We start from the raw sequence: 57,671 nt of genomic DNA, 5'->3' as shown, positions 1-57,671 counted from the left end.
CATAACAACCTTAAGCCCGGCAGCCCCCAGCGTGTCGACTGCGTGATCCAGCCAATCGAACCGCAGATCACCGGGAACCGGCTCCATCCTGCTCCAGGCAAACTCACCGATCCGGACCCAGCTAATGCCGGTTTCGACCATCCGAGCCGCATCGTCGGCCCACATGGCTTCGGGCCAATGTTCCGGGTAATAGCAAACGCCAAGTTTTGGTTTCATAGAAGGACTCTGTATTCGGCCTGGCCTTTGCCAGCATCAAGGGTGCCAAAGGTCATGCCATTGGTTGGTTGTGATTGCACCGTTTTTGCGTCCAGTCCCTGGCGGGCCGTGGTGCAAAACAGGGTTGTCAGATCTTCGCCGCCAAATGCGGGGCAAGACGTATGTGCGGCCTGAAACGAGACGGCATGTCGAAACTGACCGTTCGGATCATAGCTAGCAACACGGTTTGCACCCCATTGGGCGATCCAGATGTTTCCGTCTGCGTCGACCACCGCACCATCGGGGTAACGGCCATCAGCACGCAGGTCCAGAAACACCTGGCTTGTGCCTTCAGGCCACCCTGTCTCAGGGTCCAGCGACCAGCGCATGACCTGTAGCGTGACCGTATCGGTGTAATAGACGCAAGACTTGTCCGGGGCAAAACAGATCGCGTTCGAGATTGTGACGTCGGGCACGAGCTGGCGTAGCTCTCCCCGCCAGTACCGATAGATTGCACCGGCCCTCTGTTCTGCGTTTTTGCCCATTGTCCCGATCCAGAATCCGCCCCAGGGGTCAGCACGCCCGTCGTTGGAGCGCGTGACCGGATTGTCTGCCTCAAGGGAGGCGATCAGATCTTTTTGACCGCTGTCCAATCCAAACCGCCACAGGCCGGTTTCCGAGGCCATCAACAATGTATCTCGGTCTACCCAACCCGCCGTCGAAACATGCTCGGAAAATTGCCAGCTGTGTTGCTCACCCTTTGTGCGGGTCATCAGGCGTTTGTTGACGATGTCGAACCAGAACAGTTGCTTGCGGTCAGGATGCCACAGCGGCCCTTCACCAAGCTCACATGGGCGATCGTCAAAAACGAAGCTCATCCAGTTGCCTCGTCAAAGGCAGCGACGATCCGCTTGGCCTGACCGGCAATTTCTGTGACAGACATCCCCGGTTTGAAGAGTGCCGATCCGATCCCGAACCCGTCTGCTCCGGCCTTGATCCATTCGGCAAAATTCTCAGATCCGGCGCCGCCAACGGCATAGACCAATGTACCCAACGGTAATACTGGCCGCAGCGCAGCCAGACCACCTGGTCCGGCTGTGGCGCCGGGGAACAGTTTCAAGCCCGTAGCACCAGCCTTAAGCGCCGCGAACGCCTCAGTCGGGGTGTAGACGCCGGGCCAGCTTTGCATGTTTAGCGCGACAGAGCGACCAATGACCTCGGCGTCAAAATTCGGAGAAACGATCAGCTTACCACCAACTTGCGCTACTGCCTCTGCCTGCTCGGCTGTCAAAACCGTGCCAGCGCCGATCAGAGCCTGATCACCGATTGATTTGACCAACAATTCAATACTGTCCAGCGGGTCGGGCGAATTCAGTGGAACCTCGATCTTTTCGATACCGGCGTCGATCAGGGCATTTCCCACATTGACTGCCTCTGCCGGTTGCAGGCCACGTAAAATTGCGATGATAGGGCGGCTCATGCGATTTGCCTCGTTAGTTTGCGGGCCTGTAACAAGCCTGCCAATGTGCATTGCGTTGCGTTAGCGGTGTCCACAAAAGCGCCCTGCAGTTTCAGCGCACCCGCGTAGATCTGCGAAACCCCTTCAGCCCCGATGATTGCCAACTGTTGCCCCAACCAATAGGGACGTGTTGCGCCCAGCTCGGCCCCGATCAATAACCCGGATAACTTGGCTCGGGCTGTCCCCTTGTCCTGATCGTGCAACAAATCCGCAGCCCGCAGGCCAAACAGGCGCGCGGCCAATTGTTCGGGTTTTGACAACGCGTCCGCCGCGGCTTCGGCGAAAGCGTCAGCATCCCAACCGTCACCGACCGAATGCTTAAGCACGGACTGTTTGCAGAGCAGTTCAAACATTTCACCTGTCATGAAAGTCCGAAAGCTTACAACTTCTCCTGCGCTGATCTGAACCCATTTTGAATGCGTCCCAGGAAGGCAGACAACCCCGTCCCAGTTTGGGCGAGTTGCAAGGAAACCCGCGATTTGCGTTTCCTCGCCGCGCATAACGTCCGGCGGTGCGTTCTGCTTGAGACCAGGTACGACGAAGGCGCGCATCCGGGCATCGGTACCGGGCACCCGGATAGGCGCGTCCGGCAACGGAGCTGACGGGGCAGCTGCGTAGGGTGCCTCGACCCAACCTTGCCGCGCGCCGACCATGCCACAGGCCACAACGTCGACTGGCTCAGGGCCCAACCAGTCTTCGACAATATCCAACAGCGCGGACTGAAAAGCATCTCTGTTCAACCTGGCCATGCCGCGATCAGACTGCGCTTGCGCCAGTACGGTTTCGCCCTGCATCGCCCAAGCCCGCAAATGGGACGTTCCCCAGTCAACAGCAATCCATTCTGCATTCATGGCTTCACCCCGATACTACGACGCCGCCATCGACTGCCATGCATTGTCCTGTCATAGCGCGACTGGCATCCGAGGCCAAAAACAAGGTTGGTGCAATCATGTCTTCCGGCGTCAGGTGTTCTTTTAGGCACTGGCGTTCTAAATGCGCCGCCAGATCTTCAGGCGTGGCCCACATATCAAGTTGCTTTTGCGTCAAAACCCATCCTGGGGCCAGCGCATTCACGCGGATATTTTGCGGACCCAGTTCGCGCGCCAATGATCGTGTCATCCCGGTGATCCCGGCATTCGAAGTCGTATAGATCGGGTAGCCCGCATTCCCCATCATGTAACTGATCGAGCTGAAGTTGACGATTGCCCCCCCTTTGCCGGTCATTTGGCGCGCAGCCTCCTGACAGGCGAAGTAATATGCTTTGAGGTTCACCTCGATCATCCAATCCCAGAACTCGGGTGTGGTTTCCTCAAGCGAGTGACGCTTGTCATTGGCGGCGTTGTTGATCAGCGCGTCTATTGGACCATGCGTTTCTGCAGCTTTTTGCATCGTGACATGCAGCAATTCCGTATCCGTCATGTCGCCCTGCATGAACAGCGGCGCGCGACCGTGTTTGTCACGCATTTCTTCAACAAATGCGGTGGCGTCTGAGCGGCCGATAAATGCAACGTTTGCGCCCTGAGCCAAAAACCCATCCGTCAGAGCAGCCCCTACACCAGAGCCGCCGCCGGTGATATAGACCGACGCGCCGTTGAGGTCGTGGAATGTGGCAGGATTGTCCATCAGTGGCTCTCTCTGGTTACAAGGCGCGTGTCTTTGCCAACGAGAAAATCAAGGTCAGCGCCTTTATCGGCCTGTAGCACGTGGTCGATATAGAGCTTCGCGTAACCGCGCGTGTAGTGCGGATCTTCCGGTTGCCACGCGGCGCGGCGTTTTGCCAATTCTTTTTCATCGACCAGCAGTTCCAATTCCCCCTTGCTGGCGGACACGCGGATACGATCCCCGGTTTTGACAAGGGCCAGAGTACCTCCGGCTTGCGCCTCGGGACTGACATGCAGGATCACCGTGCCATATGCGGTGCCCGACATCCGTGCATCCGAGATACGGATCATGTCGCGCACGCCTTCTTTGACCAATTTACCAGGGATCGGCATGTTTCCGACTTCGGGCATGCCGGGATAGCCCTTTGGACCGCAGCCCTTCAGAACCAGAATGGTTTCGGACGTTACTGGCAGATCATCCCGGTCGATATTGGCTTTCAAATCCTCGATGTTCTCGAAAACGTAGGCCTCAGCTTCGGTTTCCAGCAGCGTATCCGTCGCGGCCGAGGGTTTCACGATGGCCCCGTTTGGCGCGAGGTTGCCGCGCATAACGCGCAAGCCCGCGGCAGGCTTCACCGGATCATCGAATGGGCGGATCACGTCTGGGTTAAAACACTCTGAGCCCTCAAAATGGGCCGAGATATCCTTGTTCAGAACGGTCCTTGCCGGACGCAGGAAGGTCTTCAACTCGTTCAGAACAACGGGCACTCCGCCTGCGTAGCAGAAATCTTCCATCAGGTATTTTCCAGACGGCATGCAGTTCACAAGCAGTGGAATGTCTGACCCGATTTCAAAATCCTTAAGCGTCAGATCAACGCCCACGCGGCCTGCCAACGCGAGTAAATGCACTACCGCATTGGTCGAGCCGCCAACGGCCGCGTTGGCCAGAATAGCATTCTCAAACGCTTCTTTGGTCAGGATGTCCGAAGGTTTGAGGTCTTCGTCGACCATCTCGACAATTCTCTTTCCCGTCAGATGCGCCAGCGCCATCCGGCGGGCATCAACTGCGGGCAAGGCGGCGTTGGTTGGGAGGGACATGCCCATCGCTTCGACCAGCGACGCCATGGTCGAGGCTGTGCCCATGGTCATGCAGACCCCGGCGCTGCGTGACATGCCGGACTCGGCGTTCATGAACTCCTTCAGTGTCATCTCACCAGCGCGTACAGCTTCTGAGAATTTCCAGACATCCGTTCCGGACCCGATATCCTTGCCCCGGTACTTCCCGTTCAGCATCGGGCCAGAACTGACCACGATCGAGGGCAGATCAACCGAAGCGGCCCCCATCAGTTGCCCTGGCGTGGTCTTGTCACAACCACCCAGCAGAACAACGCCGTCAATGCCATAGGCGCGGATGGATTCTTCGACGTCCATTGCCAGCAGGTTGCGAAACAGCATGGCAGTGGGCTTCATCTGGGTTTCGCCCAGCGACATGACAGGAAATTCGACCGGAAACCCTCCGGCCTCCCAAACGCCACGTTTGACGCCTTCGGCCAGATCCCGCAGGCCCGAGTTGCAGGGCGTTAGTTCCGACCACGTGTTGCAAATTCCGATGATCGGACGCCCGTCAAATGCGTGATCGGGAAAGCCCTGATTTTTCATCCACGATCTGTGGATGAAGCCATCCTTGTCCAGCTTGCCATACCAATGCTGAGAGCGGCGTTTTTTTGTCATTGTTTTAGCCTTCTTAAATTGGGGTCAGGCGGCCTTGGCAGGTTTGCACCAATCCGGCAGCCAATCGGTATGTGCTACCAGTAAGTCATCGACCAAACTGCGGATCTGGCGCAGGTCCAGCTCGGCGGCGGTATGCGGGTCCATCATCGCAGCGTGATAAATGTATTTGGGGTTCTGCTCAACCAACGCTCGTACCGTCAGTTCCTGCACGTTGATCTGGCTGCGCATCAACGCGATCAGTTGGGGCGGAATATCTGTTACGATCGAGGGTTGAACACCGTTGGCGTCGACAAGGCAGGGGGTTTCAACGGCAGCACCCAAGGGAAGTTGCGGGATCTGTCCTGTGTTGGGCAGGTTCCCGTACGCCACATACGGGTTGTCAGTCACGATTGCATTCATCAGTTCAGCGGCGAATTCATGGCTACGGATCACGCCAATATCACGTCCGTCGGTCAGTGTTTTGGCCTGTTCTTTCCAACTGGCAATCTGTTCCTCGCAGCGGGTTGGGTATTCGTCCAGAGGAATGCCGAACTGCTCAATCAGGTCCTGGCGGCCATCTTTGATGAACCATGGAACGTATTCCGCCAAGTGTTCTGAACTTTCCGTGCAGAAATAGCCCAGATGTTCCATCACCTCATACCGTACCTTGTTGGCGCAGCGTGGCATCAAAAGCGGTGGTTTGGGGATTTGCCCGCTGGCGTATCCCTGCTGCAAGGCCGGGTAGAGGTCGCGCCCGTCATGTTCCAGCCGCAGGAAAAAAGCCACGTGGTTCACACCTGCCACCTTGTAGCGGAACCCATCTTTGGGCAGGTCCAGATCATGGGCCAGTTCCTCGACGGTGTTCTGGACCGAATGGCACAGGCCGACATGTTTCAGTGTCGGAAAGCGCTCCGCCAACGCCCATGTGTTGATCGCCATTGGATTCACATATTGGAGCAGCGTCGCGTTCGGGCAGAGCTGCATCATGTCTTGTGCAACGTCCCACAACACGGGAACCGTACGCAGGCCGCGCATGATGCCACCAACACCCAATGTGTCAGCGATGGTCTGGCGCAGGCCGTATTGCTTAGGGATCTCGAAATCCGTCACTGTGCATGGTTTGTAGCCTCCGATTTGAAAGGCTGTAATGACGAAATCAGCCCCTTCCAGCGCAGCGCGCCGATCGGTATGTATGGAGACAGTCGCCCCGGTCCCAACAGAGCGGATCATCGCATTGGCGACGGATGCGCTTTCTGCAAGGCGTACAGAATCGATATCCATCAGCGCAAAATGGCTATCGGCCAATGCAGGGGTCAGCAGGGCGTCGCCCACGATATTCTGCATGAAGATCGTGGAACCCGCCCCGATAAAGGTGATCTTGGTCATGTGGCAAACCTTTGGTTTGACGTTATTTTACGGCACCGAGGGTTAAGCCCGCGATGAAGTGTTTCTGCATGAGGAAGAACATGGCCACCGGCGGCAAAGCCGCGACGATGGAGCCGGCACTCATTAACTGATAGGCCGCCCTAAATTGGGCGTTGAAGCTGGTTATGCCTGCGGTCACAGGTTGGCTTTCCGCACCCTGGGTCAGCACGACTGCCCAGAAATAATCGTTCCAGATGAAGGTAAAGATCAGCACGCTGAGCGCGGCAATTGCAGGTTTCATCAGCGGCAGCACGACGTACCAGAAGATGCGCCATTCACTGATGCCCTCGACACGTGCCGCCTCGATCAGTTCGAAGGGCAGGGCACGGATAAAGTTGCGCATGAACAGGGTACAGAAACCCGTCTGGAAGGCGATGTGGAACAAGACGAGGCCGGTTTTGGTATTGTAGAGACCCAATTCCAGAGTCAGGTCGCGTACAGGCACCATTAGGATCTGGAACGGTACAAAGTTGCCCGCAACAAACATGAAAAAGATCCATAGGTTCGAGCGGAACTTGTAGATCCCCAGTGCAAACCCGGTCATGCAGCTGAGCGCAACCGCGCCGATCACTGTTGGAACGGTGATCAGGAACGAGTTCAGCAAATAGCGCGGCATGTCTGAGTTGAAGAAAACCTGCCCATAGTTATAGGCGCCCTCGAAGCTGGACGGCATTCCCCAGTAATTTGCGTTGGTAAAGTCGGCCGCCGGTTTAACCGAGAACAGCGCTACCGCCAGTAGGGGGCCGAGCCACAGCAGCAAAGCCAGCGGCAGCATCGCTTGGTAGGTGATCTGTGCCCCGCGGGGTTGTTTTTCGATAGGTTTGGGAAACATCTTAGTGCCCCCTTTCTTCGCGATACATCGACCACAGGAAATAGGCGATAAAGCAGAGCATGATCAGGAAAAGGATCACCGCAATCGCCGCGCCATAGCCCATGCGGAAGCCGTATTCAGATAGCGCGACCTCGAACATGTAATAGGCAAGCACACGGGACGATCCGAACGGGCCGCCTTGGGTCATGATCGAGATCAGATCGAATGACCGCAGCGCGCCGATGATGGTAACTACAAAGGCGATGAAGGTCGCGGGTCGCAGTTGTGGCAGAATGATGTGCCACAGCATGCGCCCACCTTTTGCACCGTCAAGACGTCCAGCCTCAATCTGTTCTGGGTCCACGGCGTTCAGGCCGGTAAGGTAGAGGATCATGCAATAGGCCGTTTGTGGCCAGAGGCCCGCGAAGATGATCCCATATGTAACGAAGCGCTCGTCACCGAGGATATTCAGCGGTCCCATTCCAAACAGGCCAAGGAATTCGTTGAGAAGGCCAAAGGTCGGATCATAAAACCATGTAAAAACAAGGCCCACGACGACCTGCGAGATGACAAAAGGAAAGAAGAACAGTGATTTGTACAGCCGGATGCCCCAGACTGTCTGGTTCAGAAACAGAGCAATGAACAGACCGGCCGGGATCGAGAGAAGATACATGATCAACCAGATCAGGTTGTTTTTCAGCGAAATGTAGAACGCGTCCCGATCAACCCATTCCCAATACAGGTCTTCGTAGTTGCGAAAACCCACATACTCCGCTGCGCCAAGCCCATCCCATTCGTACAAAGACAGGTTAAAGGACTGGAACACCGGAATGATCACGTAGACCATGAAGAACAGCAGGCCCGGGGCCAGAAAAAGCCACGGCGCTATGCGCTGTTGATTTCTGTGGAACCAGCTTTCCTGTTCGGGGACATCGACTGCTGACATGCGCTCACTCGGATTTAGGTCAAAGGTGTAAGCCGGGTATGCACCCGCCTTACGCACGAAGTGGTGCAGGCCGGGCAGAAGCCCGGCCCGACCGGTTTAGTTTTCGTAGATACGCTGACGCGCGCGTTCCAGTTTGGATAGGATGCGGTCAACGTTATCAGGCTTGACCATGAATTCCTGGAAGCCTTCCATCGACACCTTGGCCATTTCCGCAGGTGCGTCACGATCCCAGAACTGGGCGACGCCACCGGGACTGTTGGCTGACAGCATCTCAAACCCTTGCTGTAGGAATTTGTCGTCATCGACGGACGATTGAGCGTTCACTGGCAACTGACCCAGGTTTGCGCCATTGTTGATCTGTGTCTGCTCATCCGCGGAAACGGCAAAGCGCAGGAACTCACGCGCTGCTTCCTTATTCGACGCGTTGGCCGGGATGTGGAAGGTATCCGTTGGTGCATCTTCGGCCAATTCTACATCCGGGTTGATGGCAACGAACTGATAGAAGTCCAATTGGTCGTCGGTCAGACCCGCTTCGCGCAGAGGAGCAACGGCAAAGTTGCCCATCAGATAGGCTGTGGCTTCTCCGTTGACCATGAAGGGTAAGGCCTCCTGCCAGCTGTAAGTCTGGTGATTGTCGACGAATGCACCCATGTCGATAAGCTGTTTCCAGTTGGCAAAGGTCTGCTTGACCCGGTCGTCTTCCCAGCTGATTTCGCCATTGGCGAGCTGGTTGTGGAAGTCAAACCCGTTGGTGCGCATGTTCAGGTAGTCGAACCATCCACCGGCGGTCCACAGGAACTTGGTGCCGATGGTATAGCAGGCGCGGCCTGAATCGACGATCTTCTGACAGTTCGCAAGCTCTTCTTCCCAGGTGGTCGGCTCGGACAGCCCCAGTTCGTCAAAGATGTCTTTGCGGTAGTAAACGCCCCACTGGTAGTAGGTGTAGGGTACGCCCCACTGCTTGCCGTCAATGGTCATTGCGCCCTTGGTCGACGCAAGATTATCGGCGATCTCAGGCTCGGCCCACAGGTCCGATACGTCTTCGAACAGGCCGGCATCAACATAGGGCTTCATGCGGTTCGCCGCATACCACGTCGCCACGTCCGGCGTATCCGCGGTCAGGAAGTTGCGGATCTGGGTCTTATAGGCCTCGCGGTCTATCACTGTGGTTTCGATCTCAAGACCCGGATGCTGTTCCGCGAATCGTTCGATCATCGCCTCCATCGTCGCGCGTGGCGCTGGGTTGGAGGTGTCGAGAAAGATTCTCAGCTCGCCGGTCAGTTCGGCGGCGACAGGTGCGGCAAGTGCGACACTGGCTGCCAAAGCCGCGGCAGTGCGCTTGAACATGGAATGCATGGTTTCCTCCCTTAGCTTCCATTTTTTGCTTTCAAAGTTCCAAATAATGAAACTAAGTTTTATATATTGAAAACTACACATCGACTCGGTTAGTCTTGTCAAGACCCTCGTGCCGATTGCGATGGGTTAATGGGAGGAGAACAGGCACCCGTGGCTGGTGACGGAACAATAGGAAAGGCATGTGATGTGCTGGATCAGGTGGCCGCGTTTGCGCGCCCCGTCCGATTCGCGGAGTTGTTGGAAAGTAGCAATTTCCCAAAGGCGACCCTGTATCGGTTCCTGCAAACGCTGACCAATCAGGGGATGCTGTCATACGATCCGGACCGGCAGACATACACTCCCGGATTGCGGCTGGTACGGCTGGCGCATGCGGCGTGGACACAAAGCTCACTCGCGCCAATTGCGCGACCGTTTTTGGATGCATTGAGCCGGGAAACCGGGGAAACGGTGCATTTGGCACAGCTTGATTCAAATCAGGTGCTGTATGTGGATAAGCGCAATGCCGCCCAGCCGATTGAGATGTATTCGCAGGCCGGCAAAGTCGGTCCCGCCTATTGCACCGGGGTGGGTAAGGCAATGATGGCGTACCTGGATGACGTTGCGCTGGACCGCGCCGCGTCCCAACAAAGCTACCATCGCTTTACTGACAAAACACTAACCTCTGAGGCGGCGCTACGCGCCGATCTCGACCTGATCCGCAGCCGTGGATATGCCGTCGATGACGAAGAGCATGAGCCCGGTATTATCTGCATTGCCTGCCCTATCCTTACCTCGGGCGGGCGAATGCTTGGCGCGATCTCCGTGACCGGATCGACCGAGCGGATGACTTTCAACCAATTGGAAACCTGGGTTCCCCGAGTTCGCCGTGTGGCCGAGCAGATCGGAGCCGAAGCACAGGCCTGGCGGTTCCCCGAGACCCGTCAAAGTGCCGAAACAGACAGGATGCAAGCGACATGACAGGTGTAACACTGAACCAGGCGATCAAGCGGTATGGCGAGACGCAGGTTATTCACGGCATTGATCTGGAAATCGAAGACGGAGAATTCTGTGTCTTCGTTGGCCCATCTGGCTGCGGCAAGTCCACGTTGCTGCGGATGATCGCAGGCCTTGAGGAAACAACCGAAGGGCAAATCCATATCGGTGCACGCGAAGTGACCCACATGGACCCGGCCAAGCGTGGCGTGGCCATGGTTTTCCAGACCTATGCTCTTTACCCACACATGACCGTGGCCGAAAACATGGGCTTTGGACTGCGCATGAATGGCGTGGAAAAGTCCGAGATCAACAAGAAAGTACAAGAAGCTTCGAGCATCCTGAAACTGGATCAATATCTCAAGCGCAAGCCCAAGGCCCTATCCGGTGGCCAACGTCAGCGGGTCGCCATCGGGCGCGCAATTGTACGAGGCCCGGAGGTTTTCTTGTTCGACGAACCGCTCTCCAATCTTGATGCCGAGCTGCGTGTCGAAATGAGGGTCGAGATCGCACGACTGCACAATGAAATTGGCGCGACGATGATCTATGTAACCCACGATCAGGTCGAAGCAATGACCATGGCAGACAAGATCGTTGTGCTGCGTGACGGTCGGATCGAACAGGTCGGCGCGCCGATGGACTTGTATCGGGACCCGGACAATCGGTTCGTAGCGGGCTTCATCGGGTCCCCTGCTATGAACTTCCTTGACTGCGATTTCGTCGATGGAAAAGTCTCACACCCGGCCCTGAGCGAGCCATTGGACTTGCCGATCAATGTGCCGGCAGGCATGAGCAAGGTGACACTTGGCATGCGTCCGGAACACATCACAGTGGATCGGTCAGGTGACACTTGCACGGTTGACCTGACCGAAGCGCTTGGAGGCGTGAGCTATACGTACCTGCTGACGCCCAACGGAGATAAATTGATCGTCGAAGAGCGAGATGATCAGCGCAGCAAGCAGGGCGAACGCATCGGGCTTATTGTGCGCCCGGAACGCGCCATGCTGTTTGATCCCGAGACAGGTCACAGGCTTCGCTGAAAAAACTCATTTTGTGATATGAGCGCGCCCGATCATTGATCTGGCGTGTTCTCAATTTTTCTGGATTTTGTATCCAATATCCGTTATTGGCGATTCCGAAAGCGCGTCCAACCGCCCATCGCTCGAGGATTTTACCAATGTCGACCAACGTGTTCACCGGCACGATGCCTGCTCTGATGACCCCCTGCAAACCTGACCGCACACCTGACTTTGATGCGCTAGTGCGCAAAGGAAAGCAGATGATCGACGCGGGTATGTCCGCAGTCGTTTATTGCGGTTCTATGGGGGATTGGCCCTTGTTGACAGATGCGCAGCGGATGGAAGGGGTTGAGCGTTTGGCCGATGCGGGTCTGCCTGTCGTCGTCGGCACCGGGGCCATTAACACCAAATCCGCCGAAGCCCATGCGGCGCATGCGCAAAAGGTGGGTGCGGTCGGTCTGATGGTCATTCCGCGTGTTTTGTCTCGCGGCAGTTCACCCGCCGCGCAAAAGAACCATTTCAAAGCGATCTTGTCTGCCGCACCTGATGTTCCGGCGATCATCTACAACAGCCCATACTATGGCTTTGCGACACGAGCAGACTTGTTTTTTGCCCTGCGCGCGGAACATTCAAACCTGATCGGATTCAAGGAGTTCGGTGGCAAAGACGACCTGCGCTATGCGGCTGAAAATATCACCAGTCAGGACGATCAGGTCACCCTGATGGTTGGTGTTGATACCGAGGTTTACCACGGTTTCGTAAATTGCGGTGCAACCGGGTCGATCACAGGAATAGGCACAGCCTTGCCGCGCGAAGCATTGCTGCTGGCCGCCCTGTCCAAAAAGGCGGCGCGAGGCCATGCCGAGGCCCGCCAGCGTGCGCAGGAACTCACAGAGGCGATTCAAGTGCTTTCCAGCTTTGACGAAGGCCCGGATTTGGTGCTGTACTACAAGCACTTGCTGGTCCTGAACGGCGAGGGGGAATACCGTCTGCACTTTAACGAAACGGATGAGTTGACCGATGCACAGCGTAATTTTTGCGAGCAGCAATACGATCTGTTCCGGACGTGGTTTGCCGATTGGTCGAGGCAGGGCGGAGTGATCGCCGAATGCATGTGATCGACAGTCACACAGGCGGTGAACCAACTCGCGTCATTCTGGACGGCGCGCCGGATCTTGGGTCCGGGTCTTTGGCGGAGCGGGCAAAGCGACTGGCGGCCGAGCACCAAGCGTTCTATCGCTCTGTCATGCTCGAGCCGCGCGGTCAGCCCGCTATGGTTGGCGCATTGCTGGTTGAGCCTGTTGATCCGACATGCGTCACCGGCGTGATCTATTTCGATGTGGACGCGGTTTTGGGGATGTGCGGACACGGAACCATCGGTCTGACCGTCACGCTGGCTCATCTGGGGCGAATTGCCGTGGGCCAACACCGGATCGAAACGCCCGCCGGTGTGGTGACGGTCGAACTGCACGATGCCAACACCGTTACCGTGACCAATATCGAAAGCCGCAGGGTTCATCAGAATGTTAGCCTTGATGTCGCGGCATGTGGCAAGGTCACAGGCGACATCGCATATGGTGGAAACTGGTTTTTCATCATCGACCCTAGCCCGATCCCCGTCGAGCCTGCGAACATCCGAAAGCTGACGGACATGTCGATCGCCATCCGTGAAGCCTCGATCGCGCAAGGGGTTGGCGGCGAAAACGGCGAACCAATCGACCACGTTGTCTTTCAAGAAGCTTCACCGGACCCGGCGGTTCATAGTCGCAACTTTGTTCTGTGCCCCGATGAAAACTACGACCGCTCTCCTTGTGGAACCGGCAGTTCGGCCCGGCTGGCCTGTCTCGCGGCTGACGGGCGATTGGCACCGGGTCAGGAGATCATCCAGCAGAGCGTGATTGGCAGTTCCTATCGTCTGTCATACCAGCCTGGACCGAACGGAGGTGTTATCCCTTCGATCACCGGGCAAGCATTCATCACGGCCGAGGCAACGCTGCTGTTCAACGAAAACGATCCCTTCAGAGTCGGGATCGAAACATGACGCCGCAAGTCGTTGTCATTGGTGCCGGAGTAATTGGAGTTACGGCAGCACTTGAATTGCGGCGACGAGGCCATTCGGTGCTGGTTTTGGACCGCAAGGGCATCGCAGCCGAAACATCATCCGGTAACGCCGGTGCGTTTGCCTTCCCTGAGGTCGAGCCACTTGCCACGCCCGGTATCATGCGAAAGGCACCCAAGTGGCTGTTGGATCCTTTGGGCCCACTGTCCATTCCACCAGCTTACGCCTTGAAAATCGCGCCATGGATGTATCGCTTTTGGCGGGCCAGTCGACCGGATCGCTACAGTGACCTTCTTGGCGCACAAGCCAGTTTGATGCGGCTGTCCATGACTGCACTTGATCGGCTGATCTGCGATATTGATGCCGAGCACTTGCTGCAACGCGATGGGCAGATGCAGCTATATGAAAGCGCGGCCGAATTCCGCGCCAGTTTGCCGGCCTGGAATTTGCGGCGCGAGCACGGGATCGAGTTCGAGTTGTTGGAAGGTCCGGCGGCAATTGCAGAAAAACAACCGGGCCTCAGCACTCGGTTCACTCATGCCGGGTTTACTCCGAACTGGTTGAACACCATTGATCCAAAAAGGTGGGTTGAACACCTTGCTAAAGCCTTTCAAACCCGCGGCGGTCGAATCGAACGGGAAGAAATCCGGACCCTCTCGCCGCAAGAAAACGGTGTGCGGATCGCGTGCGCGGACAGAACAATAGATGCGGCCAAAGCGGTGGTTGCCGCAGGTGCCTGGTCTCATCATATCGCGCAATCTTTGGGTGACCGTATCCCGTTGGAGACCGAGCGTGGATACAATACTACCTTGTCGGAAGGCGCATTTGATTTGCGTATGCACCTGACATTCTCGCGCCATGGTTTTGTGGCCAGCAAGATCAACGGTGGGGTACGCGTCGGAGGGGCTGTAGAGTTGGGCGGGTTAACCTTGCCGCCGAACTTCAAACGGGCCGATGTTTTGCTGGACAAGGCGGCAGCGTTTCTGCCTGGCCTGAAAACCGACGGGGGCATGCAATGGATGGGTTTCCGCCCATCATTGCCGGACAGCATTCCGGTGATTGGCACGTCTCCCAACTCGGCAGACGTTCTATACGCCTTCGGCCACGGTCATCTGGGCCTGACCCAATCGGTGGGAACTGCGGAACTCGTCGGGGCGCTGGTCGATGGGCAGGAACCGCCAATATCAATGACGCCATACGCCGCCACCCGGTTCTAAGGAGGAGATATGCGCAGCGTAAAGACCATTCATGTCGTGTCTGCCCATGCCGAAGGTGAAGTCGGGGACGTCATCGTTGGAGGCGTTGCGCCGCCGCCGGGTGACACAATCTGGGAACAACGGACGCATATTGCCAACGACCAGACGCTAAGGAATTTCGTACTGAACGAACCCCGAGGTGGTGTGTTTCGGCACGTTAACCTGTTGGTTCCGCCCAAGCATCCCGATGCCGACGCCGCGTTTATCATTATGGAGCCTGAGGACACTCCGCCTATGTCCGGCTCGAACTCGATCTGTGTCGCTACCGTATTGCTGGATACCGGGCTTATCCCGATGCAAGAGCCTGAGACTGCTCTGACGCTTGAAGCACCCGGCGGGCTGGTTCGCATACGCGCTGAGTGCAACGGAGGTAAAGCTGAACGGATTCACGTGCAAAACCTGCCCAGTTTCGCCGATAAGCTTTCTGTCCCGTTGGAGGTTTCGGGATTGGGCACACTGACTGTTGATACGGCTTTTGGGGGCGACAGTTTCGTGGTTGTTGACGCCTCCGAGTTGGGCTTCGGCGTTACCCAAGATGAAGCCCGCGACATTGCTCGGAATGGCGTTGCGATTACAGATGCCGCAAACGAGCAATTGGGGTTTACGCATCCCGAAAATCCGGATTGGACCCACATTTCCTTTTGTGCCTTCTGCGGCCCGCTCGAACAGACTCCGACCGGTTGGCGCGGCAAATCTGCCGTAGCCATACAGCCCGGTAAGGTGGATCGCTCGCCTACCGGCACAGCGGTTTCCGCACGCATGGCGCTGATGGCGGCCAGGGGGCAAATGTTCGCCGGTCAAACCTTCGAGGCCATCTCGATCATCGGCTCCCGCTTTACCGGGCGGATCGTTCAGGAAACGCAAATTGACACGCAACCAGCTATCATTCCCGAGATAAGTGGCCGCGGTTGGATAACTGGCACCCACCAGCACATGCTTGACCCGGACGACCCCTGGCCGGGTGGGTATCGGCTGAGCGACACATGGGGCGTCTGATCAACCCATAGGACAAACCTTGTCTATCTTTCGAAACAATTACAGGTGTTTGGAAAGGAATACCTCTTGAGTATTGGTGCTGGATTGCCACCTTAAGGTGAGTATTTTGAACTGATTAGAGGTTTTATGCACATTCGTCTTGCTGCTTTGGCTATTGTGATCGCCACGGTGTTGCTGTCCTTCAACAAGCCATCCAAATCCGGATCAGACTTTTCACAGCTGACCCAGTCCTGCCTTGGAAATAAAGGCGGCGCTGCGCACGTGGTCGCGGCCTGCGCGACTGTGATTGAGGGTGCGAGTGCAACTCCAAAAAAACAAAACTCATTGCTCAGATCTCGAGGCTGGGCGTATTGTCGCGACAAGCAGTACGACGAGGCGATTTCGGATTATACCAACGCATTGGTCCTGTTTCCGAACCACCCACAGTCGACTTTGTGGCGTGCCATTGCCTACTACGCGGAAGGTGATGTTCAATCCGCTGAAACAGCGTATGAAAAAGCTCTGTCGCTTGCCCCAAACAGCACTGACGCGTTGTTTCACAAAGCCAAGTTCGACCAAGATCAAGGGAATACATCAGCTGCTATTCAGGGTTTGGAGGAGGTTCTGGACCTCGACCCGAGTTATGAGGGCGCGGGATCAGTACTGATCAATACTCGCTACGATGCATATGGATATGACGGATTCGAACAGTTTCTGACGCACGCTGAACAGCGCTGGCCCGATCAAACATGGGTGCATTTTTCTCGCTTGATCTATGATCTGAGATTCACAGGCGATCATGAAAGGGCTCTTTCAGCGTCTACAGAGCTTGCTCGACTGGAACCAGGGTTAACTTACGAATTGTTTGTTCCAGCCATGATTCATTTGAGGATCGGGGATGAAGACACAGGCATCAAATTAGTGAGCGAATATGCCGATCGCGTTATTCAACGAGACTTGGCTGAGCTGGCTTTCCACAAGCGATGGTATCGCAAAGCCTTAAATTGGTTGGTTTTGGGTCAAAATGAAGAGTGGGTACACCGCTATGTGGCGCTAGCTCACTTCGGCAGGCCGGATCTCGCTACTTCCGAACTCGAGAGTTTTCTGGAGGATACCGGAGGGAACGGCCGCAAAATACTATTGAGAGTCATGCGGCGAGCGGGAACCTCGGTTCCACGCGAGGCGGACGCTGGTTCTGTTGAGCATTTGACACCGCAATTGAAGATCACGTGAACCAACTTGCAAACGAAGGCGGGTTCAGGCATTTTGGATCGGCGAAAAAAGCTGGATCAGTAACGACCAACAAAGTTACAGATCAATAGCTGCACCCATGGTCCAATCCGTAAACCTGACTACCCGTGGCAATATGCGCGCGCTTTAGACGATTGATCCCAGGCCCTTCCTGATTTAAGGGATGCCCTGTCAAATCAGAGTCACCGTTGGAGCGGTAGGAGAAACGCGCCCCACCTACGCCACGCAAACGTGGCACACTCTTGGATCGCACGCCCCGAAAGGTTTAAAAAAGGTAAAAGAATATGGCAGATAACTCGAACTTCGACATATTGTATACCATTGTAGACGAAGCGCCCGAGCTGGCCAGCGCCTCGTTCCTGCCCATCATTCGCAAGTTCGCCAGCGCTGCGGGTGTCGGCGTCGGCACCAAGGATATTTCATTGGCCGGACGTATTCTGGCGACCTTCCCGGAAAAATTGACCGACGATCAGCGTATCACCGACGATTTGGCCGCACTGGGCGAGCTGGTGAAGACGCCGGACGCCAACGTGATCAAGCTGCCGAACATCTCGGCCTCGGTTCCGCAACTCGTGGCGGCCATCGAAGAGTTGCAGTCGCAGGGCTACGACATCCCGAACTACCCCGAAGAGCCCTCGAGCGAAGAAGAAAAAGCGATCCGCGCGCGTTATGATGCCATTAAAGGCTCGGCTGTGAATCCGGTTTTGCGTGAAGGCAACTCGGACCGTCGCGCCGCCCGTGCCGTAAAGAACTATGCGCAGCAGAACCCTCATTCGATGGGCGAGTGGGCCTCGGACAGTAAGACCAAAGTGTCGTCGATGTCTGGTAATGATTTCTATGCCAATGAGAAATCGGCCACCATCACCGCTGCTCAGGCGGGTGACGCCAAGATCGAATTCGTCGGCAAAGACGGCAGCGTCACTGTCCTGAAAGACGCCTGGCCACTGGCCGAGGGCACCGTTGCAGATGCCACTTTCATGTCCGTCAACGCGCTGTCTTCGTTCTTGGCAAAGGCGATTGAGGACACCAAGAAAGACGGCACCATGTTCTCGCTGCACATGAAGGCCACGATGATGAAGGTCTCGGACCCGATCATCTTTGGTTATGCTGTCAAAGCTTGGCTGGCTCCGGTGTTCGAGAAATTTGGCGCGGAGTTGGATGCTTTGGGTGTGAACCCAAACTCAGGTCTGGGCGATTTGCTGGAACGTGTTCAGAGCAATGCCGATATCATGGCGGCGATTGACGCGATCAAAGCGGATCGTCCGTCGATGTATATGGTCGACAGTGACAAAGGTGTCACCAACCTGCACGTCCCGTCGGACGTGATCATCGACGCTTCGATGCCTGCCGTGATCCGCGCGGGCGGCAAAGGCTGGGACGAGACCGGAGCCAAGGGTGACACCAACTGTGTGATCCCTGACCGCTGCTATGCGTCTGTCTATGATGAGACCATTAACTTCTTCAAAGCCAATGGCGCGCTGAACCCCGCCACGGTCGGCGCTGTCGCCAACGTAGGTCTGATGGCACAAAAGGCCGAGGAATACGGCTCGCACCCGACGACGTTCCAAGCGCCTGCTGACGGTACAATCCGTATCGTTCTGGCCAATGGTGAGACGCTGCATTCTCATGAAGTCGAGAGGGATGACATCTGGCGCGCCTGTACTGTCAAGAAGGCTCCGATTGAGAACTGGATTCAATTGGCGATGGATCGCCAGCGCCTGACCGGGTCCGAGGCGATTTTCTGGCTGGACGCAAACCGCGCGCACGATGCGGAACTGATCAAGTATGTCAAACCGGCGCTTGCCGCGGCTGGCGTAGCCGACAAGTTCCTGATCATGGCTCCACGCGAAGCAACCCGTCAGTCGTTGGAGACTATCACCGCTGGCAAGGACAGCATTGCCATCACGGGAAATGTGTTGCGCGACTACCTGACCGACCTGTTCCCGATCCTGGAACTGGGTACGTCGGCCAAGATGCTGTCAATAGTAAAGCTGATGAATGGCGGTGGCCTCTTCGAAACCGGTGCGGGTGGTTCGGCACCCAAACACGTGCAGCAATTGGTTGAGGAAAACCACCTTCGCTGGGATTCAATGGGTGAATTCTGTGCTTTGGGTGAGTCATTGAACTTCCTGGCCGATAGCAAGGGCAACGCAAAGGCGGGTGTTCTGGGTGCTGCGGCCGAAGCGGCCACGCAAGGTATTCTGGACAACAACAAATCGCCTAGCCGCAAAGTTGGCCAGCCAGACAACCGCGACAGCCACTATTGGTTTGCACGCTACTGGGCCGAAGCACTGGCCGCGCAATCGGACGATGCTGAACTGGCGGCAGAATTCGCACCGATTGCCAAAGAGCTGGTAGAAAAAGAAGGTCAAATCTTGTCGGAACTAGCGGCTGCCCAAGGTGCCGCTGCTGATCTTGGTGGGTATTACCACACCGATCCCGCGAAGACTGCAGCAGTAATGCGCCCCAGCGCAACGCTGAACGCGATCATCGGTTGATAAACAAAGCCCACGCTTCGCGGTGTGGGTGCTTATCGGCTTTGTAGGAAGCATAGAAAAAAGGGCCGACCCCCAAAGTCGGCCCTTTTTTGAGTGAGTGGTCAGGCCGAAGCCTCACCGGTGTAGTTGATTTCATGTTAACCCTTTCGCGAAATTGCGAAATTAGGGGTTTCCCGTAATTTGGGAAGTTTGGGGGCCACCTGTCGCTAATCATTTGGTCTTAAACAAAAAAGGGCCGGTCTGGTGACCGGCCCCAATCATTCGGAAGTCCGAAAAATCAGTTTGATGCTGCGTTAAGCTTTTCGTTTTGTTCGCGCAGCGTGTCCGAGATGATCGCGTACCACTCGCCGGATTCACGCATTTCGTTCAGACCCTTGTTCATCATCGCGATGTATTCACGTGCGAACGGGTTGGTGCGGTGGGCAAGGAAGCTCATCGAGGACAAGGTCGAAACATATGGGTTTTCAACCAGATCGGACGAAGTCAAACCCATGTCGTTCATGGTCGAAGCGAACAGATCGACTTCGAACGCGGCGACGTCTGCTGTGCCGGTCAATACGGCATCAAGGCATTCGCGGGCCGAGTTGGGCTGAACAACAGTCGTGTTTTCGCGGTTCAGTCCAACTTCTTCCAGGACAACCATGCTCCAACCGGACATGCGGCAAATGGTAGAACCTTCAAAATCTGCGAACTTTGTCGCGCTGGCATAGTCGCTTTCCGGCAGTGTGAAGAATCCGCCAACGATGTCGTATACAGGGACAGAGGCCACGAATTGCGTACACCGCGCTTCAGTTTCTGACGACCATTCGTATGAGCGGTTCGTACAGTCCGGGACAGTCCAGGCGATCGAGATATCGAACGCGCCAAGCGGCAGCAACGTGTCCAGATGCGAGCTCCAGTCATCGACAAAGCTGACCGAGTAGTCGCGGCTGTTGCCAGCACGCTGAAGGCTGGTTGTAGCCAGGCGGGTCATGATTCCGCCGCCGCCCAGTGCTTCACTCGTAAACGGTTCCCATCCGTTACCTGCCACCATTTTGATCGGCGGGGCATAAACATTCGAACGCTTGACGCTTGCTGCACGTTGCTCTTCCGCGGCGATCAGTTCCTGAGCGGACTGACCGTTCGGCAGGCTGCCATCCTCACAGGGCAGGGCCAAAACCAATCCCGGCGCAAGTGCGTTCGGATTGGTGATGATGTTGCGGTTCGCGTTAAAGATCGGCTGATAGTTCGATGTGCCGTATGCTGCGATCGCGATGGTGGCCATCGTATCGCCATCCGCGACTGTGTAGTTGCTGCACGCTTCCTGTGCAGCGGCAGCGCCGGCGCTCAGGGCGGTGACGGCGGTGGCCGACATCACTACTTTCTTAAGGTTAAATTCAAACATGTCCACTTCCTCCAGACTTTTCTTGTAGTTAGGCCAATTGGGGCCTTAGCCATTTTCCATTTGATGACGCAGAGCGGTTGATACGATGTCTCGCCACTCTCCGGATTGCTGCATGATCGCCAGACCCTGATTGAGCGTCTCTAGGATCGCTTCCCCATCCGGATTATCTTTATGGGTCATGACGTTAAGCGACTTGATTGCCGCCAGATTGGGGTTTTCGATAATACGGTGTTCGTATCCCAGCCGTCCGATTGCTTCGATGGCCAGATGAGCCTCGATCGCGACGATGTCGGCCGTCCCGTCCATAACTGCGTGAAAGCAGTCATCGGGCGAAACCGGGCGCACAAGCGAGATTGCCGGTTCATACAACCCGACCTCATCCATGTGCGACAGCGACCAGCCCTCCGGACGACAGATGGTTGTCCCGGCGAAGTCAGCATAAGTCAGTGTTTGCTCATAGCCCGAGCCTTCGCGGGCAAAGAACGTGTCCACAACTTCGTAGAACGGGTTAGAGAAGTTGTATGTTTCGCACCGAGCGCGGTCTTTTTCCGACAAGGCCTCTGCCGCCTCGCAATTCGGACGCGACCATGGGAAGGTGGCATCGAACGCCAGTGTCGGCATCAGCAGGTCCAGATGCGATGACCAGTCATTGACGAACTGGATCTTATACGCCTGCTCGGGCGCAGCGCGAAGCATCGCTGTCTCGACAAGGTAGGTGTAGAGGCCGCGATTGGGCAGCGCTTCGTCGGTGAAGGGTGCGTAGTTGCCACCGGTGATCAGCAGCAATTGACGGTCGCGAATTTCCGGGCGTTCGCCTTCATCCGCGTTTCGGATCAGCGCCGCGGCTTCTGCCCGCGCTGCTTCGATTTCGTCCTTGGCCGCTGCTTTGGCAGCAACCACCGCGTCTTCGCTGGCTTTCTTGGCCTCAGCTTCGGCTTCAGCAACGCGGGCTTCGGCCTCGGCAATCGCTTTTGCAGCGCGATCTTCGGCCGCCCTGACCAGCTCTGCTGCCATTTCGGCGGCCATGGCCTCAGCTTCGGTTTGCGGAACGGTCGAAGCACGGCCGATGTCTTCTAGACAAGGCATGGTCAGAACGTCGCCGACCCGAATGATGTTCGGGTTATTGCCGATCACGTCCCGGTTGGCATCGTATATGATACGAAAATCCTCGGTCGAATACACGTCGATTGAAAGTTCACGCAGGCTGTCGCCGCGCTGAATTTCGTATGTTGAGCACGCCTGTTGCGCCGATGCAGTGCCCGCTGCGGCAGCAAGTGCCAGGCTTGATATGATCAGATGGTTTCTCATGGGTCCTGTTGCTTTGCCTTGTTTAGTTTTTTGTGAGTTTGACGACACCGATCGAGATGTTGTCCTGATCCGGGTCGCCTTTCGCGTTGAGCGCGGCCTGCAGCGCCCCGGCAATATCTTGTGCAAGCGCGCTGGAATTCGACTGAAGAATGGACTGGATTTCAGCATTGCTGAGGTATTGCAGACCATCGCTTCCCAGAATCAGAATATCCGACGGTGTCATGTCCAACGGGGTTTCCGGGCAATCGACTTTTGGGATTGCCGCCCCCATGATGACCGAAGTCAGCTGGTTGCGATCAGGATGCGCCTTTGCTTCGGCTTCGGTCAATGTGCCTTCGGCCAATTGCGCATCGATCATAGGTGCCATCGAGTGATCTTCGTTGATCTGCGACAGTACGCCGTTTCTGAACAGGTAAAGTGGGCTGTCACCGATTGAAATCCAGAACAGCCGCTGCCCCAGCAACAAAACACCCAGCATGGTGGAACCCATGTTGAATCCATCGCCTTGCTCTTCGGAATAGTTGGCGATGGACGCATTGGCCTGCATTGCTGCCAAGGGTAACGCGTCGATCAAAGCGGAATCGGACGCTGTTGAACCTTCTAGTTCGGCATCCAGCGCGTCGCGCCAGGCTTTGATCACCAGATCAGAGGCGACTTCACCTGCCGCATGACCGCCCATGCCATCAGCCACGACAACATAGCTTGCATTCGCCGCATCGAACATGCGCGAGGCAACCGCGTCTTCCTGCGTGTCGCGCCGGCCCTTGTCCAGGATCAACGCAATGTCATATGCCGGTGTCGCCAGCATCTATCAGGAATCCCGCCAGTCAAAGCCATCGTCGCAGAACGCGGCAAAACGGATCGAGGTTTCGCTGATACGGATCAAGTCGCCGCTGGACAGCGGAACGGTGCTGAGAACCGGTTTGCCGTTCAGGCGCACCAGATTGGCCTTGCCGCCGTGACCCAAGTAACATTTGCGATCTTCGGGATCGTAGGCAATTACCGCATGGTTGCTGCGCGAAATACCGGTGTCGCCAAAGTCTAGTTGAATGGCCTGGTCGTCATTGCGGCCAATCTGCATCAGACCTTCGGTCAGTGTGATGCTTGCACCACGCCCAGGGCCACCGGTGACAACCAGCCAACCAACCGGGAAAGATTGTTCGGCCTTGTCTGTTTTTGCGACTGGTTCAGCCGTCTCAATGAGGTCCTGAGCATGTGTGTCGGCGCGCTCGAAACCCAAGAAGGTTGTCTTGACGCGACCACGACGATCCTCGGCCGGTTCGGGCTGCGGTACTGGCGCAACATGTGGTTCTTCGACGCTGGGTTCTTCTGAAACCGGTTCTTCAACGGGATCGTCAGCGACGACCTCTACAATCTGTTCTGGCTCAGGGTCCTCGACTTCAAGTACCTCTTGCTCGACAACTACTTCGGTGACCGCTTCGACGTCTTCCTCGATAGCCGAGTGCAGCGTCAATACAGTCTCTGCTTCGGGCTCGGGTGCCTCGTCCGCAGCGTCCAGGACTTCTGCTATGACAATGTCATCCTCGGGCTCTGAATTTTCTGCTGCTTCTTCCTCAGAGAATTCAGGCATTTTTTCTTCTGGCACGAGATCCTCGGACTCTTCGTAGCTGTCCGAGGACACATTGCCGCCTGCCAGTGCTGCCCGTAGGGCATTGAAATCCGCGATTGGTTCGGCCTTTTCCACCTCTGGGGTTTCTGTTTCGACCGCTTCTTCGGTTTCGTTCTCTTTAGGTTTGCCGGCACCCTCGAGAAGCCGGCTTAGAGGGCTTTTGTATTTGAACATGGTGTCGACACCTTTGATTATTGGCACAGGACAACGGTCCCGTGGGGCTGCTTCTTACCTCTGTGCGCGGTTGCACAACGGCACGGTTAACTGGGATAACAATGTCACTTTTGACTTCTGCGACGGGCCGGTTCCCGTCAGGGATGCCGAACTTGGCACTACCCTCAGCAAACACACACTGGCAGATCACATACGAACCGGTCAGATCACTCCTGCGCTAGTGGCATTTCAGCATTTGTTTCGGTCCCACGGCGCAAGACGCTGAAACGGGCCTGCGGTTGGTTTTCTGATACAAGCTTGGCCAGCAGGGCTTCCAGGCTATCCGACCCGTCAATGCGTGTTCCGGAACTTGTCTCTGCGATCAGGACATCGCCCTTCTGCAATCCACCTGTCGCCTCAGGCGGAACCGAGGTTAGGACGGATTGCCACGCTGCGCCGTCTTCGTTCTTGATTGTGAAAACGTAGCCGTTTTCCAAGCCAAGCACGCGCATTGCAGGCAGCGCCAACAATCCGTTCTGCGGACGCGTTTCGCCCAGCGTTCGATACCGGGCAGAGACGCGGATGTAACCGTCTGGATCCACCGTCAGATCATTCATCACCTGTGCGGCAAAGGTCATGTCCGCCTGCACCGGCTTGCTGTTTAAAGTGAAAATCGTCGTACCACGCTTGACCCACTCACCTACGATTGCGGGATCCATATCCTGGTCGACGCCCGTTACCGCAATCACGTTGCCCGTCGAAGCCCGACGCCGTGATGTCTGAAACGGAATTTCTACGTCCCAATGTGAGAATGCGACTTGTTGTTCTGCCAGTTCCACCGGTTCCGCCGGTACAATCGGTGTCGGCTCTGCGGATACGGTTTCCGCCGTTTCCGCGGTCGCCGCTTCTTCTTCGTCCGTTAAAATCGGATCTTGTTGGGCCTGCTCGACAGGCTCTGGCGTGGTTTCAACCTCGGCCTGTGTGGGCTCGGCTTGTGCTGGTGCCGGCTCCACTTCGGCTGTGGCCGCTTGCTCGACCGGTTCTTGTTCTTGCGCGACCGGCTCTTGCTCGGGTGTTTCGACTACGGCGGTTTCTTCTACCGTATCGGTCACCAAAGGTGTTTGGGTCGATGCTGTGTCTTCGACCGGAGTTTCTTCGTTGGACATCAGGAAGAACCCGCCCGCCGCCAAAGCGGCGATCACGGCCACTCCGGCAACAACCTTGCCTGCGCCACCAGATCCGCTTTTGACCACGGTATCTACCGCGACCGGAGTTTCCTCTTTCGACGTAAAGGTCGCGAGCCCGTCTTCGCTCTTGTCTTCATTGCCCAATGCAATGTCAGTGTTGCCCGCAAGCAATGCTGTGACAACGGCTTCGGCGTTTTCGCTTTCAGCCTTGATCCTGGCTTTCTCTTCTTCTTCGTCTTTTTGGTCCATCGCCACGATCACCGACACTGGGCGGTAGTCGAAGCTGTCGAACATGACGCCGGGGCCACGGAACATGCGCAGCCAGTCCAGTGCGGTCTGAAGGCGATCTGTTGCGTGTACTTCCATTGCCTTGTCAATGGCTTCCAGGAACCCTTCCGGATAGCCTTCGAAACGCCCGGCGAGCGGTGTGTAGGGATCTTTTTGACTATTGTTAAACGCATTCAGGCGGGTTTGCCCGTCGATCGGACGTTCACCGCTGATTGCGTGATACAGTGTCGCCGCAAGAACATAGAGATCACTACTTGGCCCCTGTTCCGCGCCACGCACATAAAACTCGTGTGGCGAATACCCGTCCTTGATTACCCGCAGCGTCATAAGCGCAGCAGATTGGTGCGCGGCCTGTTCGCGTGCGGCGCCAAAGTCTATCAGCACCGGGTCACCGTTTTCGTCGATCAGGATGTTATCGGGTGAAATATCGCGGTGCAGCATGCCGCTCTGGTGGATGAAAGACACCGCCGACAGCATTTTTTCGGTGACCTGAATGATAAAGTCCGGGCCCGCCTTGTTCTTGGCGTCTTCAACATAGTCCAGTAGATCGCAGCCACGGATGAAATCCATCGCGATATAAGCGGTCTCGTTGTCTTCGAAAACCTGATGAACGTCGACAATGTTGGGATGTACCAAGCGCGCGTGATTGCGCGCTTCGAGGATGAACAGGTCGATAATCGCGCGTAGATCGTCCTTGTAGCCCGGCTCGACCGGTTCAACCGTGTCGCCGTTGCGACGGCAAAGGGCGCCAGGATAGCACTCTTTGATCACAACTTCACGTTCCAAGCTGTCACGTGCGAGATAGGTGATCCCAAACCCGCCATTGCTGATGAAACGCAGGATTTCGTACTGCCCGCGCAACAGCTTGGCGCCGGGTTGAAGTCCTTCAATTTTCGGTTCGTCGTGCGTCGCGCCGACGGCCTGGTTGTGGCTCATTTCTTTCCGCCCGTTCTAATCGTTTTGCGGCTTTTTTAACTGGGCTTTCAGCCCGCGAACTCACAACCAAACACAACCGCAGGACACTTATGAACGTTAGACGTTTCAAATTTGACTTTATTGGGGCCGCCTGATGGCTTCACTAAGAACTCGGCGCAAAGAATATCTACATATAGTATCACAATATCTGGGAGTGCTATATATTGATTTTCAAGCAACGAAATCCGCGGACTGATTGCCGGTTTTTTGCGGATTAGTCACTAATTCCGAAACAATAAGCGCGCGATTCTGAGGCTCTCGAATCGCGCGCAATGGCTCAATTATAACGGGTAGGGGTCAGGTGCCGGTTTTTGGCTGAACGGAATCTACTCGGCTACCCGCCCAGGCGAGGTTGTCGCTGAGCTGGGCTAGAATACTGATCGCGTCCTTCAACGGTGCGTCGCCGCTCTCGAATTGCAACAGCAACAGAAGATCAGTTGCTTTTTCGAATTCACCGGGAATCCAGTCCGCCTCGGCAGAAATTTCGCTTCCCTGCTCCAGACGCTCTGCAAAATCTTCGACGATTTCCTGACAGCTGTTCAGGAACGCTGCGGGTTCGATATCCGATGTCTCGCGCAAGTCGTCGTAGATGCTGGCAATCGCGGCCAGCCAATCCTCAAGGATCGGGTTTTCGAGCGGGGGAAGGGCGGATTCCAGCGTGGCATGAATCGATGGCACATCAACCGGCGTTGGCTCGGGCACTTCGATGTTCAGACTGGCTAGATAGGGAAGAAAGTCCTGCTCTATATCATTTCGGGCGGCTTCCAAATCTTTCAAGCGCCGCTCAGACGCGACTTGCAGGACCTGTTCGGCCAGGTTTTGCCCACCGCAGGTCTCCCACAAGTCGAAATCGGGTTCGGGCTCTTGCGCCATGGCTTTGACGGCGACAGGCGTGCCGATGGGAACAACAGAACGGAAGAAATCGCCTTTTTCTTTTTCCAAGCGGCTCAGAACACGGTCCAGCGCGTCACGAACCGGAGGAAGGTCCGTGTGGGTTACGGCCAGCAAGCTGTTCGAGCGCAGTTCTTGCGGAACTTTTGCCCAAAGGTGGCGCTCGGTCTCGCGCCAGGCGTTGGTTCCGTTTGTGCACCAAATGGCACAATCGACGTAGGAGAGCAGATCCAGAGTGGATTTGTAAGTGTCGTCCAGCGCCCCGGTTCCAGGCAGATCGAACAAAGAGATTTCTTGCAAGGCCGGAGTATTCAACCCGACCGAGATAAAATCCGGGTTGTCAGCCGCGGCTTTTTCCAGTGCAACGCCGGAATAGACCTTGGGCTCTTTGTCCCACCAGCCCACCGTGGTTTCTGGTGCATCCGCATAGGCCACGATGACCAAAGGCAGCTTCAGATGCTGAGGGCCAGTTGGTAGGATGTCTGCCCCGGCCAGCATGTTGGCGAGGCTTGATTTCCCGGCCCCAAATTCCCCGACGAAACCGATGTTGACCGCATTCGAAAGCCGCTCGGCATGGGACAGGGCGCGTTCGCGCATTTTGTCCAGGGCCGTGTCTGACGGCAGGTTTTCAGTGGCGGTCAGGAAGCGTTCAAGATTGCGCACTTCTTGTTCGGTTCCGGGAAATTCAATCATTCAGCAGCCTCTGCTAGTTTTTTGTCGGCACCTTGACCGCCGAACACCGCATCCAGGTCATCTGCAACACGTTGCGCCTGATCGAATGCTGCCTGTGCTTCTGCACGAACGTTGGTTTGGCCGGTTCCGACCCGTTGTTCAAGATGTCCGGCCAACAATGCCAGATAGTGATCAAGAACCGTATTCAGGCGTTCCAGCAGATCAGAGCGTGCCGTATCCACCAGGTCATCGCCGATCATCTCGAACTCTTGAACGATCATGCGTTCCGCGCGTGCCACCACGCTTTTACGGGAAATCAGTCGCGACAACCAGCTTACGCGCAGTTCAACGGTAATGCCCCGCGTCAGTGCTGTGGTATCCGGGCGGAACCACCGAACGGCGCTTGTGTTCATTCGACTGTCAGCCGGGTCTTGCCAACCCGGCAGAGCGCGAAGAGCGGCATTGCTGCTCATGTCGATGGCGTAAAGCTCGCTGAGCATCCGTTGGCGCACCACCTGTGTAGCACCCTGAACCAACTCGCGCATACGATCCCGCAGCGGCGAGAAGTTCAACTCTGTGTCACCGCCCTTTGCCAACAAAGGCGAGTCGCCATTCGGCCCCCGAACAACGGTAGAAACAGCCTCGGATACAGTGTCGTCCATGACACCGCGAAGGTTGGCCAGCACATCATCCATATCGTCGATGATCTGAGAGGATTTTTGCGATACCAGCGCGCGCAGCTCGGCCAGTGTTTTGTCGTTTTCATCGCCGTCGGTGATGTCGGCAGAGCCTTCATCATCGATCGCGCGCAGATGTGCCTTGGACCGTTCCAGTTCACCTTGCGCAAAACTGTTAAGGTGCTGCCAAGCCATCTTGAGCTGCTCGTCACGCGGCCCTTGCGTCAGTGCATTGGTGACATGGCGCCGCAGATCGGGCAGGCCCGAGGCGATCATTGCGGCAAAGCGTAGTACACCCTCGCGACTGATCGGGCCGGGACCTTGTTTGATCTCTTCAACGCCGTCTAGATATTGTTTCATCTGCTCGGGATGTGCGCGCAGCCATGCCAGAACATGATCGTGGTTCACTCCGGTTTCATCACCGGTCAGGGCGTAATGGGCCCATTGGGCACTGCCCATAAGAACATCAATGTCCGAGTTTCCAAGGGCCTTCTCCAGCCCGTCCAAAACATCTGTCCGGACCTTTCCAGCATCCTCGGCGCCGCCGCCTAATTCGTCCACGCGGTTGATGAAGACGACGATTTGTCCAAGTTCCAGCGCCTGCATCAAGCGGAACAGTTTGAGGTCCGCCCGCGACAATGCCTGATGCGCGGACAAAACAACGACAAAGAAATCGGATTCCTTGAGGTATTGACGCGAGATTTCCTCGCGGATCAGAAGCGGGTCATTTACGCCCGGCGTGTCGGTAACCGTCAAAGGAAAGGGGAAATGACCGATGTCGAAGTAGACCTCGGCCTTGCGGGTAATATCGCTGTATAGACCGCGGTCTGAACCCGGATCGTGTTCTTCACCATCAGTTGGGTCGTCACCGGCACACACATAACGGGCAAGGTCGTCCGAGTTCAGCTGTTCCAGATCGTGATGCTGACCCAGCAACTGCTCATAGCTGTCCCCCAATCGCAGCCGGGCGCGGGTCTTCATCGCGTCGACCTGCTCTTCGATCATCTCACGTTTATAGCTGTCCTCGTCATCGGGGAACATGTTGCGCAGCTCTTCGCCCTCGGCGATCAGGGCTTGCCACTGGCGGTTATCGAAGAAATGGAACTCCGCCCCTTCGGTGCGACCCGAGGGGTGACCGAAATGCATGTCGGTGATCACGGTCGTCCAAGGATTTACATCCGATGGCAGGTATTCCGCCTGCCCCGTAAACCCGTTGATCAGGCGCGACTTTCCAGCTTTGATCTGCCCGACAAATGCGATTGACGGTTTCAGATTTGTTAAGTCACCAACAATGCGCGAAATGAACTGCCGGGTCTCGTCATTGCTGACCCCGTTCATATCTTCGGCAATTCGAATTAACTCACGACGGTTATTTTCACTCATACTATTACCCTGGGCACTTGCAATCACAGATTGAATTAGTCGAAAAATTGAATGTTACGGGCGCACTCATTCCGAATGCCCCGTCAGAGATGTCCACAGGTTCACAATGGCACCAAGCTTGCGAGCCTCGTGAACCACCATAGAGAATTCTTTGCCGTCGTTCAGGACGGCCAAACCAGACCCCTTGCCACCGGATGGGCGCATGACGATCAGTTGCGGATGGTCCAGCGCTGTGGCTGCGTCATCATCCCACCCTGACAGATCACGGGCGAACTGCGCCAGCAAGGATTGACCAGCATGAAGTGTGCGATCTTCAGCGCAATCGCCGTCAGACTGTATCAATTCCCCGTTCTTGGCTCTGGCGTGGATCCGACCCGCGGCCAGACGTTGGCTACCGTGATAGAACCGGCCGGCCAAACCCTCCGCATTTTCTACAGGTTCTGCAATATTTGCAGGTTCAACAACATCCGGAACGACTGAAATGGCGGGCTCGGCTGGTATTTCGATTGCTGTGCAAGCACTGGCGATTTCGCTGAACGTTATGCCGACATCATCTGCTTCCAGCGTGCTGTCGGGTCGAAGGGATATCAGATTTAGCGGAGCAGGCGCCCCAGCAATATCGGTTACCAGTTGCGCGAGCTGACCGGCGAGCGCATCGCGTTGCTCTGTCGCAAAATCAGGCGCAACGCCGGACCGGACGCGAAAAACGTCAGTGACCCGAGAGCTATTGACCTCAATTGCGAGGCAATCACCATTGGCCGCCGTAAACTCCAGCCGACGCGGCAAAACAGTGCCGCGAATGGTCTGCAACACCTTTTCGCGGCGCTCAAGCGCCGTGTCACCCGGAAGTGCGACGGCGGGATCCAACCGTGCAACCGATGATCGCCCAATATCCTCGAGCAAGTCGAGTATGTCAGTATCCATCATGCCGTGACCCCCTCTGGTCCCGTCTAAACTGCGGCCGCGACCGGCCCCAGGCTAAGATGCGATTTAGTCAACGCCAGCCCTACATTTGCGCTGTTGCGACAGATGTAGCAGACCACGTGATCCGGGTAGGCCTGCGTCCGCAAGAAAATGTTCAGCCGATCCTTCGAAAACACCGCGATTTCCCCAAATCCCGGATGTTCAGGATCAGCATTGCCCGACTGCCGCAGCAGTGCCTCAAAAGCACCTGCACCGCCGCCCTGAAACAGATTGGCCACTGCAAGCGCAAGACTGTCCAGCACCTCAGCGTCCTCTTGATTGCTGATGCTGGTCCCCAACAACATCCCCGTCTCCATGTCCACGTACCCGGCTGCAACGCAGTCGGGTATCGTTTCCATCGCGGATTTCAGTGCGGCTTCGATAGACATCGGGTGTCCCGTCCCTCTACCTTCGTTTCACGTTATAAGACATGCCATTCAGCCCCGCCCTTATTCCCGTTTTTCGGGAGCGTTGGAACGCCGTCTTTTGTATCGCGGGCGCTGTGTTCAGCAGCGATCTTGTCGAATTCTTCAAGGAAAGCCACAAAGACCTTATTTAAGCCCGCGGTATCTGTGGGAAGATCTTCGCCAGCTGTGATCTCGCGCCACATCGATGATGCGCTGAGCGGCGATCCGGCTTCGACATTCAGCAGCTTTTCAAGCGATTCAGGTTCGGGCTCTGCCTCGGACGAGCCGTTCGGCATAGGCACGACCTGTGTTTCGATCAGGCCACTGGTTTCAGGTTCCGGCTCAAACTCGTCTGCCGCGCCATCGGATTGTTCGGCAAGTAAGGCCGCGATTGACGACACAGATACATCAGCGCTTTGGGCTTCCGCTGCTGGTTCGTCAGCTTCTTCCGGTGCGTCGGCCAGCTTGTCCCCAAGCGAAGCCATAAAAGGTTCCTGATCATCAGTGCCAGACAGCTCTGTCTCGGCTTCGGCGTCCAGTTCCAGCACCTCTTCTTCGTCGAGGTCGTCGTCATCCAGGTCAAGGAACGCGTTTTCTTCGGCTGGGATATTCGCAACATCGGCCAAATTCAGAGGCTGGCTGGGCGTTTCTCGGAAGAAAGAGCGAAGTTCGTCCTGATCTGTTTCCGTTTCGGGCTTGGTCTCTTCCGGGATCGCGGCCATCTCGGCCCGCATCCGTTCAGCCTCATCCGCGTCAATGCGGGGCGCACGTTCCGTGTCGCCCGAGCGTGCTTCTACACGTGCGGGGCGCACCGGAAAGCTCGTTACGACTTCGTCGTGTCCATTTTCGTCCTGAACCGGATTGACCAGTTTCAGCGGGGCAGGCTGCTCCACACCTTCGGAGGATTTGCGTGGACGGATGGGTTGTACACGCGGTGCACCAGCAAGGCTGTTGTCGATCTGATAACGCGCCAGCATATCTGCGCGGTTGTCCATGATCTGTTCGGTGATCTCAAGAAAGCTGTCCACCATCTTGCCACCACCACTGCGTCCCCACAGTTCGGCATCGCCGCTTTTGTCACGCGCCGTGATCGCATCGCGCGCCGAGAACAATATCGATCGGTTAAACAGATGGCCTGCCTCACGATTGACCCGGCGCAGCACCTTCTGGCGGTCTTTCGGGCCCAGTGTATCCGCGCGCGTGACCAGCAGCAGGGAGTTGTGCTGCAACCTTTCCGGCAAAGCGACCCACGTTGCCCGCTCGGTCTCGCGCCAGGCTTGGGTTGCATGAGTGCACCACAGAACCCCGTTGGCCTGACCCACGGCGCGACGCCAGACATCGGTTGAAATCTTGGGATCCGAGATGCCGGGCGTGTCGATCAGATCAACCGCCTCGAGAATGTCGGATTCAAGAAAAATACGAATGAACTGTGCGTCATTGACGCCGACCGACTCTAACGCATCCAGTTCAATGTTTTCGCGCGTGCCGTCATGACGCTGCACATACGCAGATTGTTTGCCCCAGCTAAACCAGACGGGCGGCAACTGCGTGGCCGTCACCTGGGTCGGCAGCGTGTGCGACCGAAGCAGAAAGTTCATCAGCGTCGATTTTCCGGCGCTGAACTCTCCCATAAGTGCAAAGATCGGCTTGCGGCGGGACCACTGCTCGATGCGTTCCCATGCTTTGGGCGAGACGAAACGGGTTTGTGAGTCTTTTGCCATATCGCTACTTATGCTGCCTCGTTACTAAGATCTTTCAGGATGTCACCCAGAATATCGTCACGCGACTTCTGTGGTGTCAGTCCTGCCATCAGAGCTGCGTTGCGGCTTGGGTCATTCTCGGCGGAAGCCGAAATGCTAAGCAACGTCTCTTTCTGTTCGCGCATAAAATCCGACAGGATCGCCCGAACGTTTTCCAACACAGCCGCAACCTGATTTTCCTCGATATCCTTGGTGATCGAATTCGCCTCGGATGCGATCAGTCGAGTATAGTCGGCTGCAAAGGCTTCAAACCCTTTTCGGCGCTGCCACCAGCGACGCCACCACGTGCTTTGCAGGTCAAGTGCGATTGTTCGCCCAATGCCAAGCGGCGGAGGAACGCGCGGAACGATGGGCGCTTCGATACTAAACTCTCCTAGGTGGTTGCCCAGGATCTTCTGGTACAGGGATTCAATATCTGCCGCCGCTGCGCTGTACAGCGCGCCCGCTTCTTTGCGCATCGATCGTGCAAAGCTAAAGTAAGCTGCCTTTTGAAGTGTTCGCAGGCCCGCCGGGTCATACTGCCATGTTCCCTGTTCGCCGTTCAGCTCAAGGTGTGCAATCAGTGAATCCGTCGCGCGCTTGACGAAGTTGGCTTCTGCTGAATTCAGTCTCTCAATGACCTTGGCGCGCAGGGACGCCGTCAGTTCAGCCGCTTTCTTTTCATATTGATCGGCAATTGTGGCGACTGCGTCCTCTGGCGATACACCATCCAGATCGCGCACAAGACCCTCGCCACCAGTAAGGTTCTTGGCAACAGCCGTGGCGCGGATTTGGCTTGCAATATTGCGGGCGCGGTGGCGCACACGATCCAGCAGACGGTTGCCAGCGCCTTCGGCAATGCGTTCGTTCATCGCCAACAGCAGATCGGGCAAGCCGGACAGCGCCCAGATCTTGTCGAGCGAGGGCGCCTGATCGCCGAAACCAGCTGCCAAGTAGAATGTGTTCAACGCCTCACGCGATTCATCGGACAGGATTTCGGGATTGCCCGTCAAAGCGGCCTCAGCCCACAGGGCGCTGCCGAACACAACGCTGGTGTTGGCGTCGATGTTGTTCTGCTTCAGTGTATCCTGAATGCGGTCCCTGATTTCCGGCACCTGATTGACCGGATCGGCCAATTCGTCAATTCGGTTCACAAACAGGATGATCTGGCGATTTTCGAACTGAGCGATGATCCGCATCAGCGCCATGTCCATCGTTGTCAGCGCTTGGCTGGCCGCCAGGACAACAACACAGACCTCGGACCCGCGCAGGCTGCGTAGGGTGATCTGTTCTCGGACCATGAAAGTATCGTTGACACCCGGCGTGTCGCACAGTTTCAACGAAATCGGGTATTGCGGAATGTCCATATACAGTTCCGCAGACTTCGTGACGTCGGCGAACCGCCCGGTTTTCGGGTTGATGTCTGGATCGTCTTCATCACCCAGACAGACATAACGCTGGATCAGCTCTTCGTCGAAGTAATCATACTGATGGCTCTGCCCCAAAATCAGGTCAAAATGCTGGCCCAACCGCGCTTCGGATTTGGCTTTCATTTCTCCGATCTGGCGGCGAATGTCATCCATCTCGTCATCGGCGCCGGCGCGGTTTGCCAGCTCACCCAGACGACCACCGCCGACCATCAAGTTGTCCCATTCTTCTTGTTCAAAGAAGGTAAACTTGGCGCGTTGGTCGCCTTCGGTGCGGGTGTTGATGTTCAGCGTGGTCACCACCGACGTCCACGGGTTTACATCCGATGGCAGCAGCGCAGGGCGCCCAGCCAGGATGTTCACGATTGAGGACTTACCAGCCTTGACTTGCCCGACCATCGTAACGCTGGCCGAGAAATTCTCCATCCGCGTCTTGAGCGTGGCAAGACGTGCGGACGAACGTGCATCCGCCACCTCTGTCAATTGATCAATCTGCGCGGTCAGCGAGTTCATCGCTGACGTCATGGGCGTCAGTGCCTCATTGCCAACTGACAAAAGATGGTCGTTACGCGCCATGTTCAGCCTCCGGTTCCTGTCGCGGCCAACGTGTCTGTTGGCGTGCTGGTCACGGTGTCGATTCGGGCGATCAGGTTCAGCGCATTGCCCAAGATTGCAGCTTCGGCACCAGGCGAAATCGACTCGAAAGTGTGGCAGTCGGCCAGAACTTCGATCGAGCTGAATCGCTCGCTGTTTTCAAGGCGGGCGAGGCGGCGTCCGGTGGGAAAGCCCTCGGACTTGGTTTCGGGCAGCGGCATACGCGAATTCGCGAGCAAGTATTGCCGACCGGAGCGTGTGCGCAATGAGACGCCAAACCCTGTGTTGGGATGGTCGCGGTTCAGGGATTTGAGTTCGCCAAGAAAACTTTCACGCGCAAGACCAACGGCTTCTTGCTCGGCAGCAGCGGAGTTCATCATATTGGTCACGTTTCAGACCCTTGTACTGGAGTTGAGCGAAAAACTCGTACAGCGCCCGAAGGCAAAAAGACTCATTAACTCCTTCTGCCCATCAATGACTTTTAAGGCGGTCTTATTTTGACGCGAATAAGATATTTTGGCGTTTGAATTGTGGCGCAAATGTGTTGGTTAGCGATTTTCAAGCGCAACCTAAAGGCGTATTTTGCGTGATGTTGGTGGCGGGCCTGGCGTTCGCCCGCAGGGCGCCTGCGTGGAGTTTGCGAAATGTAGTGGGATTTTCATAGTTCTGGCAACTAACAGAAAATAAACATTAAAACTACAGTTTTTCCGAGCAGATGCACGCGCGGACCGCGCCAGCGGGCGAAGGTGAAACTTGGGTTTGCATTTAATTCTATTGAGTTTGCACTGCGATCATTTTCCGGTGGGCGCTATATCATTCAACGTGAGATTGTTTTTGAATAATCACCAATTAACACTGAGTGTCTCTTATTGGTGAACAATAATGGCCCGCCAGATTGAAGCGGGATTCCTGTTGAAACTTTTCGACACTGCTGGGAAGCAAGCCGTTTTTCTGCCGCAAGTAGCGATACTCGAGATTGCTCAACCATTCCTTCGGCCAACCGAGTTTGGCGATCCTTACAAGGACATCTCGTTCGGTTCGGGAGGGCATTTTGCCGGTGTCGTCAATAATCTTGCACACAACGCAATTTTCCCTCTCGCACTCTGCCGCAAGCTTTGTTATTCACGCCGTCATTCCGGCACTGAGTGCCTGGGTTGCGGGTGTGGCGAAATTGGTAGACGCACCAGATTTAGGTTCTGGCGACGCAAGTCGTGGGGGTTCAAGTCCCTCCACCCGCACCATAGAATTTCTGTTTCAATGCTCTTATTGCGCGCTTGGCTGTCTGCTTCGGGGCCCTGTCACCTTGATTTCGCGCTCAAAACCAGCTTCCGATCAAAACCACCCACGCGAAAACCCTTTTGTGCCAGCCTATAAAAAGGGGGCCGTAAAGTTTGCCGCACGAGTTTGCTTCAGGAGAACAGGTAGTAGGTCGTCGGGGAAGTGAACAAAATCGCCAGAGCAACGACAAGCCAAACCATTACACAAACCCAGTATGTCCCTGGGTTTTCAGCGCGGGTGACTCGCTCCCACAAGTAGGTCGAACCAAAGACAAGGTCTCTTATAGCCCAAATCAACAGGCCGAGCCCGACATAAAACCAGATATCCATTTTTCCCTCGTGTGATGAGTTGGTGCAATTTAACTTGTCATAAATGATTGCACAACTGTCTTTTGATCCACGGCTTATAATTTCTTGAGGAAAATAGTTTTTACCGACGCCATTGAATCACATCGAAGCGAATTTTCTTGTCCAAAGAGACAAAAAAGTACCGCTGGTTTTGGTATGATACCTAATCCAATCGGGAGTGCGTCATCCACCTCAAGGAGCAGAACATGAAACTCGGTCTAATCAAAGCTTCAGCCGAAAGTGACTTCAAGGCGTACAAGTCGGTCAGGGTGGTCCTCCTCAGAGCATTTTTCGGCAGCTGCAGCTACCCCCGATTGGGTAGACGTTCAGCTTATTGATGAGGTTTGGGAACAGTGCGACCCAAGGCGCATCCATGCAGACATCGCGGTTATCTTTTTCTCAACACCGGATGCCATTCGCGGGTATGAAATTGCGTGTGTCCTGCGAGCCAAGGGAATTCAAGTTGCCATCGGCGGTTTGCATACAACGTTTTTGCCGGAAGAAAGTGTCTGTCGAAGACACGACTTCCAGACACCGTAACTAAACCTGTGGTGCGCATATTGTGTTTGGGGCCATCCCTATTGCCCGGCCAGACCCATCTGGCGCACGGCCAGATCGCGCATGATCTCTTCTGAGCCGCCGCCGATGGCCAAGATTTTGATCTCGCGCCAGACCCGCTCAACCGGGTTGCCCAGCATGTACGCGGCACCTCCAAAGATCTGCATCGCCTCGGATGCAACAAACTGTAGCGACGTGGTGGCCTGAACCTTGGCTTTGGCAAGTTCGGCCACTGGCTTGAAACCTTGCTCAATCGCCCAGCAGATGCGTTCGATATAGGCTTCGTTCATGTCAATTCGGGCGGACATTTCCGCAAACTTATGGCCAATGACCTGATGCTCGACCAGGCGCTTTCCAAACGTCTGGCGTTCACGTGCCCAGTCCAACGCGCTATCGTAGCACAGCTTCATCATACCCAACGAAGCGGATGTCAGGCCTAGCCGTTCAAAGTTGAAATTGTCCATGATTGCGACGAAGCCCTTGTTCTCGGGGCCCAGCAAAGCGGAAGAGGCCAGCTCGCATTCATCGAAATTCAGAGTCGCTTGCTGTGAGCTGTGCCAGCCCATCTTGTCACCCAGCGGTGTACGGCTGAACCCCGGCGCGTCATGAGGGACTAAGAACAACGATATACCGGCCAACCCCGGACCGCCGGTACGCGCGCCAATCACAAACCATTCGGCATCCATCCCCCCCGTGATATAGGTTTTTTCACCATTCAGGATCCACTTGCCACCTTTCCGCTCTGCCCTCGTTTGAATGTTGGCAACGTCCGACCCTGCGCCCGGTTCGGTGATTCCAAGTGCGGAGGTCATGCGCCCAGAGATAATCTCGGGGAGCACTTTCTGCTTGAACTCTTCGGATGCGAATTTCGCGATTGGGCTAATTGAAATCGTACGTCCCCCAACGGCGGCTCCGATGCCGGATGCTCCACAGCCGAACAGGATTTCGCTGTAGTCGTGGCGCATGAACGCATTGTCGAAGCCCAGCCCGCCATAATTTTCATCAATCCCGAAGCCAAATACTCCGAATTCCGCGATTGCGACATGCAGTTCCCAAGGGACACCGCGATCCGCCTCCCATTGTTCAATGTGAGGTTTGATTTCAGTATCGACAAAGCGCCCGAAACTGGTGCGAAAACTCTCGCGTTCTGGGGTCATGAAGGGGGATGGCAGGGTCATTCGACCTCCTCGACGTTATGTTCGGGCAGTACCAAAAGCTGGCTTTCCATGATGCGCGCAAAGCGATCCATCATATGCGTGAGGTATTCTGGCGATGACACGAATTTCTCGTGTAACAGCAAACCACGCAGGAAGTTTCGGGTAATACTCCACAGCAATTCTGTGTCGGCTTGGTCGCCTGTTACACTGGTGTATCGGCCTGAGATGAGGCTTAGGTTCGATTTGTCCCAGTCTCTCAGGCTCTGCTCAAGCATCTCGAACAATTCTTCATCGGTTCGGCAAGCAACCAGAATTTCAACAATGGCACGACCGCCCGCCGAATTTACGACAGTGGTCCAGGCGTGCATAATCAGTTCGTAAACGGGTTGTGGTGAGCGATCCTGTGGCCAAAGCGGGCTTTGTGCGTTGCCCAATAGTCGCATCGCGGTCGCGGCGACCAGGGCCTGCTTGGTGGGGAAATGATGCGTAATTGCCCCGCGCGAGATACCTGCTTTGGCCTGTACCATTGCAAAGGTTGTCTCTGCATACCCAAGCTGATCCAGGCATGCGACCGTGGCATTGCAGATTTTGGCCTGCATTTCCTGGGACCTCTGATCCTGGACCGAGTGTTTATTTGGCATCGTTTCAGTCACCTTCCGTGGCGTCGCAATGGCAGATCTTCGTTGACCGCGGTGGTCGGTAGATAATAAAAACAGAACAGTCGGTCTGTAAACTGCGGATCGCGACAGGGCAGGAGAGACGTGGCGTGACACATTCTCTGCGGATCGGAGGAGCTTGCGGGTTTTGGGGGGATGCCCTTCATGCCACGCAGCAGTTGTTGCGCGTCCCAGGCCTCGACTTTCTGGTCTATGACTACCTTGCCGAAATCACCATGTCGATCATGGCCCGGGCCCGTCTTAAAGATCCCCATAGAGGATATGCGGTAGATTTCGTCTCTGAGGTTATGGCTCAAAACCTGAGCCAGATCGTCGGGCAGGGCGTAAAGGTGTTGTCAAATGCGGGCGGGGTCAACCCAGTGGCCTGTGCCGATGCATTGCGACGCAAATCTGCTGAATTGGGATTGAACTTGAAAGTTGCGGTGATCGAAGGCGATGATCTGCTGCCACGCGTGGCCGAGTTTACCGATCGGGCCGAGATGTTTTCCGGGGCGCCGATGCCGCCGACCGAGAAAATCGCCTCAGTCAATGCCTATATCGGAGCAGGACCGATATTGGCTGCGTTGCAGGCTGGCGCGGACATCGTCATAACGGGTCGTTGCGTTGACAGTGCGCTGACTTTGGCGGCGTGCATGTATCATTTCGGTTGGGGACACGACGACCACGACTTACTGTCTGCCGGTTCGTTGGCGGGGCATCTGCTGGAATGTGGACCACAAGCCACCGGTGGGAATTTCACGGATTGGGAACTGGCGGGGGATATTGCGCAAATCGGTTATCCGGTTGCCGAGGTCAGTGCGGATGGCGGATTCGTCCTGACCAAGCCCCAGGGCACAACGGGATGTGTGACCCCGGCTTCGGTCTGCGAGCAGATGCTTTATGAAATCGGTGATCCGCAGGCCTACATACTGCCCGACGTGATTTGTGATTTTTCCAAAGTCAGGATGGAGCAAGCCGCGCCGGACCGCGTGGCCGTCTTGGGCGCGAAGGGGCGAGCGCCGACCGGGCAGCTTAAAGTGTCCGCCACATGGGCGGATGGGTATCGCGCGGGCATGACGTTTCTGATGAACGGGCGCAAGGCGCGACAAAAGGCGGAGGCGTTTGCCCAAGCGGGGCTTGATCGTTCGCGTGCCGTTCTGCATCGGATGAACGCCCCCGATTATCGCGAGGTGTCCTTCGAAGCCTTCGGAGGCAGCCCCGGCAAAGGCGAATACGAAGAGATATCGTTCAAAGCAGCCGTGAAACACGACGACCCCAATGCCGTTGGTTTGTTCCTACGCGAGATGACCGGGTGTGCGTTGGCTGCTCCGCCGGGATTGCACATCTTTACAGGGGGAGGGCGGCCAAAACCTTCGCCTGTGGTTGCCCTGTATTCCTTCTTGGTGCCAGAAGACACTCTGGCTTATCGCGTAACGTTGGATGGAAAAGACATAGCGTTCGATCCGCCGAAAAAATCCCCACAAGAACCGGAACCTGTGCGGCCAAAAGCTCCGGGCACGGCCGAAGAAAAGGTGACAGAGTGGGTCACATGCCCTTTGGAAGACTTGGCCTGGGCAAGATCGGGGGACAAGGGCGACACCGCAAACGTCGGAGTCATCGCGCGTCATGCAGCCTTTATGCCCTACATCTGGGCTGCCCTAAATGCAGAGACTCTCGCGGATGTACTTTCCGACCACCTATCCGGCAGGGTCGAACGGTTCTATCTGCCCGGCACACATTCCATGAACATCCTGCTGTACAATTCGTTGGGAGGTGGCGGTGTCTCTTCTCTGCGCAACGACGCGCAAGGCAAAAGCTTTGCTCAAATACTGCTGGCCACGCCGATCAGGATTCCGGCAGAGTTATCCTCACACACCGAGCGAGGAGAAAACTGATGGGTTTTGTCAGTAAGGTCGTCCGCGATTCTGACGCCTTTGCCAAGAACCGAGCAGAGATGCTGGCGCTTGTCGATGAGATGCGTGCCCTCGAAGCGCGCCCAGTCGCTCTCTCCGAGAAACGGCGTGAACGGATGGAAGCCCGGGGACAGATCACACCCCGTGACAGGCTCGTTCAACTGCTGGATCCCGGTATGCCTTTTTTACAACTGCACGGGCTGGCGGGTTACTGTGTCGATACTGATGATCCTGAGCAATCCGTTCCGGGCGCGTCACTCGTTATCGGCATCGGATTTGTTTCAGGCGTGCGTTGCATGGTCATCGTTGATGATGCAGGGATAAAAGCGGGCGCGATGGTCGAGATGTCGGCTGCAGCCTTCCTGAGTGCGCAGGACATGGCCTTGAAACAGAACCTGCCATTCGTGCATCTTGTCGAAAGTGCCGGTGCGAACCTGATGGAATACAAGGTCGAATTTTGGGCCAATGGCGGCAAATTGTTCCGCAATTTGGCCCGTCATTCGGCGGCTGGCTTGCCCAACCTCGCCGTTCTGCATGGCCCTTCAACCGCCGGCGGGGCCTATATGCCCGGCCTTGCGGATTATGTGGTCGGCGTGAAGAACAATGGCATGGCCGCCTTGGCCGGGGCCGCGTTGGTCTATGCGGCGACGGGTGAAAAGGCCAACGACCGCGACTTGGGCGGGTCAGAGATGCATGCCAGCACATCTGGTCTGGTCGACTATCTGGCCGAGGACGATGCACACGGCATCGAAGTGGCGCGAAACGTGATGGCCCGACTGGATTGGAACAAGTCTTTGCCTGCGCGTCGCGACAAGGAGGTGCAACCACCAAAATACGATGCGGATGAGATTGCTGGCGTTGTTCCAACCGATTATCGCGTTCCCTATGACGTCCGCGAAGTCGTGGCCCGCATTGTAGATGGCTCTGATTTTGAGGATTTCAAAGCCGATTATGGACCGGTAACGGTCTGTATGCAGGCTGCAATCAACGGTATCGCTGTCGGCATTCTCGGCAACAACGGCCCACTGGACCCGGCTGGCGCGAACAAAGCCGCGCAATTCATTCAGCTATGCGACCAGGCCGATATTCCCCTTATTTTTCTCAATAATATCACCGGCTTCATGGTTGGCACGCAATATGAGCAAGGCGGTATGATCAAACATGGGGCGAAGATGATCCAGGCCGTTACCTCGGTCGATGTTCCGAAGATCACGCTATATATCGGTGCAAGTTTTGGCGCCGGAAATTATGGCATGTGCGGTTATGCTTATGATCCGGATTTTTTGTTCGCCTGGCCGAATGCGGCGACGGGGGTGATGGGCGGAGAACAAGCCGCTGGAACGATGGAACTGGTCGCACGCGCAGGTTTCAAACGCAAAGGGATCAACCCTGACGAGGCCAAGTTGGCTGCTCAGAAGGCTGCGATAACAATGCATTTCACAAAACAGGAGAACGCGTTTTACACGTCGGGCCGATGTATCGATCATGGCGTCATCGACCCACGCGACACGCGACGCGTTCTGGGTTTTTGCCTTGAAACGTGCCTTGAAGGTCGCGCGCGAAAGGTCAAACCCAGCTCTTACGGAGTGCACAGGTTCTGACCATGCTGCATCACTCACCAAATTCGCAACCAAAACAATATAGCAGGGGCTGAGCTATGGCATTCGACACGCTTCTCGTTGCCAATCGCGGGGAAATCGCCGCGCGTATCCTGCGTACGGCTCGGTCACTTGGGTTGCGTACGATCGCCGTTTACACGACCGCTGACGCGCGTGCGCCGCATGTCGGCCTTGCTGATAAGGCGGTATGGATCGGAGACGGCCCGATTGGTGACAGTTACCTGCACGCTGAAAAGATCATTGCCGTCGCTCAGGAAACCGGGGCAGGGGCGATCCATCCGGGCTATGGGTTTCTATCCGAAAACGCCGAATTCGCAACGGCGGTTGAGACCGCAGGCCTGAATTTTATCGGCCCTGGCCCCAAAGCAATCCGGTTGATGGGCGACAAAGCTGATGCGAAGCGCCTGATGATCGGTGCGGGCGTGCCTTGCGTTCCGGGATATGAGGGCGAAGATCAATCGGATGCGGCATTGATTGCAGAAGCTGACCAGATCGGTTTTCCAATTATGGTGAAGGCTGCGGCAGGCGGCGGCGGGCGGGGAATGCGTCTGGTCCAGGACGCCGGCGCTTTTTCTGCGGCGATTGCGCTTGCCCGATCCGAAGCTGAGAACGCATTTGGGTCCGGCGACTTGATCCTGGAAAAAGCGATCAGCGATGCGCGCCATGTCGAATTTCAGATATTTGCCGATGGGGACGGGAATGTAATTCATCTGGGCGAAAGGGAATGTTCGGTTCAACGCCGCCATCAAAAAGTCATCGAAGAGGCTCCAAGCCCGGCCATGACACCCGAATTGCGCGCGCTAATGGGGGCGGTGGCGATTGAGGCGGCCCGCGCAGTGAACTATTGCGGCGCCGGAACGGTGGAGTTTCTTCTGGAGACCCCCGGCGCGTTCTATTTCCTCGAAATGAACACCCGCCTGCAGGTAGAACACCCTGTGACCGAGATGGTCACCGGCCTTGATCTTGTAGCGTTGCAGATCGCAATCGCGCAGGGTGACGCCCTTCCGATCTCTCAGGAAGATGTCACTATGACTGGCCACGCCATCGAAGCACGTCTTTATGCTGAAGACCCCGCTAACGGGTATCTGCCGGCAACTGGTCCAATCGACTTCTGGCAGGCCGCGACCGGACCCGGAATACGTGTGGATGCAGGCATTCAACAGGGGCAAGAGGTATCGCCTTACTATGATGCCATGCTCGCTAAGATTATCGCGCATGGTCCAACCCGTGAAACTGCGCGGGCGCGGCTGATCAAGGCGGTGAATGAAACGGTTTTGCTTGGTACGGTGACAAATTCGCCGTTTCTAGCAGATGTGCTGCAGCAAGGAACTTTCATTGCCGGCGATGCAACGACAACATTTCTGGATCGCACCTATCCCAACGGCTTTTCGCCATACCAGGTGACGGCGCGCGACATCGCCGTGGCGTCGGCGCTGTTGTTGAATGCGGATCAGGCCCGTGCAATGGCTGCGGCGGGATATGTCTCAACCGAACAACTGGGCTGGTCCAGTTCTGATTTGCCACCGTTCGTCGTGATGCTTGCCCATGGCGACAAAGTGATGCAAACGCGTGCACTTGCACGCCCGGATGGGTGGACGGTTTGGGTCGAGGGCAACTCATACGAAGTCTCTTGCATCGAACAGGGCCAAGGAAAAGTGAGGGCGCGAGTAAATAACCAGACCGTAGACGTCTTCGCCGAAGTAACGCTGGACACAGTCCAGATCGCGATCGGTGCTGAACGTTTGCAGTTTCGCCGTCTGCGTCCCGGCGCATCGGATGCGGGAGCTGCCTCGGGCGGTCGTGTCATCGCCCCCATGCCGGGCGCTTTGATCGAGGTGTCGGCAAAACTTGGGCAGAGCGTATCCAAAGGCGACTGTCTGGCTGTTTTGGAGGCTATGAAGATGCAGCATCAGATCACGTCTGCCGTTGAGGGGGTCATCACTTTTGTCCATGTTGAGGTTGGGCAGCAACTGATGGCGGGGGATGTAATGATCGAGATTGAAGAAGCATAGATAGAATTGGCGAATGCGGTCGGTCGCTGTGCCAATCAAATCTTGCCAGCGCCATCGAAGATTAATCGCAAAATCAGAGGAAGACGCAGTGCAACAGGCAACGGATTTTCTGGAAGAAAGCGAGGCATTGTTTGCCATTCTGGCCGATGTTTCGGGCGATCAATGGGACACCCAAACTCAGTTCAAACGATGGACGCTGAACGATGTGCTGGTGCATCTGCATTATTGGAACCAGATGGCCGATCTGTCACTTCAGGACCCTGATGCATTTGCTGCGCGCATTGGCGCCTTGTTTGGCAAGGCCAAGGTCGAAGGGTTGCGTCCGGCAGAGAACAAAGCAATCTCGCTGCGCGGAAACGAGCTGCGTGAAGCGTGGCGAACACTTTACACGGACATTGGCACTCGGTGGGTTGGCCTTGATCCGAAGCAACGCGTGAACTGGGCTGGCCCCGACATGTCTGTACGCTCGTCGATCACTGCCCGCCAGATGGAAACCTGGGCGCACGGGCAAGAGGTTTTTGACATCCTTGGTATCGAGCGCGTCGAACGGGACCGGATCAAGAATGTCGTCGTTCTGGGTGTGAATACGTTTGGCTGGGCCTATCAGGTAAATGGTAGACCTGTGCCCGAGGCGATGCCGCGGCTGGAACTGACGGCACCGTCCGGAGCCTTGTGGGATTTTGGCGAGCCGGGTGAAAACCGGATAACGGGCCCCGCAGTGGAGTTCGCACAAGTCTCAGCCCAAACCCGCAACGTCGCAGACACATCGTTACAGGTGGAGGGACCGGTTGCAGCCGAATGGATGTCAATCGCGCAGTGTTTTGCCGGTGGCCGCGAAACGCCTCCTGCTCCGGGCAGTCGCCATCGCACCTAAGACACGCAGCTATCTTGAATAAAAGTTGAATATGTAACTTGAACCCGGCACAAAAGGAGCGATGCGTCCGACCGAAAGCGAAGAAATGCTGCAGTTTAATGTGACAAAACTAGCATCTGGCCTGATCGTCGCTGTTGTCATAGGCTGGCTGCTGGTGCTGGGCAAAAGCATCTTTCTGCCGGTGCTTCTGGGCATTATCGGGATATACATTCTCGACTCGACTGCGTCGACAATTGGCCGCGTTCCGGGATTGCGCCACATTCCGCGACGGGGGCGTCGTTTGCTTGCGCTGCTGGTCATATTTTTGACGCTGGTCCTCATTGGGATTTTTCTTGAAGCGAATGCCCAAGCCGTCGCCCAGAATATCCCGCAATACCAAACTAATCTAAAGGCACTGCTCGACTCGGCGATGGCGATGTTGGGCGTCAAAAAACTGCCCGACTGGTCCACGATTGAACAGACGCTTGCCGGAAAATTCAATGTCTTGGGCTTTGTTCAGGGAACGCTGTCTACGGTGCAGGGCTTCGGCACGGTTATGTTGATGACTATCCTCTACATCGTGTTCATCCTGTCCGATCTGGACGACATGCCGGAAAAGGTTCGCAAGGCTTTGGGCGATGCCGAAACCGCGGACCGGTCGTTGAAAATCGTCGCTCAGATCAACCAGAAAATCGGCAGTTACCTGAGTGCAAAAACTCTGATTAACGTCATTTTGGCCGTGATCTCATATGTGATCATGCTCTTCCTGGGCATCGAATTTGCCATGTTTTGGGCCATCTTGGTCGGGCTTTTGAATTACATTCCCTATCTGGGCTCAATCGTGGGTGTCCTGTTTCCCGTCATGCTCAGCCTCGTACAATTTGGCGGTATCTGGCACGCCGGGGTCGCATTGGTTGCTCTTATGGCTGCTCAGCTATTTGTCGGAAACATCCTAGAGCCCCGACTGGTCGGAAACTCGGTGAACCTGAGTGGATTCATGGTGCTGTTTTCGCTGACGATCTGGACGGCGATGTGGGGGTTGGCAGGCACCATTCTGGCAATTCCATTGACCGCCGTGGTGATGATCATCCTATCGCAAATCCAATCTACGCGACCGCTGGCAATTTTGATGTCGGAAAGTGGCGAGCTTGACTAAGAGTTCATGCTCCCGGTCTGTGGCCCAAAACCGGTTTCCATGTTAGTTGGGCGACCGCCACCCATTGATCAGGGCGGCGGTCGCTAGCCATATTGCTTAAAGCTTGATGCGGAATGCGGCAAAGCCGTCTACGCCTTCGCCTGCGTCTTCTATTACCACCCCTTTAACATCGCCCATGTAGTCGCGGGCCTTGGGGCCGGTTTCGAACAACACTGTGGTATCTTCGAGCGGAGCGAAAGACCAATTGGCGTCCGCTTTTGGATCAATTGTGCCCTGTTCAACGATATAACGCACGATAACGTCGCGGTTGGTGTCCGGGGCCTCGAAGACGATCGTGTCGCCCATCGCACCCGGGAATGAACCACCGCCAGACGCGCGGTAGTTGTTGGTGGCGATAATGAACTCCATATCGTCCGTGACCGGCGTTCCGTTGAAGGACAGGTTCACAATCCGTGCCGCATCCGGATTCAGCTCTTCGCCCTTTGGTCCAAAGCGCGAGGGCTGGGACAGGTCGATCTGATAGGTCACGCCGTCCATCACATCAAAATTGTAGGACGGGAACTCTGGGTTCAGCAGGATCGCGTCGGCCGAACCTGGCTCGACCTGATTGAACATACCAGCGGAACGCTCCAGCCAACCCCGGACCTGTGCCCCGTTCACGCGGACCGCCCGCACGGTGTTTGGATAGAGGTACAGGTCAGCCACGTTTTTGATGGCGACATCACCCACAGGAACATCAGTGTAATACTCTGGACCTCCACGGCCTCCGGCCTTGAACGGAGCAGCCGCCGACAAAATAGGCAACCCCTCATGCTCGGTGCCTTTTAGCATCTCTTCGACATACCATTTCTGCGCGATTGACACGATCTGCACCGACGGGTCATCCGCGACAAGCGCGAAATAGCTATGCAGAGGTGCGGAAGTCTTCCCAACGGCGCGGCGAACATATGCCAGTGTTTCGTCGTGATCGGTAGCAACTGAATCCAGAACGGTCTGGTCGTCGCCTACCAGCGCGGTTATCGAGCGATCTTCGTTGCGCTTTGAGATCGGGCGCGCCTCGGACGTCGTCGTGACAATGCGCCATTCATTCCCGTCGCGTTCCAGCAGTAGGTCCAGCAGGCCCAGATGCGAGCCCCAGAAACCACCCATGACGGCCGGTTTGCCCATCAGCGTGCCTTTTTCGACGTCGATACCGGGGCGATCCGCGAACGTGGGCGAGGGGAAAACCAGGTGATTATGGCCCGTGACCAACGCATCGATACCATCAACACCAGCCAAAACGACCGAGGCGTTCTCCATCCCGTCCGTATGATCCGCCTCACCAATGCCTGAATGGGACAGGGCGATGATCAGATCGCAGCCTTGCTCTTGCATCTCGGGCACATAGGCTTTCGCCGTGTCGACGATATCGCGGGCCTGAACGTTGCCTTCCAGGTGCTTGCGGTCCCAATTCATGATCTGAGGTGGGGTAAAGCCAATGACGCCAACCTTGATTGGATGCTTGCTGCCGTCGCCCATTTCAATTTCGCGGTCCAGAATGGCGTAAGGCTTGACCAGGGTCTTATCATCGCGTGGCCCTGCACCTTGTTCCTTGGCAACGTTGGCCAACACGACAGGGAAATCCGCGCCAGCGAGCGACTTTTCCAGAAAATCCAAGCCATAGTTGAACTCGTGATTGCCCAACGTTGCGGCGTCAAAGCCGACAGTGTTGAATGCGGTGATGATCGGGTGGCTATCACCTTCCTTCATGCCGCGCTCATAAGCGATGTAATCGCCCATTGGGTTGCCCTGCAAAAAGTCGCCATTGTCCACCAACAATGAGTTGGTCGCCTCGGAACGGATATCATTGATGATCGACGCGGTGCGCGACAGGCCCACCGTGTCGCGCGGTTTGTCCGCGTAATAATCATATGGGAAGACGTGAACATGGATATCGGTGGTTTCCATGATCCGGAGATGCGCCTGATTGTCAGCCGCAGCGACCGAAAATGGATGAAGGGTTATCGCCGCTGCGCTGGCGGTGGTTGTGGCAAGGAACTGGCGGCGAGACATTAAGAAATGGCTGGAGGAGGTCATTCGGAACCTTTCATTATGTTGGTCTGTGCGCCATCTGCATGATTTGGAAAACAGCAGTATGACACTGGTTACCAGTGCATGTGCAACGGCGCGGCGCATACGGGTATGTGAGATACTGAGCGCTATTGTGGTCTGCTTGCCCAAGCATGGCAATATGTGTCGATATGAGACCGTGGCTTTCTGCAGTTTGTGGATATCAGAATTGAGCGCACCGCCGTAAAGGCAGCCGCGTTTTTGACCAAAACCATCGAAACCTGCACCGCATGCAATCATCCGCGGTATTCTGCCTGAGCAACGCAGTTTGAAGAATTCGGTTGTGATAGTGAATTTTATCTATAAAAGGATGTCAATCCACCAGAACTGTTGAAAAGTATCTATAAAATGAAAAATCCCGCTCCGATTTGGTCCCGTGAGGCTGCTCAAGCTCTGTATGATCTTCCGCTGATGGATCTTTTGTTTCGCGCTCAGTCTGTGCATCGCGAGAACTTTGATCCCAACAAGATCCAGACGTCCAAGCTTCTGTCGATCAAAACGGGTGGTTGCGCCGAAGATTGCGCCTATTGCTCGCAATCGGCGCGGAACGGATCAAAGCTGTCGGCCTCCAAGCTGATTGAGGTTCAGCGCGTTCTGGCTGAGGCCCGCAAGGCCCGCGATGGCGGGGCGACCCGGTTCTGCATGGGCGCTGCATGGCGCGAACCCAAGGACCGGGACATGGATGCGCTTGTCGCAATGGTCGAAGGTGTGCGCGACATGGGGATGGAAACCTGCATGACCCTGGGCATGCTGGACGACAATCAGGTGATCCGCCTGCGTGACGCGGGACTTGATTACTACAACCACAACATCGACACTTCCGAGCGGTACTATTCTGAGGTCATCACCACGCGTACCTTTGCAGATCGAATTGAGACGATGAACCGCGTTCAGGAAGCCGGTATAAAAGTATGCTCGGGCGGGATCCTTGGCATGGGCGAAGAGGTTCGGGACCGGGTCGATATGCTGGTGACATTGGCCAACATGAACCCAGCCCCGGATTCTGTGCCGATCAACATGTTGATGCCGCAGGAAGATACACCTTTGGCGGACGCCAAGCCAATCGACCCTATCGACTTTGTGCGGATCATAGCCGTGGCTCGGATCATGATGCCGCAATCCTATGTACGGCTGTCAGCAGGGCGCAGCGATATGAGTGAGGAATTGCAGGCCATGTGCTTCTTCGCCGGAGCGAACTCGATGTTTGTTGGTGAAACTCTTCTGACGGCTGAAAACCCCGAAGAAGACACCGACGCCGTCTTGTTTGCCAAGCTTGGGTTGCAGGCGGAAACAACAGCCGAAAAGTCTTGTCTGGATGCTGCTGAATGAAGGCATTGAGCCGACTACACTCGATGCTCGAGCTGCTGGGCACCCGCCACCGGCGCCGTGTGTTGGTACCACGTCGCGGCCTGGACTTTGCGTCCAACGATTACCTCGGTTTGGCACAATCAGACTTGTTGCGCGATGCTGCTCAAAAGGCGCTGCAGCGAGACGTACCGCTTGGATCAGGCGGATCTCGTCTGTTGCGCGGCAATCACCCAGAGCATGAAGCGCTTGAGCAGGAGGCTGCCGCGTTTTTCGATTCAGAGGCAGCGTTGTTCTTGGGCGGCGGCTTTCAGGCAAATCAGGCGATTTTCTCAACCCTCCCTGCCGCCGAAGACCTGATCCTTTATGATGCATTGGTACATGCAAGCGCACATGAGGGTATGCGGATGGGACGCGCCCAAGCACGCGCCTTTGCCCATAATAATGTGCGCGCAGCGCGCTTGGCCATTGAGGAATGGGTGGCAGCAGGCGGGTCGGGCCAAATCTGGATTGCTGTAGAAAGCATCTATTCAATGGAAGGCGACATCGCACCGCTGGCCGAGTTGTCTGATCTCGCCCGAGTTTATGATGCTATATTGGTCGTCGACGAAGCTCATGCGACTGGAGTGTTTGGACCCAATGGAAAAGGCCTGGCTCATGGTTTGAATGCGGGCCAGTTGACACTGCACACTTGCGGCAAAGGGTTGGGGGTTTCAGGCGGATTGATTTGCGGCCCCAAGGTGGTGATCGACACACTCATCAACCGCGCGCGACCAGTTATCTTTGCGACCGCCCCGTCGCCATTCAATGCAGCCCTCGTTCGTGCGGTTTTGCAGCACTTGCAAACAGATCCCTCGCTGTCCCTGACAGCCCAGTCCCGCATCCGTCACGCGCATGCAGTCGCGCGTCAAGCCGCGGTTCCCAACGAGGCTCTGAACAGCCAAATCATCCCGGTTATTCTGGGCGATGACGCCAAAACCATGGAAATGGCGGCAACGCTACAGTCCAAGGGCTTTGATATCCGGGGCATCCGGCCACCGACCGTACCACGCGGCACCTCGCGTTTGCGGGTGTCGATCACCGGCAACGTGAGTATGGACGACATCAGCGCTCTTTTCGAAACACTGGCACATCAGCAGGTGGAGGCGGCATGAGCGCTGTAATCGTCACAGGAACCGACACAGGCGTCGGGAAAACGGTCTTTGCTGCGGGTTTGACCGCTGCGCTTGGTGCGACCTATTGGAAGCCCGTGCAATCGGGGCTTGAGGATGCGACGGACACGGAAACCGTCAAAGTGCTGTCCGGTGCCAAAGTTCTGCCCGAGGCTTATCGCCTGAACATGCCGGCTTCACCGCATCTGTCAGCTGAAGATATGGGCGTTGAGATTGCGTCGGACCAGTTGGCGCTGCCAAAGGTCGAAGGGCCCTTGGTGGTTGAAGGGGCTGGTGGACTTATGGTGCCACTGAACCGTGAGACCTTCTTTCTTGACGTAATCTCTCAATGGCAGGCACCCGTAATTCTTGTCGCGCGTACTGCGTTGGGGACGATCAATCACACAAGCCTGTCCCTGATGGCTTTGCGGGGCGCGGGCTGCAGCGTCGTTGGAGTAGCGTTCGTCGGCGATGCTGAGCCGGATGTTGAACAAACCATCGCCGAGATGTGTCAAGTCACTCATTTGGGGCGCTTGCCGTATCTTGAAAGCCTGTCGCGGGAAGCGCTGTCAAAGGCTTTTGACGCGATCGACATAGCGACAATTCGGGGGTCTCTATGACCGCGCTGGACTTTGACGCCCGCCATCTGTGGCACCCGTATACAAATGTTCTGAACCCAGGCCCGATGCACCTGATCACCGATGCCGAAGGGGTATGGTTGACCCGCGAAGATGGCACTCGGATGATCGATGCCATGTCGTCCTGGTGGTGCGCAGTACACGGGCATCGTCATCCTGCAATTATTGGCGCGATGACAGAACAGCTGCAGAAAATGCCCCACGTCATGTTTGGCGGTCTGACGCATCAGCCGGCAATTGAATTGGGCCGCAAACTGGTTGACTTGCTGCCGGATGGGCTGGATCGGATATTCTACAGCGACAGTGGCTCGGTTGCGATCGAAGTCGCCTTGAAAATGGCTGTGCAGTACCAAATGGCGCTGGGTCACACGGGGCGCACACAATTTGCGACCATTCGCGGCGGTTATCACGGAGACACCTGGAAGGCGATGAGTGTCTGCGATCCGGTGAATGGGATGCATGGGCTGTTCAGCGGAGCTCTGTCAATTCAGCACTTCCTGCCACGCCCGCCAATTTCGCTTGATCAGGAATGGGCTGATGATCCAACCAAGAATGGGTTGGGCGCGTTGGAGAAGCTGCTGGAAACCAAAGCTGATCAGATCGCGGCGCTTATCCTCGAGCCGGTTGTGCAGGGCGCAGGCGGAATGTACTTTTATCACCCCAAGTGGTTGCGCCAAGCTCAGGAAATGTGCAAAGCCCATGATATCCTTGTGATTTTTGACGAAATCGCAACCGGGTTCGGCCGAACCGGCGAACTGTTCGCGATGGATCACACCAGAGTGGTCCCGGATATCATCTGTCTGGGCAAAGCTTTGACAGGGGGTCATATTACCTTGGCCGCGACTGCAGCAACTGAAAACGTCGCGCGCAGAATTGGTGAAAGCGAAGCCAGTGTCCTGATGCACGGTCCGACCTACATGGCCAATCCGCTGGCTTGTGCTGCGGCTATGGCCAGCCTCGATCAACTATCGGTCAGAGATTGGCGCGCCGAAGTGCACGCGATTGCCGACCAGTTGACGCACGAACTTGCCCCCGCGCGCCAATTCCCTGGGGTTAAGGATGTACGCGTGTTCGGCGCGATTGGCGTCATCGAGATGGAGCAGTGGGTTGATCCTTCGGTTGCGCATGCCCTTGCACCCAAAACGGGCGTCTGGTTGCGCCCCTTCGCCCGTAACATCTACTGCATGCCACCCTACATCATCTCGGCAGATGAGTTGAGCAGTGTAACCTCTGCGATGGTCTCTCTGGCTCGGGATCTGTCATGAAGCAGCGGTGGGTGTCACGATCCGGCACGGATGAACTCATCCTAGTTTTTGGGGGTTGGGCGCTGGGAGGCGCCCCGTTTGCGGGGCTAACCGGACAAAGTGATGTGCTATTCGTCGACGATTTTCGCCACCTTGACGACCCGCTGCCTGATCTTGCGGCCTATGACCGCATCAATCTGATCGCCTTTTCTTTCGGCGTCGCATCTGCTGCCCATTGGCTGGCACATACCGGGTTCCGTCCGTCTCGGTTGATTGCAGTCAGTGGCACGTTACATCCGGCCGATCCCAAGCGTGGCATTGGACCTGATATGATCCGCGCGACTGCGGATCACCTGACCGAAGCCAGCTTCGCAAAGTTTTGCCGTCGCGCTGGATTGGATGGGCCGGTTCCCGAGATTGATATTGAGGCGGCGAAAGCTGAGCTTCATGCCGTGATCGACCGTGGTGGCGCTCCTGAAATGGCGTTTGACCGAATTTGGATCCCCCAAAAGGACCGCATCATTCCTACTCGTGCACAAGAGGTAGCCTGGGCAACGCAACAACCCGTCGCGCGTGGTATACCCGCCTCGCATATCCCGTTTCGCGACGGTCAGAACTGGCAGGAGTGGATCGCATGAACGCGCCGATCGCAGACCGGGTGCAGCGGAGCTTTAGCCGAAGTTTTCGTAGCTATCACGACGCAGCCAGCCAACAGGCAAAGATCGCAGATCACCTGGTTCAAGCAATGCGAAAGGGCGGCGCCCCGCATCGTTTTGCGACCGGTTTGGAACTTGGATGTGGCACTGGCCACCTTTCGCAACGTTTGTGCAGAACATTCGACATCGGCCAATTGACGGTCAATGACCTGTCGCCAGAAGCTGCTGAGACGGCGATATCAATAGGCGCGGGTTTTTTGTGCGGTAATGCCGAGACTGTCGAGTGGCCGTTTCAGCTCAACCTGATTGCGTCAGCATCCATGATCCAATGGCTGCACGATCCTGCAGCTTTTTTGCAGCGAGCGGCGAATGCATTGGTTCCGGGGGGGTGGTTGGCGGTCTCGGGCTTTGGACCGAACCAATACCGGGAGTTGGTGAAAGTGGGGTCGACGGCCAAAGCGCCGGGCCTGTGCCCATCCAGGGATCTGGCAGCGGCGGTCGAAGGGCAAATGGAAGTTGTCAGCTGCGGCGAAAGCACTTCTGTAGTGCATTTTGACTCGCCGCGTGGCGTTCTAAAACACCTTCGACGAACCGGGGTCAACGGGCGCGCGCAGAAAGTCTGGACAAAATCCAGTCTTGCCCAATTCTCGGATCAGTACGTCTGGCACTTTGGAACTGAGTTTGGCGTGTCCCTTACTTACAATCCGACATGGATCGTGGCCCGCAAACCAGGCTGATTGCTGTTACCAGTCAATACGCTCATGGGCTTCGGTCTCAATACATGAGATCTCAGATCCAGCGTTCGTCAACACTGCTTCGGCCAGGGCATCGCCGTCGGTTTCCCCGTCGTTTTGCGGGTGATCCAGGTGCCACGGCGCAGGCGGTTCAACCTGTATTGTCGCGGCAAACGTTTCGGCCAGTTCGGGGGGCAGCTCCTTTGCCGCCTCGCCGGTCTGTCCGACCTCCAGCGAAAACGGATTTTCAGAGGATACGTGCGCCCCGTTAAATCCGGTATCCGTTACCAAAATTTGACCTTCGATTAACCCTTCGAATCCTGCAGGCGGCGAGATCTCGAGAAAATCGAGATCCCACCCGGACACGTCCGCTGACTCGCCATCTGTCATCACTGAATCCTCACCACTGATCAGCAATGTATTTGGTGGCAGACCATCCAGCGAGACTGCGGCCTGATCACTGACTTGGTCCAACTCGATTGCCAGCTCAAGCGTTCCGTCTTCGCCGACAATTGGCTGTGGGTCAGCTTGCAAAAGCTCCCGCCCTGATGTGTCTGGCCCATCCCATTCCAGTTTCAGGCCTGCATGCCCATAATTCTCAAAATACCGCACTTCGATGTCATAAGTGCCCGGCTCAAGATCGATGCTCCCAGACCGCGTTCGGAAGCCATGCAGACCATCATTGTCAACGACCCTCGTTCCGTTGACGAATACTGCCGCGCCATCGTCCGCACCGGCAAAAAACGTGTAGGAGCCGCCTTCTTCTACAGTGATTTTACCTTCCAGCTTCGCTCCGAACGTATCTTTAGAACCGCCTTCCCAGAATGAATTGCGACTGTTCCCATAATTGATGTCAGGCACAAATTCCTGATGCGTCGGTTCCGCAGACCAGTCGATGTCATCCAGTTTCGACAACCTTTGATCCACATCGAAATAGCTGGCATGGAAACCACCTACTATTTTGGCTTCAGGGGAGGGCAGGACAGCCTCCGACACTTCGAACGTCAGCGTCTGCGAACCATCGTGGCTGCTGTTTTCACCTGTTGGCGTGGAATGGCGCAGGACAGCTTCGACGAGCCCTTCAAAACCCAGTGGCGGCGTTACGGTGAGCACCCCGCCCTGCCAGCCATCCAGCTCTGCGATCCCGTCCGTGTTTGCCACAAATGTTGTTCCACCGGCCTCGATAATCGTTCCGGCGGGAAAACCAGACAGATCGAAGCTGGTTTCATCAGTCACGCTAAGCCTTCCCAGGTCCACATCAATGGCCAGCGGCATACCTGAAACGGTCCGAGCTTCAGACATGTCCGGCGCTGTTACCACCTCTCGTCCATCCAATCCCGGTCCTTCCCATCCAAGCTTCAATCCGGCCCGACCGTAGTTTTCGAAGTAACGGATTTCGATCGCATGCGTTCCCGGTTCCAGTTCAATTTCACCCGTTCGCGTCCGGAACCCATGAACCCCGTCATTCTCAACGATGGGTTTGCCGTTGACCATCAGCATCGCACCGTCATCTGCACCCAGGAAGAACCTGAATGTTCCGCCTTGCTCTACTTCGATATTGCCGTTGATCTGTACGCCAAACGTGTCTTTTGAGCCTCCATCCCAGAATGTGTCATGACTGTTGGCGTGGTTGATTTCAGACGTGACCTCTTCGTAGGTCGGCTCTGCCGTCCAGTTGATGTCTTCCAGCTTTGACAGGCGATGATCAACGTCGAAGTATTTGGCGTGAAACCCTGATGAAAACGTCATCTCGGCCGCGTCGGCCACATTGACCGTAAAGCTCTCGGTCTGGTGCAGTCCGCCTTCGTCAATCACCGTGACATCAACAGTGATCGAAGATGCCACTTCATGGTCCAGCGCCACGCCGGGTTTCAGGCGTAGTTCATTGTCGACAACTTCGAACCGGTCATCTGATATCTCGAACCTATGGGTGTCGCTCTGATCCGGGTCGTCGAAACTGAGCTGCCCCACTACCGCACCGTCGACGTTTTCGGCCACGGTCTGCTGAGCGGCGGTCAGCGTGATATTGTCGACTAAGGCACCGTAGCTATCGTTCTCGTCTTCCGGTTCGCGCAGTTCCAAAGTGTCCTGCCCGGTTCCGATGACCTGCATCTGGAACGTTTCCCAATCGGCGGATTGCGGATCCAATTCCGCCACCAGATTGCCATTCCAATAGACTTCGACGGTGTCGGTTCCTCCCGCTAGGCGTTCTCGCAGGTCAACACCCAAATCATAAAGTTGGCCATCCTCCGTCTGGATGACCTGAGAAATAGTGTCGACACCCCGTCCGTGGTCCATCTCAAGCAACTGATCACCATCGGACGCCCTTGTGCCGCCGAGATGATCCCAGATTTCTATCCCATGAGTGTCCTGCCAGGCCCCACTTTCATCCGAGGCAAAGCCCTTCCACTTTCCTTTTTCCAGGTCAAATTCTTCAAAGCTGCCGTTTTGAATAAGGTTTTCAATGCTATTTCCAAGCGACAGCCCTGTCGGTCCCTCATTCAAATCCAGCACGTCGACAGTGAATCGTTCTGTCAGGGTGGCGCCACCGGTATCCGTCACCGTGACACTGACATCTATCTGCGCTGCGTCCTCATGATCCAGCGCGATGCCAGGCTTTAGCTGCAATTTGCCGTCCACGACTTCAAAGCGGTCGTCCGAGACGTCGAACCGATGCGTGTCCGAAGCATCGGGATCCAAGACGGAAATGGACCCAATCACCGCGCCCTGAGTGTTTTCGGCGACCGAGGTGTCATCTAGGGCTATCCCTGTCGGTCCCTCATTCAAATTCATCACGTCGACAGTGAATCGTTCTGTCAGGGTGGCACCATCGGTATCCGTCACCGTAACACTGACATCTATCTGCGCTGCGTCCTCATGATCCAGCGCGATGCCAGGCTTTAGCTGCAATTTGCCGTCCACGACTTCAAAGCGGTCGTCCGAGACGTCGAACCGATGCGTGTCCGAAGCATCGGGATCCAAGACGGAAATGGACCCAATCACCGCGCCCTGAG

General features: G+C 56.1%; 45 protein-coding genes and 1 tRNA gene (1 of these 46 running past the window's edge). 20 read left to right on the top strand and 26 right to left on the bottom strand.

Going from position 1 to position 57,671, the window contains the following annotated elements; all coding sequences use genetic code 11:
• The 10 genes from GOW16_RS19550 to GOW16_RS19505 all read right to left on the bottom strand — a co-directional run.
• On the bottom strand, positions 1–216 hold the beginning of the coding sequence (locus GOW16_RS19550) for a beta-galactosidase (RefSeq protein ID WP_170418710.1). 1,701 nt of this gene lie to the left of the window's left edge; the window shows 216 of its 1,917 coding nt (coding positions 1–216); the start codon lies at positions 214–216; its stop codon lies off the left edge, out of view.
• On the bottom strand, positions 213–1,073 hold the full coding sequence (locus GOW16_RS19545; protein WP_170418708.1) for an SMP-30/gluconolactonase/LRE family protein: 861 nt from the start codon (positions 1,071–1,073) through the stop codon (positions 213–215). Before GOW16_RS19545 ends, GOW16_RS19550 begins: the two co-directional genes overlap by 4 nt.
• Positions 1,070–1,675, bottom strand: a complete 606-nt coding sequence (locus GOW16_RS19540) for a 2-dehydro-3-deoxy-6-phosphogalactonate aldolase (protein WP_170418705.1) — start codon at positions 1,673–1,675, stop codon at positions 1,070–1,072. Before GOW16_RS19540 ends, GOW16_RS19545 begins: the two co-directional genes overlap by 4 nt.
• Positions 1,672–2,565 (bottom strand): 2-dehydro-3-deoxygalactonokinase, encoded by an 894-nt coding sequence (locus GOW16_RS19535; RefSeq protein ID WP_170418702.1) that lies wholly within the window; start codon positions 2,563–2,565, stop codon positions 1,672–1,674. Before GOW16_RS19535 ends, GOW16_RS19540 begins: the two co-directional genes overlap by 4 nt.
• Before the next feature lie 4 nt (positions 2,566–2,569).
• Positions 2,570–3,337: an SDR family NAD(P)-dependent oxidoreductase gene (locus GOW16_RS19530; protein ID WP_170418699.1), complete on the bottom strand. Its 768-nt coding sequence runs from the start codon at positions 3,335–3,337 to the stop codon at positions 2,570–2,572.
• Entirely contained in the window at positions 3,337–5,046 is a 1,710-nt protein-coding gene (locus GOW16_RS19525; protein ID WP_170418696.1) for an IlvD/Edd family dehydratase, read from the bottom strand. Before GOW16_RS19525 ends, GOW16_RS19530 begins: the two co-directional genes overlap by 1 nt.
• 24 nt (positions 5,047–5,070) lie before the next feature.
• On the bottom strand, positions 5,071–6,411 hold the full coding sequence (locus GOW16_RS19520; RefSeq protein WP_170418693.1) for an alpha-glucosidase/alpha-galactosidase: 1,341 nt from the start codon (positions 6,409–6,411) through the stop codon (positions 5,071–5,073).
• 22 nt (positions 6,412–6,433) lie between these two features.
• Complete coding sequence (locus tag GOW16_RS19515) at positions 6,434–7,282, bottom strand: carbohydrate ABC transporter permease (protein ID WP_170418690.1); 849 nt, start codon at positions 7,280–7,282, stop codon at positions 6,434–6,436.
• A 1-nt stretch (position 7,283) separates the two neighbouring features.
• A complete protein-coding gene (locus GOW16_RS19510; RefSeq protein ID WP_170418687.1) occupies positions 7,284–8,207 on the bottom strand; it encodes a carbohydrate ABC transporter permease in 924 nt (307 codons plus the stop codon).
• A gap of 96 nt (positions 8,208–8,303) precedes the next feature.
• Complete coding sequence (locus GOW16_RS19505; RefSeq protein ID WP_170418684.1) at positions 8,304–9,563, bottom strand: ABC transporter substrate-binding protein; 1,260 nt, start codon at positions 9,561–9,563, stop codon at positions 8,304–8,306.
• A 150-nt stretch (positions 9,564–9,713) separates the two neighbouring features.
• On the opposite strand from GOW16_RS19505, the gene GOW16_RS19500 reads away from it, so the two are divergent.
• The 8 genes from GOW16_RS19500 to GOW16_RS19465 all read left to right on the top strand — a co-directional run bounded on the left by GOW16_RS19500 (position 9,714) and on the right by GOW16_RS19465 (position 19,593).
• Entirely contained in the window at positions 9,714–10,520 is an 807-nt protein-coding gene (locus GOW16_RS19500) for an IclR family transcriptional regulator (RefSeq protein WP_170418932.1), read from the top strand.
• A complete protein-coding gene (locus tag GOW16_RS19495) occupies positions 10,517–11,575 on the top strand; it encodes an ABC transporter ATP-binding protein (protein WP_170418681.1) in 1,059 nt (352 codons plus the stop codon). Before GOW16_RS19500 ends, GOW16_RS19495 begins: the two co-directional genes overlap by 4 nt.
• 137 nt (positions 11,576–11,712) lie before the next feature.
• Positions 11,713–12,672, top strand: coding sequence for a dihydrodipicolinate synthase family protein (locus tag GOW16_RS19490; RefSeq protein ID WP_170418678.1), 960 nt, complete (start codon positions 11,713–11,715; stop codon positions 12,670–12,672).
• Entirely contained in the window at positions 12,663–13,595 is a 933-nt protein-coding gene (locus tag GOW16_RS19485) for a proline racemase family protein (RefSeq protein ID WP_170418675.1), read from the top strand. The genes GOW16_RS19490 and GOW16_RS19485 overlap by 10 nt, the downstream gene beginning before the upstream one ends.
• Positions 13,592–14,830: an NAD(P)/FAD-dependent oxidoreductase gene (locus GOW16_RS19480; protein WP_170418672.1), complete on the top strand. Its 1,239-nt coding sequence runs from the start codon at positions 13,592–13,594 to the stop codon at positions 14,828–14,830. Before GOW16_RS19485 ends, GOW16_RS19480 begins: the two co-directional genes overlap by 4 nt.
• A 9-nt stretch (positions 14,831–14,839) precedes the next feature.
• Positions 14,840–15,865: a trans-3-hydroxy-L-proline dehydratase gene (locus GOW16_RS19475; protein WP_170418669.1), complete on the top strand. Its 1,026-nt coding sequence runs from the start codon at positions 14,840–14,842 to the stop codon at positions 15,863–15,865.
• Between the two features lie 126 nt (positions 15,866–15,991).
• On the top strand, positions 15,992–17,077 hold the full coding sequence (locus tag GOW16_RS19470; RefSeq protein WP_170418666.1) for a tetratricopeptide repeat protein: 1,086 nt from the start codon (positions 15,992–15,994) through the stop codon (positions 17,075–17,077).
• A gap of 302 nt (positions 17,078–17,379) precedes the next feature.
• The gene (locus GOW16_RS19465) at positions 17,380–19,593 is read left to right on the top strand and encodes an NADP-dependent isocitrate dehydrogenase (RefSeq protein WP_170418663.1); all 2,214 of its coding nucleotides are present in this window, start codon (positions 17,380–17,382) and stop codon (positions 19,591–19,593) included.
• A gap of 277 nt (positions 19,594–19,870) precedes the next feature.
• Here the strand turns inward: GOW16_RS19465 and GOW16_RS19460 are convergent, their stop codons facing one another.
• The 12 genes from GOW16_RS19460 to GOW16_RS19405 all read right to left on the bottom strand — a co-directional run bounded on the left by GOW16_RS19460 (position 19,871) and on the right by GOW16_RS19405 (position 35,651).
• Positions 19,871–20,977, bottom strand: a complete 1,107-nt coding sequence (locus GOW16_RS19460) for a transporter substrate-binding domain-containing protein (RefSeq protein ID WP_170418660.1) — start codon at positions 20,975–20,977, stop codon at positions 19,871–19,873.
• A 45-nt stretch (positions 20,978–21,022) separates the two neighbouring features.
• Entirely contained in the window at positions 21,023–22,285 is a 1,263-nt protein-coding gene (locus GOW16_RS19455) for a transporter substrate-binding domain-containing protein (RefSeq protein ID WP_170418657.1), read from the bottom strand.
• A 22-nt stretch (positions 22,286–22,307) separates the two neighbouring features.
• Positions 22,308–23,093 (bottom strand): PP2C family protein-serine/threonine phosphatase, encoded by a 786-nt coding sequence (locus tag GOW16_RS19450; RefSeq protein ID WP_170418654.1) that lies wholly within the window; start codon positions 23,091–23,093, stop codon positions 22,308–22,310.
• A 3-nt stretch (positions 23,094–23,096) separates the two neighbouring features.
• Entirely contained in the window at positions 23,097–24,089 is a 993-nt protein-coding gene (locus GOW16_RS19445; protein WP_170418651.1) for an FHA domain-containing protein, read from the bottom strand.
• 206 nt (positions 24,090–24,295) lie between these two features.
• A complete protein-coding gene (locus GOW16_RS19440; protein ID WP_170418647.1) occupies positions 24,296–26,479 on the bottom strand; it encodes a serine/threonine protein kinase in 2,184 nt (727 codons plus the stop codon).
• Positions 26,480–26,815: 336 nt separating this feature from the next.
• Positions 26,816–28,102: a dynamin family protein gene (locus tag GOW16_RS19435; RefSeq protein WP_170418644.1), complete on the bottom strand. Its 1,287-nt coding sequence runs from the start codon at positions 28,100–28,102 to the stop codon at positions 26,816–26,818.
• On the bottom strand, positions 28,099–30,141 hold the full coding sequence (locus tag GOW16_RS19430) for a dynamin family protein (RefSeq protein WP_170418641.1): 2,043 nt from the start codon (positions 30,139–30,141) through the stop codon (positions 28,099–28,101). The genes GOW16_RS19435 and GOW16_RS19430 overlap by 4 nt, the downstream gene beginning before the upstream one ends.
• 66 nt (positions 30,142–30,207) lie before the next feature.
• On the bottom strand, positions 30,208–31,068 hold the full coding sequence (locus GOW16_RS19425; protein WP_170418638.1) for a hypothetical protein: 861 nt from the start codon (positions 31,066–31,068) through the stop codon (positions 30,208–30,210).
• Positions 31,069–31,091: 23 nt separating this feature from the next.
• Positions 31,092–31,493: a hypothetical protein gene (locus GOW16_RS19420; protein WP_170418635.1), complete on the bottom strand. Its 402-nt coding sequence runs from the start codon at positions 31,491–31,493 to the stop codon at positions 31,092–31,094.
• Positions 31,494–31,525: 32 nt separating this feature from the next.
• Entirely contained in the window at positions 31,526–33,232 is a 1,707-nt protein-coding gene (locus GOW16_RS19415; RefSeq protein ID WP_170418632.1) for a dynamin family protein, read from the bottom strand.
• Positions 33,233–33,240: 8 nt separating this feature from the next.
• Complete coding sequence (locus tag GOW16_RS19410) at positions 33,241–35,253, bottom strand: dynamin family protein (RefSeq protein WP_170418627.1); 2,013 nt, start codon at positions 35,251–35,253, stop codon at positions 33,241–33,243.
• 2 nt (positions 35,254–35,255) lie between these two features.
• Positions 35,256–35,651 carry a hypothetical protein gene (locus GOW16_RS19405; protein WP_217354693.1) on the bottom strand — a complete coding sequence of 132 codons (396 nt, stop codon included), beginning with the start codon at positions 35,649–35,651 and terminating at the stop codon, positions 35,256–35,258.
• Positions 35,652–36,427: 776 nt separating this feature from the next.
• Between GOW16_RS19405 and GOW16_RS19400 the strand changes: the two genes are divergently transcribed.
• Positions 36,428–36,512 (top strand) — tRNA-Leu (locus GOW16_RS19400).
• A 962-nt stretch (positions 36,513–37,474) separates the two neighbouring features.
• Here GOW16_RS19400 and GOW16_RS19395 read toward each other — a convergent pair.
• Together GOW16_RS19395 and GOW16_RS19390 are read right to left on the bottom strand one after the other, a co-directional pair.
• Positions 37,475–38,632 carry an acyl-CoA dehydrogenase family protein gene (locus GOW16_RS19395; protein WP_170418621.1) on the bottom strand — a complete coding sequence of 386 codons (1,158 nt, stop codon included), beginning with the start codon at positions 38,630–38,632 and terminating at the stop codon, positions 37,475–37,477.
• Complete coding sequence (locus GOW16_RS19390) at positions 38,629–39,252, bottom strand: TetR/AcrR family transcriptional regulator (RefSeq protein WP_170418618.1); 624 nt, start codon at positions 39,250–39,252, stop codon at positions 38,629–38,631. The genes GOW16_RS19395 and GOW16_RS19390 overlap by 4 nt, the downstream gene beginning before the upstream one ends.
• Positions 39,253–39,377: 125 nt before the next feature.
• Between GOW16_RS19390 and GOW16_RS19385 the strand changes: the two genes are divergently transcribed.
• The 5 genes from GOW16_RS19385 to GOW16_RS19365 all read left to right on the top strand — a co-directional run bounded on the left by GOW16_RS19385 (position 39,378) and on the right by GOW16_RS19365 (position 46,820).
• Complete coding sequence (locus GOW16_RS19385) at positions 39,378–41,162, top strand: acyclic terpene utilization AtuA family protein (RefSeq protein WP_170418616.1); 1,785 nt, start codon at positions 39,378–39,380, stop codon at positions 41,160–41,162.
• Entirely contained in the window at positions 41,162–42,781 is a 1,620-nt protein-coding gene (locus GOW16_RS19380; RefSeq protein ID WP_170418613.1) for an acyl-CoA carboxylase subunit beta, read from the top strand. The genes GOW16_RS19385 and GOW16_RS19380 overlap by 1 nt, the downstream gene beginning before the upstream one ends.
• Before the next feature lie 56 nt (positions 42,782–42,837).
• On the top strand, positions 42,838–44,811 hold the full coding sequence (locus GOW16_RS19375; protein WP_170418610.1) for an acetyl-CoA carboxylase biotin carboxylase subunit: 1,974 nt from the start codon (positions 42,838–42,840) through the stop codon (positions 44,809–44,811).
• Between the two features lie 88 nt (positions 44,812–44,899).
• Positions 44,900–45,685 carry a TIGR03084 family metal-binding protein gene (locus GOW16_RS19370; protein WP_170418607.1) on the top strand — a complete coding sequence of 262 codons (786 nt, stop codon included), beginning with the start codon at positions 44,900–44,902 and terminating at the stop codon, positions 45,683–45,685.
• Positions 45,686–45,746: 61 nt separating this feature from the next.
• Entirely contained in the window at positions 45,747–46,820 is a 1,074-nt protein-coding gene (locus tag GOW16_RS19365) for an AI-2E family transporter (protein ID WP_170418605.1), read from the top strand.
• A gap of 96 nt (positions 46,821–46,916) precedes the next feature.
• On the opposite strand, the gene GOW16_RS19360 is transcribed toward GOW16_RS19365, so the two are convergent.
• Entirely contained in the window at positions 46,917–48,896 is a 1,980-nt protein-coding gene (locus GOW16_RS19360; RefSeq protein ID WP_170418602.1) for a bifunctional 2',3'-cyclic-nucleotide 2'-phosphodiesterase/3'-nucleotidase, read from the bottom strand.
• A 381-nt stretch (positions 48,897–49,277) separates the two neighbouring features.
• Between GOW16_RS19360 and bioB the strand changes: the two genes are divergently transcribed.
• From bioB to GOW16_RS19330, 6 genes are read left to right on the top strand one after another with little or no spacing between them, the layout of a single operon-like run.
• Positions 49,278–50,258 (top strand): biotin synthase BioB, encoded by a 981-nt coding sequence (gene bioB, locus GOW16_RS19355; protein WP_170418599.1) that lies wholly within the window; start codon positions 49,278–49,280, stop codon positions 50,256–50,258.
• Positions 50,255–51,388 carry an 8-amino-7-oxononanoate synthase gene (locus tag GOW16_RS19350; RefSeq protein ID WP_170418595.1) on the top strand — a complete coding sequence of 378 codons (1,134 nt, stop codon included), beginning with the start codon at positions 50,255–50,257 and terminating at the stop codon, positions 51,386–51,388. The genes bioB and GOW16_RS19350 overlap by 4 nt, the downstream gene beginning before the upstream one ends.
• The gene (bioD, locus tag GOW16_RS19345; RefSeq protein WP_170418592.1) at positions 51,385–52,005 is read left to right on the top strand and encodes a dethiobiotin synthase; all 621 of its coding nucleotides are present in this window, start codon (positions 51,385–51,387) and stop codon (positions 52,003–52,005) included. Before GOW16_RS19350 ends, bioD begins: the two co-directional genes overlap by 4 nt.
• Positions 52,002–53,288, top strand: a complete 1,287-nt coding sequence (bioA, locus tag GOW16_RS19340) for an adenosylmethionine--8-amino-7-oxononanoate transaminase (RefSeq protein WP_170418589.1) — start codon at positions 52,002–52,004, stop codon at positions 53,286–53,288. The genes bioD and bioA overlap by 4 nt, the downstream gene beginning before the upstream one ends.
• Positions 53,285–53,905, top strand: a complete 621-nt coding sequence (locus GOW16_RS19335; protein WP_170418587.1) for a pimeloyl-ACP methyl esterase BioG family protein — start codon at positions 53,285–53,287, stop codon at positions 53,903–53,905. The genes bioA and GOW16_RS19335 overlap by 4 nt, the downstream gene beginning before the upstream one ends.
• Positions 53,902–54,660, top strand: coding sequence for a methyltransferase domain-containing protein (locus GOW16_RS19330; RefSeq protein WP_170418584.1), 759 nt, complete (start codon positions 53,902–53,904; stop codon positions 54,658–54,660). Before GOW16_RS19335 ends, GOW16_RS19330 begins: the two co-directional genes overlap by 4 nt.
• A 6-nt stretch (positions 54,661–54,666) precedes the next feature.
• Here GOW16_RS19330 and GOW16_RS19325 read toward each other — a convergent pair.
• Positions 54,667–57,671 (bottom strand): PA14 domain-containing protein (locus tag GOW16_RS19325; protein WP_170418581.1); only part of this gene is annotated, 3,005 nt, incomplete at its 5' end.

Source organism: Ruegeria atlantica (assembly GCF_013033965.1).
Classification (GTDB): Bacteria; Pseudomonadota; Alphaproteobacteria; order Rhodobacterales; family Rhodobacteraceae; genus Ruegeria; species Ruegeria atlantica_D.
This window is presented reverse-complemented; position numbering and strand designations above follow the sequence as displayed.

Excerpts from the sequence above, each read along its gene's own strand:
- GOW16_RS19365 (WP_170418605.1), top strand. The coding sequence starts at position 45,747 with ATGCGTCCGACCGAAAGCGAAGAAATGCTGCAGTTTAATGTGACAAAA.
- GOW16_RS19475 (WP_170418669.1), top strand. The coding sequence starts at position 14,840 with ATGCGCAGCGTAAAGACCATTCATGTCGTGTCTGCCCATGCCGAAGGT.
- GOW16_RS19505 (WP_170418684.1), bottom strand. The coding sequence starts at position 9,563 with ATGCATTCCATGTTCAAGCGCACTGCCGCGGCTTTGGCAGCCAGTGTC.
- GOW16_RS19460 (WP_170418660.1), bottom strand. The coding sequence starts at position 20,977 with ATGTTTGAATTTAACCTTAAGAAAGTAGTGATGTCGGCCACCGCCGTC.
- bioD (WP_170418592.1), top strand. The coding sequence starts at position 51,385 with ATGAGCGCTGTAATCGTCACAGGAACCGACACAGGCGTCGGGAAAACG.
- GOW16_RS19540 (WP_170418705.1), bottom strand. The coding sequence starts at position 1,675 with ATGAGCCGCCCTATCATCGCAATTTTACGTGGCCTGCAACCGGCAGAG.
- GOW16_RS19535 (WP_170418702.1), bottom strand. The coding sequence starts at position 2,565 with ATGAATGCAGAATGGATTGCTGTTGACTGGGGAACGTCCCATTTGCGG.
- GOW16_RS19525 (WP_170418696.1), bottom strand. The coding sequence starts at position 5,046 with ATGACAAAAAAACGCCGCTCTCAGCATTGGTATGGCAAGCTGGACAAG.
- bioB (WP_170418599.1), top strand. The coding sequence starts at position 49,278 with ATGAAAAATCCCGCTCCGATTTGGTCCCGTGAGGCTGCTCAAGCTCTG.
- GOW16_RS19455 (WP_170418657.1), bottom strand. The coding sequence starts at position 22,285 with ATGAGAAACCATCTGATCATATCAAGCCTGGCACTTGCTGCCGCAGCG.
- GOW16_RS19425 (WP_170418638.1), bottom strand. The coding sequence starts at position 31,068 with ATGATGGATACTGACATACTCGACTTGCTCGAGGATATTGGGCGATCA.
- GOW16_RS19445 (WP_170418651.1), bottom strand. The coding sequence starts at position 24,089 with ATGTTCAAATACAAAAGCCCTCTAAGCCGGCTTCTCGAGGGTGCCGGC.
- GOW16_RS19350 (WP_170418595.1), top strand. The coding sequence starts at position 50,255 with ATGAAGGCATTGAGCCGACTACACTCGATGCTCGAGCTGCTGGGCACC.
- GOW16_RS19390 (WP_170418618.1), bottom strand. The coding sequence starts at position 39,252 with ATGCCAAATAAACACTCGGTCCAGGATCAGAGGTCCCAGGAAATGCAG.
- GOW16_RS19405 (WP_217354693.1), bottom strand. The coding sequence starts at position 35,651 with ATGATGAACTCCGCTGCTGCCGAGCAAGAAGCCGTTGGTCTTGCGCGT.
- GOW16_RS19470 (WP_170418666.1), top strand. The coding sequence starts at position 15,992 with ATGCACATTCGTCTTGCTGCTTTGGCTATTGTGATCGCCACGGTGTTG.
- GOW16_RS19485 (WP_170418675.1), top strand. The coding sequence starts at position 12,663 with ATGCATGTGATCGACAGTCACACAGGCGGTGAACCAACTCGCGTCATT.
- GOW16_RS19490 (WP_170418678.1), top strand. The coding sequence starts at position 11,713 with ATGTCGACCAACGTGTTCACCGGCACGATGCCTGCTCTGATGACCCCC.
- GOW16_RS19410 (WP_170418627.1), bottom strand. The coding sequence starts at position 35,253 with ATGGCGCGTAACGACCATCTTTTGTCAGTTGGCAATGAGGCACTGACG.
- GOW16_RS19465 (WP_170418663.1), top strand. The coding sequence starts at position 17,380 with ATGGCAGATAACTCGAACTTCGACATATTGTATACCATTGTAGACGAA.
- GOW16_RS19430 (WP_170418641.1), bottom strand. The coding sequence starts at position 30,141 with ATGAGTGAAAATAACCGTCGTGAGTTAATTCGAATTGCCGAAGATATG.
- GOW16_RS19375 (WP_170418610.1), top strand. The coding sequence starts at position 42,838 with ATGGCATTCGACACGCTTCTCGTTGCCAATCGCGGGGAAATCGCCGCG.
- GOW16_RS19480 (WP_170418672.1), top strand. The coding sequence starts at position 13,592 with ATGACGCCGCAAGTCGTTGTCATTGGTGCCGGAGTAATTGGAGTTACG.
- GOW16_RS19510 (WP_170418687.1), bottom strand. The coding sequence starts at position 8,207 with ATGTCAGCAGTCGATGTCCCCGAACAGGAAAGCTGGTTCCACAGAAAT.
- GOW16_RS19330 (WP_170418584.1), top strand. The coding sequence starts at position 53,902 with ATGAACGCGCCGATCGCAGACCGGGTGCAGCGGAGCTTTAGCCGAAGT.
- bioA (WP_170418589.1), top strand. The coding sequence starts at position 52,002 with ATGACCGCGCTGGACTTTGACGCCCGCCATCTGTGGCACCCGTATACA.
- GOW16_RS19435 (WP_170418644.1), bottom strand. The coding sequence starts at position 28,102 with ATGATTGAATTTCCCGGAACCGAACAAGAAGTGCGCAATCTTGAACGC.
- GOW16_RS19360 (WP_170418602.1), bottom strand. The coding sequence starts at position 48,896 with ATGACCTCCTCCAGCCATTTCTTAATGTCTCGCCGCCAGTTCCTTGCC.
- GOW16_RS19530 (WP_170418699.1), bottom strand. The coding sequence starts at position 3,337 with ATGGACAATCCTGCCACATTCCACGACCTCAACGGCGCGTCGGTCTAT.
- GOW16_RS19415 (WP_170418632.1), bottom strand. The coding sequence starts at position 33,232 with ATGGCAAAAGACTCACAAACCCGTTTCGTCTCGCCCAAAGCATGGGAA.
- GOW16_RS19450 (WP_170418654.1), bottom strand. The coding sequence starts at position 23,093 with ATGCTGGCGACACCGGCATATGACATTGCGTTGATCCTGGACAAGGGC.
- GOW16_RS19545 (WP_170418708.1), bottom strand. The coding sequence starts at position 1,073 with ATGAGCTTCGTTTTTGACGATCGCCCATGTGAGCTTGGTGAAGGGCCG.
- GOW16_RS19440 (WP_170418647.1), bottom strand. The coding sequence starts at position 26,479 with ATGAGCCACAACCAGGCCGTCGGCGCGACGCACGACGAACCGAAAATT.
- GOW16_RS19420 (WP_170418635.1), bottom strand. The coding sequence starts at position 31,493 with ATGTCTATCGAAGCCGCACTGAAATCCGCGATGGAAACGATACCCGAC.
- GOW16_RS19335 (WP_170418587.1), top strand. The coding sequence starts at position 53,285 with ATGAAGCAGCGGTGGGTGTCACGATCCGGCACGGATGAACTCATCCTA.
- GOW16_RS19495 (WP_170418681.1), top strand. The coding sequence starts at position 10,517 with ATGACAGGTGTAACACTGAACCAGGCGATCAAGCGGTATGGCGAGACG.
- GOW16_RS19380 (WP_170418613.1), top strand. The coding sequence starts at position 41,162 with ATGGGTTTTGTCAGTAAGGTCGTCCGCGATTCTGACGCCTTTGCCAAG.
- GOW16_RS19395 (WP_170418621.1), bottom strand. The coding sequence starts at position 38,632 with ATGACCCTGCCATCCCCCTTCATGACCCCAGAACGCGAGAGTTTTCGC.
- GOW16_RS19520 (WP_170418693.1), bottom strand. The coding sequence starts at position 6,411 with ATGACCAAGATCACCTTTATCGGGGCGGGTTCCACGATCTTCATGCAG.
- GOW16_RS19515 (WP_170418690.1), bottom strand. The coding sequence starts at position 7,282 with ATGTTTCCCAAACCTATCGAAAAACAACCCCGCGGGGCACAGATCACC.